General features: G+C 69.1%; 25 protein-coding genes (1 of these 25 cut by a window edge). 15 read left to right on the top strand and 10 right to left on the bottom strand.

What is annotated here, in order from left to right:
• On the top strand, positions 1-229 hold the end of the coding sequence (locus CAP_RS29330; protein ID WP_044246963.1) for an AHH domain-containing protein. It extends 551 nt beyond the left edge of the window; only the last 229 of its 780 coding nucleotides appear in the window; its start codon lies beyond the left edge, outside the window; its stop codon occupies positions 227-229.
• A gap of 13 nt (positions 230-242) precedes the next feature.
• The gene (locus CAP_RS29335) at positions 243-800 is read left to right on the top strand and encodes a hypothetical protein (protein WP_052376295.1); all 558 of its coding nucleotides are present in this window, start codon (positions 243-245) and stop codon (positions 798-800) included.
• Positions 801-810: 10 nt separating this feature from the next.
• Here CAP_RS29335 and CAP_RS45815 read toward each other — a convergent pair whose 3' ends face one another.
• Both CAP_RS45815 and CAP_RS29345 read right to left on the bottom strand, forming a co-directional pair.
• A complete protein-coding gene (locus CAP_RS45815) occupies positions 811-2061 on the bottom strand; it encodes a TIGR02270 family protein (RefSeq protein ID WP_052376297.1) in 1251 nt (416 codons plus the stop codon).
• A gap of 4 nt (positions 2062-2065) precedes the next feature.
• On the bottom strand, positions 2066-4024 hold the full coding sequence (locus tag CAP_RS29345; protein ID WP_044246964.1) for a type VI secretion system Vgr family protein: 1959 nt from the start codon (positions 4022-4024) through the stop codon (positions 2066-2068).
• 205 nt (positions 4025-4229) lie between these two features.
• Between CAP_RS29345 and CAP_RS45820 the strand changes: the two genes are divergently transcribed.
• The 6 genes from CAP_RS45820 to CAP_RS29375 are packed head-to-tail and all read left to right on the top strand — an operon-like array spanning position 4230 to position 15066.
• Complete coding sequence (locus tag CAP_RS45820) at positions 4230-6176, top strand: hypothetical protein (RefSeq protein ID WP_052376299.1); 1947 nt, start codon at positions 4230-4232, stop codon at positions 6174-6176.
• Positions 6173-7030, top strand: a complete 858-nt coding sequence (locus tag CAP_RS29355; protein ID WP_044246965.1) for a hypothetical protein — start codon at positions 6173-6175, stop codon at positions 7028-7030. The genes CAP_RS45820 and CAP_RS29355 overlap by 4 nt, the downstream gene beginning before the upstream one ends.
• A gap of 55 nt (positions 7031-7085) precedes the next feature.
• Positions 7086-8216: a LysM peptidoglycan-binding domain-containing protein gene (locus tag CAP_RS45825; protein WP_052376300.1), complete on the top strand. Its 1131-nt coding sequence runs from the start codon at positions 7086-7088 to the stop codon at positions 8214-8216.
• An 11-nt stretch (positions 8217-8227) separates the two neighbouring features.
• Positions 8228-8587: a hypothetical protein gene (locus tag CAP_RS29365; protein ID WP_156041235.1), complete on the top strand. Its 360-nt coding sequence runs from the start codon at positions 8228-8230 to the stop codon at positions 8585-8587.
• Positions 8588-8612: 25 nt separating this feature from the next.
• Positions 8613-13223 (top strand): C39 family peptidase, encoded by a 4611-nt coding sequence (locus tag CAP_RS29370; RefSeq protein ID WP_044246967.1) that lies wholly within the window; start codon positions 8613-8615, stop codon positions 13221-13223.
• 16 nt (positions 13224-13239) lie between these two features.
• A complete protein-coding gene (locus CAP_RS29375; protein WP_044246968.1) occupies positions 13240-15066 on the top strand; it encodes a lysozyme in 1827 nt (608 codons plus the stop codon).
• 28 nt (positions 15067-15094) lie between these two features.
• On the opposite strand, the gene CAP_RS29380 is transcribed toward CAP_RS29375, so the two are convergent.
• A complete protein-coding gene (locus CAP_RS29380; RefSeq protein ID WP_197041402.1) occupies positions 15095-15934 on the bottom strand; it encodes a LysM peptidoglycan-binding domain-containing protein in 840 nt (279 codons plus the stop codon).
• A gap of 3 nt (positions 15935-15937) precedes the next feature.
• Here CAP_RS29380 and CAP_RS52675 point away from each other — a divergent pair, with 3 nt between their 5' ends.
• The 4 genes from CAP_RS52675 (at position 15938) to CAP_RS29395 (ending at position 20364) form a co-directional block, all read left to right on the top strand.
• The gene (locus tag CAP_RS52675) at positions 15938-16093 is read left to right on the top strand and encodes a hypothetical protein (protein WP_197041403.1); all 156 of its coding nucleotides are present in this window, start codon (positions 15938-15940) and stop codon (positions 16091-16093) included.
• A 322-nt stretch (positions 16094-16415) separates the two neighbouring features.
• Positions 16416-17519: a hypothetical protein gene (locus CAP_RS29385; RefSeq protein ID WP_156041236.1), complete on the top strand. Its 1104-nt coding sequence runs from the start codon at positions 16416-16418 to the stop codon at positions 17517-17519.
• 156 nt (positions 17520-17675) lie between these two features.
• Positions 17676-19151: a methyltransferase regulatory domain-containing protein gene (locus tag CAP_RS45830; RefSeq protein WP_081865375.1), complete on the top strand. Its 1476-nt coding sequence runs from the start codon at positions 17676-17678 to the stop codon at positions 19149-19151.
• 97 nt (positions 19152-19248) lie between these two features.
• Positions 19249-20364, top strand: a complete 1116-nt coding sequence (locus CAP_RS29395; RefSeq protein WP_044246971.1) for a hypothetical protein — start codon at positions 19249-19251, stop codon at positions 20362-20364.
• A gap of 100 nt (positions 20365-20464) precedes the next feature.
• Here CAP_RS29395 and CAP_RS29400 read toward each other — a convergent pair whose 3' ends face one another.
• From CAP_RS29400 to CAP_RS29410, 3 genes are all read right to left on the bottom strand, one after another.
• Entirely contained in the window at positions 20465-26665 is a 6201-nt protein-coding gene (locus tag CAP_RS29400; protein WP_197041404.1) for a MopE-related protein, read from the bottom strand.
• A 50-nt stretch (positions 26666-26715) separates the two neighbouring features.
• Entirely contained in the window at positions 26716-27696 is a 981-nt protein-coding gene (locus tag CAP_RS29405; protein ID WP_156041238.1) for a tetratricopeptide repeat protein, read from the bottom strand.
• Positions 27697-28004: 308 nt separating this feature from the next.
• Entirely contained in the window at positions 28005-29909 is a 1905-nt protein-coding gene (locus tag CAP_RS29410; protein WP_156041239.1) for a TolB family protein, read from the bottom strand.
• Between the two features lie 214 nt (positions 29910-30123).
• On the opposite strand from CAP_RS29410, the gene CAP_RS29415 reads away from it, so the two are divergent.
• The gene (locus tag CAP_RS29415) at positions 30124-31896 is read left to right on the top strand and encodes an N-acyl-D-amino-acid deacylase family protein (protein WP_044246974.1); all 1773 of its coding nucleotides are present in this window, start codon (positions 30124-30126) and stop codon (positions 31894-31896) included.
• A gap of 92 nt (positions 31897-31988) precedes the next feature.
• On the opposite strand, the gene CAP_RS29420 is transcribed toward CAP_RS29415, so the two are convergent.
• The gene (locus CAP_RS29420) at positions 31989-33125 is read right to left on the bottom strand and encodes a golvesin C-terminal-like domain-containing protein (protein ID WP_044246975.1); all 1137 of its coding nucleotides are present in this window, start codon (positions 33123-33125) and stop codon (positions 31989-31991) included.
• A 1111-nt stretch (positions 33126-34236) separates the two neighbouring features.
• The gene (locus CAP_RS29425) at positions 34237-37746 is read right to left on the bottom strand and encodes a Kelch repeat-containing protein (protein WP_044246976.1); all 3510 of its coding nucleotides are present in this window, start codon (positions 37744-37746) and stop codon (positions 34237-34239) included.
• Positions 37747-38108: 362 nt separating this feature from the next.
• Between CAP_RS29425 and CAP_RS52680 the strand changes: the two genes are divergently transcribed.
• Positions 38109-40097: a serine/threonine-protein kinase gene (locus CAP_RS52680; protein ID WP_052376306.1), complete on the top strand. Its 1989-nt coding sequence runs from the start codon at positions 38109-38111 to the stop codon at positions 40095-40097.
• The gene (locus CAP_RS29435) at positions 40087-41847 is read left to right on the top strand and encodes a PEGA domain-containing protein (RefSeq protein WP_052376307.1); all 1761 of its coding nucleotides are present in this window, start codon (positions 40087-40089) and stop codon (positions 41845-41847) included. The genes CAP_RS52680 and CAP_RS29435 overlap by 11 nt, the downstream gene beginning before the upstream one ends.
• Here CAP_RS29435 and CAP_RS55215 read toward each other — a convergent pair.
• Positions 41835-41960 carry a hypothetical protein gene (locus CAP_RS55215; RefSeq protein WP_269324735.1) on the bottom strand — a complete coding sequence of 42 codons (126 nt, stop codon included), beginning with the start codon at positions 41958-41960 and terminating at the stop codon, positions 41835-41837. The genes CAP_RS29435 and CAP_RS55215 overlap by 13 nt on opposite strands.
• 30 nt (positions 41961-41990) lie before the next feature.
• Entirely contained in the window at positions 41991-42242 is a 252-nt protein-coding gene (locus CAP_RS29440) for a hypothetical protein (protein ID WP_044246977.1), read from the bottom strand.
• Positions 42243-42756: the final 514 nt, after the last annotated feature.

Genomic DNA, 42756 nt, shown 5'->3' on the forward strand with positions numbered 1-42756 from the left:
GGATGGCAAGGATAAAGAGCCTTACGAGCCGCCCTACAACCTGCTGGGACGCCTCTATGAGACGGCAAAAACCATCAAGAAACTCCTGCTCGGCTCTCCGAAGCAATGGAGGATGCCAGTGATGACCTCTCGCTTCGCGGTGATGTATCAGCTCGCGATCTCCGAGGAGGAGGCACGGCAGCAGATGTCTGCAGCGCGGGCGACACTTAAGAAGATGCGCACAGGCTGAGGCCTAGGGTGAAATGTATTACCTTCTCGGCTGCTTCGGTCCCTTGGACGAGGAGCGCGCACGCATTGGCGGTGTGCTCAACACTCCCATCTCGTGGCAGCGAGGCCACCGCTTCGAGGATCCTCCCCCTGAACCCGTACAGGTAGATCTCGACGGTGAGTACCCTGGGGTGCTCGTCCCCATGTTCGACGCCGGCATCCTTCTCTTTTCGGACCAGATGGTGCTTGCCTTCAGGGATGCGGGCGTCAACAACCTGGACCATTATCATACCGTCGTGCGCGACCCGTCCACGAACACGTCGCATTCGAACTACAAAGCCACCAACATCGTCGGCGTCGTCTCGTGCGCTGACCTGTCGCAATCGTCCTGGGAAGCCCCCTCTGGATCGCCACTCATCGACACCGATTTCGAGAGCCTGTCGATTGACGAGGAGCGATCGCTGGACTTGCTCATGTTCCGGCTAGCGGAGTGCATCACGGGAATCGTCATCCACGAGCGAGTGAAGAGAGCACTGGAGCGCCGCGCCATCCCCCACCTCAATTTCTACGATCCGGTGGCGTGGCTCGGCTGACTGGCCGCCTCTACTTCTCCCCCAGCTCCGCCCGCTGCCGGTCGCCGCGCGCCCGCACCTCAAACAGCCCCTGCCGCGGCCGCGCGATGCAGCGCTCCACTGCCGCCGCCTGCCGCGCCGGCTGCGTCCCGACCCGCAGCACCTCCTGCACCCACGCGAGCTCCACCGGCTTTCCCAGCACGTGCCGGCGCCCCGCCGCGAAGTCGCTCCGGCGCCGCGCCCACCACCGCTCCACCGCCGCCGCATCGGGCCATGGCCACCCCTCATCGCCATCCACGGACACATCCTCGTCCTCCGGCGCGTCGCTCGGCCCTGTCTCCTCCAGCGCGGCCCCCTCAAGCTTCTCCTTCACGAGATCCACCCCCGTGATCAACGTCAGCGCCGCCCCCGCACACCGTGCGAGCTTCGGCGCACGCAGCCGCTCCAGGAGCCAGGGCACGAGCGCCGGATCTCCGAGCGCCCCCGCAGCAACCACCGCGACCCGGGCTGCCGGCCCCGCTTCGGGCAGGCGCCTCACCCAGCGCACCCCGGCCAGCGCCCCGAGCCGCGGCATCGCCACCGTCACCGCCCGCTCCCCGGCGGCTCCCCCTGCGGCCGCGATCTCCAGCAGCGCGTCCACACCGCCCCGATCCCCCAGCAGCGCCGCGGACCACGCTCCCCACAGCCGCACCCCCGCATCCTCCGCCCCGAGCGCCGGCCGCACCTCCGCGAGCCGCTCCTCGTACCCCAGCTCGCCCACCGCCCGCAGCGCGCGCGCCCGCAGCCGCGGCTCCTCCGCACGCATCGCCTGCCCGAGCCCCGCCCCTGGATCCCGCCGCCGCACCGCGCACGCCGCGATCCCCATCGCCTGGAGCGCCGGCAGCGCCTCTGCCGCGAGCAGCCCTGGCAGCACCTCGCGCACCTCCTCGGCCGACGCCCACCCCAGCGCCGACACCACCCCGCGCGCGACCTCCGGCGCCTCCATGCCCTGCGCGAGCAGCGGCGCCATCCCCTCCCGATCGTGCCGCGCGAGCGCCAGCACCAGCGCCGCGAACACCTCCCCTGCCCCGCCCTCACCCGCCGCGTCCACCGCAAGCGCGAACCCGGTCTTCCCCCCCCGCCGCAACAGCGCCATCTGCGCCGCGAGCCGCGCATCGAGCTCCGCCAGATCCTTCAGCGTGTAGCGCGGATCTCTCACCGCGCTGGCGCGCTGGCACCAGAGGAAGCCCGCCTGATCGACGGCCTGCCCGAAGACCTCCGCCTCGGTGATGGACACCTGCACGCCCTCAGTTCGCCTTCACCTCGCTGCCCTTGATCGTGACCTTCCCGCCGCCCTTCAGGGTGATGTCCTTGGCGGCCTCCCCCTTCAGCGCGTCGCCGGACTTGAGCGTCATCGCCTTCTCGCTCTTGATGGTCACGCTCTTGGCCTCGATGACGAGGTTCCCCTTCACCTTGAGCACGTAGTTCCCCTTCACGTCGTGCGTGAAATTCGCCTTGTTCGCGTGCGTCTCTGCGCCCTCGACGCTGACGTCCCGTGTTCCCTTCACCGAGTGCGCCTCGTTGCCCTTCGAGACGTCGACCGTGCGGTTGCCCTTCGACACGGTGAGCGAATAGTCCCCCTCCTCGACGGTGGTCGTCTGGTTCTGGGCCACCGTCACCGTGCGGTCGTTGCCCACCGCGAGGGTCTGGTCATTGTCGATGGTGATCGACTGGTCGTGCTTCACCGCAATGGTCCAGTCGTTCTCGACCTCCACGCTCATGTCCTTCTGGGCGTGCATGTACAGCTCTTCGCTGTCCTTCTTGTCCTCGAAACGCAGCTCGTTGCCCGCGCTCCCCTCCTTCGAGGAGCGGGACAGGATGGTGCTCTTCGTCTGCTCACCGGGGAGCCCGTAGGGAAGCGTCTGCGTGGCGTTGTACACCGCGCCGGTGACGAGCGGCCGATCCGGGTCCCCCCCCAGAAAGGCGACGACCACCTCCTGACCGATGCGGGGCAGGAACCAGATGCCCCAGCCCTGCCCGGCCCAGCCCTGGGCGACGCGGATCCAGCACGAGCTGTTCTCGTCCTTCTGGCCGTAACGATCCCAGTGGAACTGCACCTTGATGCGCCCGTGCTCGTCGACCCACATCTCCTCGCCGCCCTTGCCGACCACCACCGCGGTCTGCGCGCCCGGGATCGAAGGCTTCGGCGTCAGGCGCGGGGGACGGTAGGCCTTCTCCTTGGGAAGGGCCTCGAAGGTGTTCTGGTAATCATCGTTGTCCGCCGTGTGCACGACCCCGAGCAGGAGGTACTCGGCGTTCGCGTCGTCCCTGTCGTGCAGGGTGAGCTTGAAGGTGTGGCCAGGAATGAAGGCCCGGCAAAAGGAGGCCCCCACGAGGCGCTTCTGCACGGCCTCTTCGGCCTCGATGCGCTTCGGCGCGATCGCGTCACCCGCGCCCTTGTCAGGGTAGCCGCCCGGGTACTCGAAGAGCGCGAGCTTGGGGTCCTCCCCCGCCGCCTCGCTGAGCAGCGAGGTCTCCGGTGTCTGGAAGTTGTAATCCGTCGCCGCCCAGGCGCCCGCCACCACTTCCTGGGTGAGCTCGCACTCGGTCATGACGTCCTCGTCCCGGGTCGAACTCTCGGCCGCGCTGACGTACCGCACCTCGGCGAGATCCGGGCAGGGCAAGCTGCCACCGCTGTCGTCCGCGAGGACGAGGGTGTGCTTCCCGTCCTCGTGCGTGAAGTAGTAGTAGATGCCCTCCTCCTCGAGGAGCCGAGAGACGAAGTCGAACGCCGTCTCCTGGTACTGCACGCAGTACTCGCGCGGCTGGTAGCTGCCTGTGCACCCGTCCTTGTAGTCCGCGAAGCCGAGGTCATCGAAGACCTGCTTCACGATGTCGGGCACGCTCTTCTCCTGGAAGATGCGGCTGTCCGTGGTCCTGGTGAGGAACCAGAGCCAGGGGTGGACCTCCGCCCGGTAGATGGTCTGCGGCTCGCCGCCCCCTGCGTGCACGCGCCCGGCCTGGCGCAGGCGGGTGACCACGCCGTGGAGGACGCGGGCCCCACCGGCCGAGAGGCGGATGGTGACGGTGACGCCCTGCCCGACCAGGGCTGCAAAGTCGAGCGCCCGCTCCGGAGAAGCGAGGTCGAGATCGAAGCGGAAGAGGCCCGAGACGCGCTCCTCGCCGCGGAGGGAGATGAGATAAACCTCGTTCGCGCCGAGCGGCGTCGCGATAGCGAGGATCGTGTTGTCCTGCGCGTAGGGCATGGGGTCGCGGGGGAGCGGATGGAGCAGCGGGCGGCGTGAGGGGCGAGGGTATCACGGGGGCCAGGGCCAGGGTGCACGGGCAGCGCGAGACGCGAGAGACGGGACAGGAACTCCTGCGCATGGGCGCTTGACGCTTGCCGGTCACTCGGGTCTCCTTTTTTAGGTCAGCGGCCGGTGCGGCTGGCGGCACGGAGGCTCGTAAGCCGTGATCATCCGGCGGAGCGGCGGCGAGCTCCTTCATATCGGTCGGAAACGCCATCACGGGAAGGCCTCCGCGCTGGCCGTGCTCCACCAGATAGCCGAGGCCTCCGGGAGCATGGAGGGCCTGCGCGCCTTGCTCGCTCAAGATCTCTCCGGTGCCCGTGTCGGGCTCATGGAGGACGAGGCCGTGATCGAGGCGCTCGCGACGCGGATCGCGGCGGGCTCGCTGGTGCTGGTGTTCGAGCGCCCTGCGCTGCCTCCCGCCCCGCCCCTCCAGGCGGCCGCGCTTCCGGAGCCGGAGCCCAACCCGGCGCCGCAACCTGTCGAGAAGCACTGGATCGAGATCGAGCTCCGCGCGGAAGAGGCGCCACACGATCCCGTCCCCCACGCGCGCTATGTCGTCGAATTGCCGAACGGGGAGGTCGTCGAGGGCTATCTCGACGAGAACGGCAAGGCACGCCTCGAGGGCATCCCCGCTGGACAGTGCAAGGTGAGCTTCCCGGATCACGCCGAGCCCATCGAGGAGGGCGACGTCGATCTCGAGGAGCCTGAGGAGGAGGTCGCGGAGCCGCCCCCGCCGCTGCGGGAAGAGTGCCAGGTCAGCCAGCTCGTGGTCGCGTGCAAGCACGACAGGGAGCGCAAGAAGAAGCTGACGCTGCCGGCGCCGAAGGGCGTGAAGACGCCCTCGAAGGTGATCGAGGTGCTCGGCGCCTGGGAGGGGAAGGGCGACACGATCCAGGCGACGCTCACGGGCAAGCATTGCAGCCAGCACGCCGGAGAGGTCCTGGTGGTGACGCGCCCGGACGGGAGCACGCTGGCGTTCACGGAGAGCAAGGCAAGCTTCGACGCCTACTACAGCGCTTCTTCCGTGGGTGGGGCCTTCTCCCTCTGGCCGTGGGACAAGAAGCCCGTGGAGTTCCGCCTCGCGCCCCACGCGTGCCACGGCGCCTCCGTGCTCCCGGCCGTCGTCCGCGTCTACCCGGCGTACGAGGTGTCGGTCTCGCTCGGGATCGCGCTGGACGCGGAGAAGCGATCCGACAAGGCGCTCGCCAAGGCGAAGCAGACCGGGAAGGTTGAGCGCCGCGGGCGGCCAGCGCACACGGAGTGGTCCTTCGAGTTCGAGGGGGAGATCAAGTACGGCCAGCTCTCGAAGAAGCTCGGCATCGAGTACGAGAGCAAGCTGAAGTCACTCTCCGCCGTCAACCTGTACGTCAAGAAGGCGATCGACACCTTCTGTCACATCGTCTCGACATACATCGGCCTCGACCTCGTGCTCGAGCTCCCGAACCTCTCCCTGGCCTACACGGGGGGGTTCAAGGAACTCGACGGCTCGCTCCGCGTGGGGCACGAGTGGAGCATCGAATTCGAGGCCGATCCGCTCTTCGGCGCCAAGCTGGAGGCCGATGTCCTGGAGCTCCTGATCAAGACCCTGGGGAAGTTCCCGGCGCTCGCCCCGATCGCCGCGTTCCTGCTCAAGGCGCGGGCCTGGGCCGAGGCGGAGGGGATCGAGATCAAGCTCCTCTTCGCGCTCGCGGGGCGCATCGGCTTCGCGCTGGAGGCGAAGAAGAGCCCCGCGGACAAGCGGGTGCAGGTCGGGGCAAAGCCGCTCTCGGTGAAGGTCGTGGCGAGCCTCACCGCCAAGGCCAAGGCTGCGACAGGCGTGAAATGGTTGATGAGCTTCAGCGCAGGCGCCGAGATCGAAGGGCACACGGGCGTGGCGCTGGGTCTCGGGGTGGAGAGCGACGATGTGGGCCTCAAGGGCAAGCTGGACCTGACGCTGCTCGCCCTTGAGCTGGAGTTCTCCATGTACGCGTCCGGCAAGTTCGAGTGGTCCCAGTCGGAGAGCAAGGCCAGTGCCGGGGGCAAATACACCTTCTGGAAAGACACCCCGCTCTGGGAGCCAGGCGGTTACATCATGAAATACGAAGATCCCGTCGGAGGCGACGCATGAGCGGGCTCGCGACGATGACACCGGGGGGCGCGGGACCACGGCCCTACTACGAGCTCTCCGTGCTCTCGGTCGACGTGAGCTGCGAGATCCGCGTGAACGACGTCCCTGTCTTGCGGCTGCCCTCGGGGCGGGTGGAGACGGCGTTCGACGTCAATCCCTACGTGATCACCGGGATGAACATGCTGAGCCTCTCGGTGCGCGCCGCCCGCGGCAAGGCGGCCATGGGCCGCGGCTCGGCGTGCGCGGTGACGCTGGGGGTCCGGAGCCGTCCAGGCGCGGACGACCTGACCCCGGCCGCGTCCCTGGTCTTCCGTGCGCCGGAGGGAACGCCGGCGGGCTTCGAGGAGAGCCCGGGCTACGGGACGGCGATCCCCCCCTTCGTCCGCCACGCCGGGCTCACCGCGACGCAGCCCTTCCAGCTCGACACACCGTTCCTGCCCTGGTCCTGGACGTCGGCGCCGCCGATCGAGGCCACCGAGGCGACGCGCGCCGCGGTGCTCGCGGAGTACCGCCACATCTGGGAGCTGCTCCGGGCCCGCGACGTGGACGCGCTGGTGCGGGCCTGCGGGGAGCAGGCGCGCGATTACCAGGACGCGTACGGCCTGCCCGACCTCGCAACGGCGAACCGAAAGCTGGGGATCGCGCGTACGCTGGGGGATCCGGAGGTGGCGGTGGAGGACTTCCCGGAGGAGGTGCTGACGATGGAGCTGCTCGGCGACAGGAGGCTCGTGCAGCTCGTGGACGCGGAGGGGAGGAGCCCGCTGCGCCTGCGGGTGACGACCGTGGAGAACATGGTCGGGCGGTTCAACGTGGTGCTCTGCCGGGACGGCGGGAAGTGGACCATCGCGCGGTGAGCGCCTGATAGGCAAGGAGCGCCTGGTAGCGGAGACCTGATCGCGGCGGAGGACCATGCCCACCATCCACGTCGTCCAGCCCGGGGAGAGCCTCTCCAGCATCGCAAAGCAGCATGGCTTCGCCGACTGGCGGGCCCTCTACGACCACCCGGCGAACGTGAAGCTCCGGAGCGCGCGCCCGAACCCGGACCTCATCCACCCCGGCGACAAAGTCTTCATCCCCGACAAGAAGCCGAGCGCGCTCACGGCGGCCACCGACAAGTCCCATACCTTCAAGGTCAAGACGGGCAAACCGAAGAGCGAGACCTTCACCCGCAACCTGACCATCCTCGTCCACGGCGTGAACACCGACGCCGCCTGGTTCGGCCTGGTGGAAGCCGAGATGGCCCGCTACCAGGACGCGATCGACGCCGCCGAGAAGACCGCCGAGCACAAGCTCCGCTACGCCATCGTGCCCTTCACATGGGGCGATTACGAGAACACGTCCCAGGGCGGCTACCCCAACTACGCGGTCGACGAGGTCCACCAGATGTTCGAGAACCCCGCGTTCGGGTACGACCGCATCTACCAGGGGCACGCCGCGGTGCGCCTGAAGGAACTCATCGATCAGGCGAAGACGCTCGGGGCCCAGGTGAACGTGATCGCGCACAGCAATGGCACCCTGATCACCTGCGGCGCCCTGATGCTCGGCACGTCCATCGACAACTTCATCCTGATGGGCAGCCCGCTCGACTGTGACAACGACACCTCGCAAAAAGAGCTTGCCCGCGCGATCACCCACGTGAGCGGCACGGTGACGAACTTCTGGTCCTCGGGCGACGAGTGGGCCTACCTCAAGGGCGGCATCGGCGCGTTCGGCGCCAATGCCGACTACAGGAAGGCGAATCCCGGCATCGTGAACGTGCGGTTTTACAAAGGCGCGGTCATCGAGGGGGTGAAGATCAAGGAGGATGAGATCGACCACTCCGATTACATGCTCGCGGAGCACATGCCCATCTTCTCGAGCTACATCCGCAGGTTCGCCGAGAAGGCGACGAAGGTGAAGCACGACGCCGCAAAGGTCGAGGCGCTCAGGAAGCAGGGCGACTGGACCACCATGTCCTATTACAAGGAGAAGAAGAACATCACGCTCGAATCGCCGGAGATGAAGAAGTACCAGGCCCAGATCGAGGCCATCAAGCCATGAAGGAAGCCGTGATGCCGTACCGTGTGACGGACGTGAAGGACCTCGCGCGGGGGCTCCGCGACACGCTGCTCGAGGGCGCCCCGGGCTTCCTGGAGGCGCTCTACGATGTGGGGAGCATCGAGGACGACAAGCTACGGCCGCTGGTCGCCGCGATGATGGCCGACTCGGCGCGGTTCCTCCAGATGGCGCGGGAGAAGCTCAGGCCCAGATCGGTCGAGGTGGCCAGCGAGGAACAGCGGGGAACGAGCTACGTGGTACGGCTGCTCCTCGACGGCAAGACGACGCTCGAGGTGCTGGTGGACGACGTGTACGCGCGCGAGGGATCGCTGCACACGCGGGACGTGATGCAGATCAAGCTTATCGCGGGCTAGGGGCAGGCGCGGGGGCGAGGCGGCCATGGGTATCGACCAGAAGATCACCAGCGACAATTACATGCAGTCGGCCGGTGGGCAGGTCGTCCGGATCTGGCCCATCGACCGCTATGCCATCCCGTCCAGGCTGACGGATCGTGCGTCGGAGTATCACATCTTGAAGGTGCCGCTGCTCGGGCAGCATTACGCGAAGGCGGGCGGAACGGAGGGGACGGGAGCGCAAGACTGGTGCGGCCGCACCGCGGCCTCGATGACGTACAACTGGTACCAGCTCCTCGAGGGTGGGGACCCGAAGGCGCGCTACATCAGCCACTGGGGTCAGGACAGGGGCTATTATCTCGACCTCCGTCTGCCCACGGGCTCGCGCGCCTTCCACCAGAAACCGGACGACCCTCCATTCAATGAGAAAGTCAGCGGCGTCAAGGTAGGGGCAGGGCTGGAAGAGGTCCTCCAGTGCACATCGAACCACCTGAATGCCTATCCGTCATCGGAGAAGGAACAGCGGGATCGCTACAAGAAGGCCGAGGAGATTGCCGAGAGCAAGCCCAGGGTCGAGAGGGCCTTCAAGCCGATGCTCGACGTCCTTCGGGGGAACAACCCCGTCGTCTTCTTCTCCGGGTTCTCCACCTCCGACAAGCAGCGGGACTCGGCGATCCACATCATCCTGCTCACCGGGTATGCCTACCTCCCCGACACCAGCGGGGCGGAGGACCTCTGGCTCATGGTGGCCAATCCCGCCACGTTTGGCAATCTCGTCCGCATCGACGCGTCGGGGATACCTCCGCTGCTCGTCGCACCGAGCGAATCCAATGACCTGGCCGCGCTGGAGCGCCTCGGTCCACAGCACAACCTGATCCGGCTCGACCACGGCGACTGGACCAACGCGCGCGCCGCGCTTGGCTTGATCCGCGCCAGGAGGCTCTTCCAGCCGAATGAGCGGTCGATCATGCGCTACGACCTTCTCATGGATTACTGGGCCGAAGGTACGACGGAGACCTGGGGCAGGGGCGGCCTGTTCTATTACCGCGACACGCCCATCGAGGCCCCGCCCGAGGCCGTCGAGACAAGCCTCCGGGACATGCCCGTCACCTTCCCCTTCGATGGCGCTGGCGATGCTCCGAGTCCCGTGCGTTACCTCTTCCTCAACGAGAAGCAGCCTGGAGGTGGCTACTACCCGCTCGGTCTCCACCAGAACCTGCACAGCGGAGTGCACTTGCGCCCTTTGAACCCGCCTGGCCCACTTGCGCCGGTCCGCTGCCTCGCGCCAGGTTACGTGGTGGCCACCCGCCTTTCCGAGGCGCTACCGGCGGGCTTCGTGAATGCGGGGGACAATGAGGGCGCAGAGAAACGCGCGCTCGTCCAGGAGATCGCCCAAGGCAGCAATGCGTTCGTCCTGGTACGTCATGTCCTCGATGAGATCCCTGATGAGAATCACTCGGGGGTCTCGAAGACCTTCACCTTCTATACCCTCTACATGCACCTCGCCTCGCCCGATTGGTCGCAGGACGAGATCGCCGCGGAGTACGCCAAGGTGCCCTGGCTGAATGCGCTGGTGAGGCGCCGGAATGGCACCGTGATCGCCATCGATCCCGTGCCTCCGACGACGTACTTGCCCACCACGAAGCCGGAAGAGACGGTCCTCCGGGGGCAGACGCTCGGGATCATCGGCGCGACCTTCGTGAACGAGGAGAAGGTCGATCTCCATCCCAACGAGCCGAACCGCACTGTCGCCGTCTGGCAGGCTCCCGAGGGCGATGTCACGGAGGCGCTCGACGCCCTGGCCTCCGGCAAGGTGCTGACCTTCTGCCGCCCCTCGATCGTGGTCGGACGCGGCGAGGCGCTCGGCTACGTGCAGGCGGCGGACGAGGGCTTCTTGCACTGGGAGATCCTGGCGCCCGCGGGCGAGCCGCATGGGCTCGAAGCGCTGCTCGATTTCGCCACCGAGAAGCTCGGCCTCGGCGCGGATACGTTCAAGCGCTTCCAGGAGAAGACCGAGAACAACTTCTTCGATCCCGCGGACGGCGAACTCGCCGAGCTGCTCGGGATGCTCCCGGACGACGACGGCGACAAGGAAGGCAAGCTCGACCCGGAGTACGATCCCAGCGAGCTGGTGTCGCTCTACCAGGGTCCTGAAGGGCTGGTATTCACCCCAGGGCTCCCGGTCGATCCGCAGGGCACGACAGGCAGGGAGGTGTATCCGCTCAAGATCGCACTGGAGGACTTCCGCGGCGCGATGCCCGCAGGCCCGCAGAAGCTCACCATGCGCTTCGACCCGCCCGATCTACCTGCGCAGACCGTGACGTTCGATCCCAAGAAGGATCAGCTCGAGGTGCAGGTTCCGGCGGCAGCCAGGAAGATCATCTTCGAGACCGCCGATTGCTACATCGAGATCGGATCGACGCGCACGACGCCCGAGGAGGACGGGGCTCTGCTCCGGAGGCTCGCTGGCGCGCGGCTGCGCCAGGTGGTGCTCGCGCACCTCAACGGCTGGAGCAAAGAGGGGCTGCTCGCCGAGATGAAGGCCCGCTTCGAGAGCGACGACAGCGAACTCACGCCCTACGCGGAGGCCACCGCCTTCTGGGCGCACGACGAGGTGTCGGTCGTCGGCGAGGACGGCAACGAGAAGAAACTATTCGCCGACGCGCCCGGAGAGGACCAGCTCGCGGCGAAGACCAAGCTCGCACACGCGCACCCCGTGATTGTCGGCTGGTTGCTTGGCCTCCTCGTCAAGCACAACATCGCGCGCTTCCGGGACGAGTTCCCGCCTGTCCAGGGAGCGCAGGCTGTCGAGAAGCTCCTGTACCTGGGCTGGACTCCGACATATGCCGAGCCCCGACCGCGCAGGGTGGGTGATCTGGTGCACGCAGTGGCAGTCGCCTCGGCCCCGGTCGAGGGCGCCGAGGCGCTCGCCCTGCAAGCCCGGATCGCGGGGGCCGACGCGCCAATCGTCATCGCCAGGCGCCGCTATAGAGAAGGCGTCATCGCCGAGGCGGTCAACTGCCCCTTCTGGGGCCTCGTGACCCTGGAGGTCGCGTCGCAATCCCCGGAGGTGGGGCAGGTGGCGCTCGAAGTCCTCGTGCCGGAGCTCGGCGTCCTCGGCTCGCCGGTGAAGGACCGGAAGGCGGGCACGCACACGCTCACCTTGCATTTCACCGCGAACCCGCCCGTGGCGATCGACGGATTCGTGGTGATGGAAACCTGGACCGTCGAGGCGGGTGCAACGCCCGAAGGGCAGGGCTCCGAGGCGTCCGTCTCCATCCCCATCCAGGCCCGGCGGGCGCTGCCGGCGCAGACCGGCAACCTGCAGTATGACGAGACGGGCCAGTTCATCGTGGCGGCGAAGGACGGCAAAAAGCCAATCTCGACCAACTTCGCCTTCTCCGAGTACCACGCCAAGCGCACGGGCACCGAGGCCTTCCGGGTCTCGCGGGCGCTCGTCGACCTGGTCCAGTCCGTCAGGACCGCCTACGAAGCGGCCCAGAAGAAGGCCACAGCGACCGTTGCTGACAGGAATGCGGCCCAGGTGACGCTCGTCGCGATCGCCGCCGACGGCCTGAGCGTACGGCTCAAGTGCAGCTCGGACAAGAAGGGCTACCACGCGCGGCTGGCCGCCGCGGCGACCGAGTGCGCCAAAACCCCAGCAACGGCCGAGGATCTCGGCGATGAGGTTCGCCTGACGGCGCCACCGCCAGCCGACGATGCCCCACTCGTCGCCACATTCGACGCTTCCGAGGCGTACGGCAAGCTGGTCGCGGAGGCGTCCCTCGGACCGACCCAGGAGCTTCACGTGCGCTTCGGGGTGTGCTTCCAGAATGGAGGGCGGCTGGCCCGGGTCCCCACCTCGGATCAGGCGGGCAAGGGCACCGAGGACGTCACGCGGGGCGCGCTGCGGAGGACCGCGCCCTCGGGCGTGCTTGAGGCCTGGGAGGCAGCTCCCTCGGTGAAGCTGCGCAAGGCCCAGTTCGGCGCGATCCGCACCACCGTCCAGGGCTCCTCACTCATCCTCTCAGCCGCGCTCCATGGCGACGCAAAAGACTGGGCCGCGGCCAAACCTGCCTTCGTTTACAAGGACAAGGATGGCAAGGAGAAGACCCTCGGGGACAAGTCCAGGAACGACAACCTCTTGACCGCGACGATCGCCAGCTTCGGCGACAAGAGCCACGCCAACGCGAAGCTCAGGTTCGAGGCCCGGGTGACAAACCCGAACGCCCTCTTCAACGGAGAGAAGATCGCGATCGAGCCTGTTTCGCTCGATTACGACACGACGCCGCGGCTCGAAAAGCCCCGGCTGACGTGGACCGCGACAGATCTGGAGGTGCGCTGCATGGCCCTGGCGTTCCCGACGTTCAATGTCCTCGAGCTCGGGGTGTACAAGCTCGGCGCGACGGGCGAGGAGGACACCTTGCTCGGGCGGGTCGCCGATTTCGACAACAAGAACCCCAAGGGGGCGAAATACGCGGGCGCTCCGGATGGGCAGGGGCTGCTCGTAGGCCGCATCGGGCGCGCAGCGGTGGCGAAAAGCCTCGCGGAGGGCGATCGGATCCGGGTGGAGCTGCGGCGGAGCGAGGGGAACGAGAAGGTGCTCGAGACGAAGATCAAGGCAGTCAGCGCCGAAACCACGGTACCGGCGGCGTAGGATCGAGGAGAAGGCCATGGCGGGCGAGGGGAAATCTGTCGAGGTAGCGCCGGGCTACACCGGGGTCTTGCGCCTCCGCGTCATCCCGATGACGTCGATCAAGCTTGCCGCGCCAACCCTGACAGTTGCGGCGGCCCGGACTCCCGTGAAGCTGACCGGGGCAGTGAAGAACCTGCCCAGCGGCACGAAGGCCCGCTTCACGTGGCTCGTGCTGCGGGAGGGGGCTGACACGCCGGAGCGGTGCCCGACCCCAGACGTGACGATCGAGGTGCAGGGAGGGACACAGGCGACAGTGACCGTGCCCCTCGACGTGCTCGAGCACCGGCTCATCGGCAAGGGCAAGGTGGGCTTCGAGATCGCGCCCGACTTCCTCTATTGCCCGACGCAGACGGTCGCCCCGGCGGTGATCGTCTTCAACAACCCGCTTTCAGTATCGTTCCCGGACGGGACCGCGGGCAAGCGCATCGGCTCCCGTGTGCGCATCGTACCGACCATCGGGGCCGCGTTCCGGGGCGCCGCGATCCGGCTGCAGGTTCGCGAGCGCGACGTGGGTGATTGCGAGACGGCCACGGACGCAGACCTCTCGATCGCGTTCACGTGGAAGGGCGGAGATACCTCGGAGCGCGTCTGGCGGATCGGCTGCACCGCGCCCGAGGGGACGCCGGTGCTCAACTACCTGGAAGACCAGGAGGACGGCGGATATGAGTTTGATTACGACCTCTCGATTTCCAGCGACGGCCAGACATTCGTTCCCGTGATCCGGAGCGAACCGCTCCTCACGGTCCCCAGACCGAAGCTCACCTCCTTCGCGCTCTCGGCGGAAGAGACGCACTGGTGGGACGCGCTAGCCATGTGGATGTCGAGTACCAGCCCGAACGCCAGCGAACTCCCTGTGAAGCTGCTGAGCGCAAAGGGATCCATCGCCGACCTCGATCCCGAGCTGGGTTTGCCTGCACAGATCTCCCTGTGGATGACGGATGCCGAAGGAAAGATCGAGCCGTTCAAGGATATCGAGGCCACTGTAACGGTGGACGAGGATGGTGCGTTCGAGGCCGAACTCGTCAACTTCACCGAGCTGACGAAGAAGGAGGACTGGGCAAGGCTCAGGGCCGCGACCTTCTTCGGGGTGCTGCGGCTCTCGGCCGCAACGACGGGTACCAAGAACCGCACGCCGATCCGCTGCGTCCTCGACTACGACGAGGCGCAGTTCATCCCTTTCCACGAGGGCACGGGGGCGAGCCCCCTCCGGGGTACGGGAGTGTGCACGAAGGGCGCCAAGATCGAGCCCGTCGGAGCGACTGCGGATGGGTACAACGCTCTCCTGAAGAAGATGGAACCTGGCTCCATGTCACAGGCCATCGAGAGGGCGCAGGTCGACGCAAAGAAGGCACAGGAACTCGTCCCCATGACGAAGCAGCTCGGCGAGAAGTACGGTATCCCCCCCGCCCTGGCGCTCGGGATCGCCAGCCGTGAGTCGGGGCTTTGCAGGCTCCTCGACAAGCATGGGTACGGCGACCACGGGAACGGTTACGGAATGTTCCAGGTCGACAAGCGCTACCACGAACTCAAGGGCGGGCCGGATAGCCTGGAGCATGCCGAGCAAGCGATGACCATCTGGAAGGGCAACCTCACGACGCTCCAGGCCAAGTACCCGAGCTGGACGCCGGAGCAGCAGATGGCGGGGGCAACGGCGGCCTACAACTTCGGATCAAAGAACGTGAAGACGCGCCCCACCGACGCGAAGAGCTGGGCACAGCTCGACGATGGTACGACGGGAGACGATTACTCGCGCGACGTGTGGGCACGCGCTCTGTGGTTCGCTGAAAGCTTGAAATGGGATTGAGTTCCCTCTCGAGCCTCGCTCGGCGCTCCTACATGGAAAAGGTCCAGCGCGCGGGTCGCTTCTTCGTGAGTTCGACCTTGTTCACCACGATGGTGTGCTGTGTACCCGTGGATAGCCCCTTGAGCTCGAAGGGGGATGGCAGGAGCACGATCCCAGGGTCATCCGTGTCGTCGAAGCGGTAATTCTTCCCGTCCTTCGTTTTCTTGGTGCATCCCACGACGCGCCGGAGCGCGGCATTGATCTTCTTCGGATCATCGGTGCCGAAGTTGAACTTCGCCAGCTCCTTCCAGGTGATGCCCACGGATTCTGCCAGGCTCGCCAGCGTATCGCCGGTCCCGACCTTGCGGCGCTCCACCTGGGAGACCACGTACTTGCCGGAGGGCTTCTGCGCCTCGCCCTCGTCCTCCGGCGTCTTCGGCCGCAGCGGCGGGGCAGCCTGCCCCGCCGCTGCCCCGTGGGCCTCGTCCCCGGCGGCCCCGCTGCCCGATTTCAGGCCCACGAAGGCCAGAGTCTCTGCGCGGCTCGGGTTGCTCCACGTGCACCGGACCACGCATGTCCCCGCAGGGATCGCGTCGAGCCGCGCCATCCCCTCTCCATCGGTGGTCGCGCGCTGCACCTCCTCGGTAGGCAGCACGACTTCCAGGGCTACCGAGCCCACCCCCTCGCCTGAGGCGAGCACCACCCTGACCTCGATGAAGTGGGTGAGCGCGGCGGGCACCGGGAGCGGCGACTGCTCGGCGCTGCCCTCCAGCAGCGCGCCGAGGGTGGGCACCGCCAGGTCCGGCGCGGGCTCGTGGACGGAGGCAACCGTGAAGGCGCCGCGGGCGATCTGTTCGGCGAGCTGCCGCAGCACCTCATCATCACGCACGGCATGAATCGCGGACCGGCCGACCTCGTTGGCCCACAGCCGCCGAAGCTCGACCATCACCGCGCGATCCCGGGCGAGCTGCCGCAGGAGGACGAGCGCGGCGCGCACATCCAGGCGGAGCGGACGCCCAACAGCCAGTCGTCGTTCGTGCCGTTGTGAGAACACCCGATTGGCGATCGGACCTGCAGCAGGGTCTCGCTGTCAACCCTCCACTGAGACACGCGGGCGGGGAGTTCGCTCGCTTCCGGAGGCGACGGCGTGAGGCCCGAAGCGGCATCACGCCCGGAAAAGTTCGGGCTGGATCGCGGGCCGGATCATCGGGGTTCGTCGCGTGTTGCACCAGCCCCCGTGGCGGCCACGCTTCTTCGCGCGCGCCGATCCGCCCGTCGCCATTCTCCGCGGCTTTCCGGAGGGCGTCCGCGTTTACGGCGGGCACGCCGTACTTGCTCTTCGCGGATGTCCACCCCTACGGTTGCATCTCATGGCTCGACCTGCCCCCCAGCGCCCGCCCTCTACCCCGCAGGCTGGCTTCGGCGCTGATCTCGATGACGTCCATGAGCGGCTCATCGAGGCGATGCGGCGCGCCATCCCGCTCCTCCCGCAGGAGATGCGGGAGGATGTCGAGGCCCTGGTCAGCCCGGAGAACCTCGCGATCACGGCCGCGGTGCTCGGTGCCTGGGCGGCCTCGCACGCCGTCGGGGTGGGCGAGGTGGTGGACATTGGGCTCCTCGCCCTGGGACTGATGACCCTGGGCGCGATGGCGCTCGACGTGGGCAAGCACATCGGGGCGTACCTGCGCGTCGCCATCGGCGCGAAGAGCCCGAAGGATCTGGATGACGCCGCCGCTCACCTGGCCGAGGCGATCTCCATGCTGGGGGTGACGCTGTTCACCACCCTGATCATGAAGCAGGCGGCGAAGAAGCTCCCGGGCGTGACGGCAAAGCTCACGCCTGCGCCGCTGCAGCGCTACCTCGCGTTCACCGTGGAGGAGTGGCTCTACAAATCCGGCTACCGTCGGATCGCACCCAGGGCCCGCGCGGGGGCCCTGGAGGCGCTGCGGTTCTTCGAGACCAAACGCAATTTCGTCTCGGAGAACAGCATCCTCGGCTGGCTGAAGGGGATGGACCTCTCCAAGACCGTCACCTCTACCGTGCTCCCACCGAAACAGGTGGTGATCGGGTACATGCAGGTGAATCCCCTCATCCTCGCCAAGATCAGGGCGCACCCGTCGCGCGCCCGGGAGTTGATCGCCGGGCTGAAGGGCGGCGACATGGAGATCGGGCGTTTCTTCACCCGCTCCGGCACGTCGAGCAGACAGCTAGGGATCGGCGATCAGAACCGCATCTACTGCAAATTCGAGCTCGGCTCCGGGGTCTCGGCGCTTCAGTCCACGACCGCACCCTTCCGGGACACCTGGACCCTTCCGGGCGTCAACGTGGTCAAGCTACCGAGCGGGAATGAAGCACACCGGGGCCAGCTCGTTGGCGGGGGCGGGATGCAATACCTCATCCCCGACGCGAAAGATCTCCTCAAATCGGAGACGCTCAAGCTGGTCGAGATCGGGACGCGGCTCAACCCGTACTGACGGCGAGGCTCACCGCACCCAGCATCGCGCGGTCTGCGGCGACGCCGCCGCTCCCACCGCCCATCGAGGTCGCCCGAGGTCCCCCTGACAGCCTACGACGACTTCCCCTACGACGACTTCCCCTTCCCCGAGACGCACCCTGCGCACCTCGCGGCGGTGGCCACCCTCTTCGGCCTCAGCCCCGCGCCCCCGGACCGTTGCCGTGTCCTGGAGCTTGGCTGCGGCCTCGGCACGAACCTGCTGGCCATGGCGGTGGCCCTGCCCGGCAGCATCTTCGTGGGCATCGACGCCTCCGCGCGGCAGATCGCGTCCGGACGCGCGGGCGTGGAGGCGCTCGGCCTCCGCAACGTCGCGCTCCACGCCATGGACATCCGCGACGTGGACGCGCGGTTCGGGCCCTTCGACTACGTCGTCTGCCACGGCGTCTACTCCTGGGTACCGCCCGACGTCCAGGCGGCGATTCTCACCCTCTGCCGGGCCCTGCTCGCGCCCATGGGCGTCGCCTACCTCAGCTACAACACGCTGCCTGGATGGCACCTCCGGGGCGCGCTCCGGGACCTCATGCTCCGGGAGATCCCCGCGCAGGGCACGCCCGAGGCGCGCCTCGCGGCCGCGCGGGAGGTCCTCGGGCTCCTCGGGCACGCCCCGAGCCTGGACGGGGCACGCGCGTGGCTCCACGAGGAGCTGCGGCTGCTGGCCCGGATGTCCGACGCCTACCTCTTCCACGAGCACCTCGCCGCCGAGAACCGCGCGGTGTACTTCCGCGACTTCGCGCGCGCCGCGGCCCAGGCGGGGCTCGCCTACCTGGGCGACGCGCACCTCTGGACGATGATGCCGGATCGGTTCGGCGAGGCCGCGGCCCAGGCGATCGCCCAGCGGTCACGGGGTCTCGTCGACACGGAGCAGCACCTCGACTACCTCGACCTGCGCTTCTTCCGGCGGACGCTGCTCTGCCACAGGGAAGCGCCGCTGGACAGGGCGCTCTCCTGGCGCAGGCTCTCGGGGCTCTGGCTGCGCGCAGCGCTCACCGAGGAGCGCACGGCGGAGCAGGGAGACACGGACAACGGCACGCGCGGGGAGGCGTCCTTCTCGATCGGCCGCGGGCTCTCGCTGAGCACGACGAGCGCACCGTTGAAGGCGGCGCTGTCGGCGCTCGCGGAGCGCTACCCGGCAGGGATGCACTTCGAGGCGCTGTGCGCGCGGGCGCTCGCAGAGTCGGGTGACGCCAGGAACGCGGAGGCCCAGGACCGGCTCGGCAGGAACCTCCTCGGCCTGGTGACGCGCGGGGAGATCGCGGTGGACGCCTGGGCGCGGCCTTGCACGCCCGCACCTGGGCCACGGCCGGCGACGACGGCGCTGGCGCGGCTGGAGGCGGCCCGGGGGCGGGACGGCTGCACGACGCTGCTGATGGAGCGCGTGGCGGTCGACGCCTTCGATCGGGCGCTGCTCACGCGGATGGACGGGGCGCATACCTGGGAGGACCTGGTGGCCGGGGCCCTGGCCGAGATCGCGGCCGGGCGGCTCTCCGTGGAGGTGGAAGGGGTGCCACGCGACGCCCCCGAGGTGCTGCGAGAGGTCACCGAGCAGAAGCTCGCGCGGCTGGCGCGGGCGGGGCTCGTCGTGCAGGGCTGACAGGCCTCAGCGTGCAGGGCTGACAAGGCTCGCGGTTGCGCGCGGCGCGCGCAGGGGTGCATGCTCGCCCACGCCCCGCGCGGGCGCAGGAGAGGACATGGAGGTCATCGGGCTCGGGGCGCTTGTCGTGATCGCGGTGATGCTGGCCATCGCGATGGCCACGACGACGTCGCGGCGACGGCTGGCGGAGGCGCAGAAGGCGCTGGCCGAGGCGATGGCGGTGCAGGCGCAAGCGCAGCGGGCGCTGAACGCCGCGGCGGAGACGCGGGCGCCCTCGGAGGAGGCCTCCGAGGATGAAACAGCGCGGCTGCGGGCCGACCTCGCCACCGCGCAGCAGGGGCTGACAGAGCGACACGAGGCGCTGGAAGCGGCGCGTCTCGATGCTGTGGCAAAGGCGCAGGCGGAGGCGCGCATCGCCGAGGAGCTGCAGCGCGAGCGGGCAGCGGTGGCCAGGGAGATCGAGGAAGCACGCGCGCACGCCGAGGACGCGCGGCGGCGTGCAGCGGAGACGGGGGAGGCCCTCGACGAGGCCCGGCGCGATGCCGAGAACGCGCGGCGGGACGTCGCGGAGGCGCGGCGGGAGACGGACGAGATGCGCCGGTCCCTGAGCCCGCTCCAGGCCGAGGTGGCCCATCTGGGAGAGGCGCTGGCGCAAGCGACGTCGGGACAGGCAGCGGCGCAGGCGCGGCTCCTCGCGCTGGAGGTGACGTGCTCCGCCACGGAGCGCGCGGCGCTGGCCGCCGAGGCCGAGCGGAAAGGTCACGAAGCGGCGCTGGCCGCGTTCACGGGAGAGGCGCGGGCTGCCAGCGAGGAGGCGTCACGGCGGGAGAAGGCACTGCGCGCTGCGCTGGCCGGGGCCGAGGCGTTGCGAACGGAGGGCGAGGAGAAGCTGCGCGCAGGGCTGGAGGAAGTGCGGACCGCGCGCGCGGAGCGGGAGGCGTTCGCGCTGGAGGTGCGGGCGCTGCGGGAGGCGCTGGCGCTGGCGCGGAAGGCGGCAGAGGAGAAGAAGACTCAGGACGAGAAGGGCGACGGAGAGAAGCAGGGAGAGAAGACTCCAGGCGCCCCCGCGGCCGCGCGGGCTGGCGTGCCGGGGGCGGCGCGCGCTGGCACCGCGGCAACGAAGGGCAAGGCGCCGGAGGTGAAGCGCGTGTCGGTGTGGTGGTGCACCGCCTGCGGGCGCGGGGCGACGCGGCCGGAGCGGTGCTGCAGTTGAACCAGGACCTCAGACACACGGGCCGCTGATGCGGCAGCCCCCCGCCCACCGTCGAGACCTCCGAGGGAACGCTGGTGCTTGAAGGGAGAGGGCTCTCCCATCAAGGCGCGCTGGCGATCGCGACGCTGGTCACCGGGGTGGAGCTCACCTGAACGGGGTTGCTCCAGGCCGTGCAGGTATGCGCTGGCATTGCCGTGCAGCGGATGTGGTGGAGGGTGTCTGTCGTATCATCCTTGACGAAGCCGAGCTCGACGAAGGATGCGCTCGGGGTACCGGCCCCAGTCCCGCGCGCCACGGCCGGTGCCCCGACGATCGTGAACGTGTTGCTCATCTCCGCCGGGACCGACCAGGCGTTGGTCGACTCGCGGTAGAAGCTCGTGAACAACCTCCCCGCGGTCCCCGCGGCATTCGACCGGAACGCGATCACGGCCGAGCCTCCTGGGAGGGCGGCGAGCGCAACCTGGTCGGCTGTCGTGACCGTGGTACTACTGCTAATGAAATCGGTCGCTGTCCAGTTCGAGGTGCTGGAATTACGGCTGCGGAAGCAGATCCGGCCGTCTGTTTGATGCACATAGACGGTGAGGAGATCGTAGACCGTGCCGGTCATAGAGACGATCGAAGGCGGAACGTTCGGCGCGGCCATCGTATCCAGCGAAGTAAAGCCTCCCGGCCAGTCATTGTTGCTTCGCTGCGTGAACCGCAGCGCGGTCCCATTTATGTAGACGAACGCAGGGGTGCCACCACCCGAGGCCAGCACCGCGATGTCACCCGCCAGCGGCAACGAGGGGAACATCGAGATCGACTGGTGCGTGGACCAGCCCCCGTCGTACGCCGCATAGCGGAATATGTCCGTCCCCGTGTCGTGGAGGAAGGCGGTGTGGGCCGTACCATTCAATGAGGTGATGGCGGGCTTGGCGTTGGTCGGGTAGTCGGTGTTCACCTGACTCCACGCCGTCCAGTTCTTGGTGACCGAGCTCCACGTCGTGAACCTCAGCTCGTCGGTCCCCACAGCACCCGTGTGGCGCACGAGACCGACGCCCCGCACGGTGTCGACCGTCAACGCCACACGCTCCGTCGTCTCTGCGCCGGTGATCTGCTGTTCGCTCCACGATCCGCCCGGATGGAAGCTGGCTCCAACCAGCGTGCCACCGCCGCCCAGCATCAGCACGACGTCCTGATAGCAGGCCGACGAATCACCGCAGTAAGCGCCGGGTGCACAACTGGTGTCATCGACGCACGCCGCTTCGCAGGCGCCACTCACGCAAGCAAAGTGCTGGCACGACTCTGTTCCTGCATCCACGCAAACCCCGCTACCATCGCAGCGGTCGGTGAGGTTGGCCGAGGCGCCGTCAGGGCTGCAGGAGGCCGGAGCGCACTCGAGCCCCACGGCAGATGGGCCGCATTCACCATCCTCGCCCAGCTCCTTCCGGTCTGCCGAGCACGAGTCGCAGCTCGCGTCGCAAGCCGTATCGCAGCACACGCCATCCGCGCAGAAGCCGCTGGCGCACTCGTTTCCGGTGGTGCAGGGCTCACCGATCACCTTCTCGTTGGTGCACGCGCCACCATCGCACGCGAACACGCCACAGTCCGTCGTGCCGACGGACACGCAGACGCCGCTCCCATTGCAGGCATCCGCTCCGTCCACGGTCGTCTCGTTGACGCACGATGCCGGCGCGCAGGTCGTCCCCATGGGGTAGAGGCGGCACGCACCGCCACCACCGCACGTCCCATCCTGGCCGCAGCTCGCGACGTCATCTGCGACGCACTCGCTGTCAGGGTCGTTGCCGGCGGCGACAGGTCCGCAGGTGCCGCTCGGCCCCGTCCCCTTCTTCGTCATCGAGCAGGCCTCACAGAGGCCGCCGCAGGAAGTCTCGCAGCAGACCCCGTCCACGCAGAACCCACTGTCGCACTCCGAGCCCTGCGCGCAGAGGGCGCCGTCGATCTTGAGGGAGGAGCACGCGCCACCGCTGCAGAGAAACTCGCCGCAGCTCGCGGTCCCGCTCTCCACGCACGTGCCCGATCCGTTGCAGGTATCCACGGCGTTCACCGTCGTCGCGTCGGCGCACGTCGCCGTACTGCACGCGGTGCCGCTCGCGTAGAGCCGGCAAGCGCCAGCGCCGTTGCAGGACCCATCCTGGTCGCAGGTCGCCACCGGATCCGTCGTGCACTCGGAGTCCGGATCGCTGCCCGTGGCGATCGGGCCGCAAATGCCATTCGCGCCGCCGCCCTTCTTCGCCATCGAGCAGGCCTGGCAGAGGCCGGGGCACGCACTCTCGCAGCACACGCCGTCGACACAGAAGTTGCTCGCGCACTCGCCACTGTTCGCGCAGCTCACCCCGAGAATCTTCTCGGTCGTGCAGGCACCGCCCGCGCAGGTGAACTGCCCGCAGCTCGTGGTGCCACCGTCCACGCATGTGCCACCGCCATCGCAGGTGTGCGGGTTGTCCACCGTCGTGGTGTTCTCGCACGTGGCCGCGGCGCACACCGTCCCGCTCGCGTGGAGGCGGCACGCTCCGGCGCCGTTGCACATGCCGTCCCGACCGCAGGACGCGGCGGACTCCGCCGCGCAGTCGTTGTCCGGATCGGTCCCCACCGCGATCGGGCCGCAGGTACCGTCCGCGCCGCCGCCCTTCTTCGCCGCCGTGCAAGCCTGGCAGGCGCCGCCACAGGCGCTCGCGCAGCACACACCGTCGACGCAGGAGTTGCTCGCGCACTCTCCGGCGGCACCGCACGCCGCGCCGTTGATCTTGAGCTGGGTGCAGGTGCTGCCGGAGCAGATGAACTGGCCGCAGCTCGACGTCCCGCCATCCGTGCACACCCCGTTGCCGTCACAGGTATCCGCGGCTGCGACCGTGGTCTCGTTCGCGCAGGTCGCCGCTTCGCAGATCACCCCGGCCGCGTACCTGCGGCAGGAGCCCGAGCCGCTGCACATCCCATCCTGGCCGCACGTCGACGGTGCCTCCTGCGCGCACTCGTTGTCCGGATCGATGCCGTTCGCCACCGGGCCGCACGTTCCGTCTGCGCCGCCGCCCTTCTTGAATGCCGAGCAAGCCTGGCACGGGCCCGTGCACGCGCCGTCGCAGCAGACCCCGTCCACGCAGGCACCGCTCGCGCACTCGCCGGACGCGCCACAGAGCGTCCCGTTGATCTTCAGCGAGGTGCAGGCGCCGCTCGCGCAGGTGAACGGCGCGCAGCTCGTGGTCCCGCTGTCCACGCAGGTCCCCTGCCCATTGCAGGTGTCCACGGCGTTGACCGAGGTCCCCGACGCGCAGCTCGGCGAGGAGCAGCTCGTTCCGGCCACGTGCATCCGGCACGCGCCCGTCCCGTCGCAGGTCCCATCCCGGCCGCAGGTCGTCGCGGACTGCGCACTGCAATCATCGTCCGGATCCATGCCAGCCGTGATCGCTCCGCAGACCCCGTCGACCCCCGAGCCCTTCTTCGCGGCCGTGCAGGCCATGCAAACGCCGGTGCAAGCCGTCCCGCAGCAGACTCCATCCACGCACTGGCCGCTTCCGCACTGCGAGGAGAGGGTGCAGGAAGCACCGTCGGGCCTCATATCGGTGCATACACCGCCGGAGCAAAGATACTGGCCGCAGCTCGTGACGCCATTGTCGACGCAGGAGCCCAGCCCGTTGCAGGTGTCGGCGTTCGCAACGGCGGTGTCGCCCTGGCACGCCGCCGGAACGCACTCGGTCCCCGCGACGTGCAGCCGGCAGGCACCGGCACCGTTGCATGTCCCGTCTTGCCCGCAGGTGGTCACAGGCTGGGAAGCGCACTCGTTGTCCGGATCGGTACCGACCGTGACCTCTTCACACAGGCCATTGGCGAGGCCGGTCTTCGCCAGCGAGCAGGCGTAGCAGGTTCCTGCGCAGTCGGTGTTGCAGCAGTAACCGTCGACGCAGTGACCGCTACCGCACTCGTTCAAGCCCGTGCACTGGCTCCCTATGGGCTTCTTCGGGGCGCAGCTCGTACCGCTGCAGTAGTGGTCCGAGGCGCATTGCAGGTCCGAGGAGCAGTTCACCCGGCATACTGCGCTTCCGCCGCTGGGGTCGCAGACGTAGGGCGCGCAGTTCACGTTTCCGAGGACGTTGCATGTCCCGGACCCGTTGCACACGTCGGCCCTGTTCAGGGTCACCAGATCCACGCAGCTCGCTGGCGAGCACACCGTATCCAGCGGGTAGAAGGAGCAGGCGCCGGACCCGTTGCAGACGCCCGTGGTGCCGCAGGTGTCCGTCGCCTGCGTCGCGCACTCGTTGTCTGGATCCGTGTTGGCGATGACCGGGCCGCAAGTGCCGTTCGGCAATGAGCCGGTCCTGGAGGCCGAGCACGCCTGACACGTGGTGTTGCAAGCCGTGTTGCAGCAGAACCCGTCCACGCAGGAGCCGCTCGCGCACTCGTTGGCGCCGCCGCACGTCTGCCCGTTCGGCTTCTTCGCGGTGCAGCTCAGGGCGTTGCAGTAATAGCTCGACGTGCAGTCGACATCGCTGCTGCACCCGGAGCGGCACGTGCCGGTCGCGCCGTTGCACCTGTATGGAGTGCAGTCCTCGGTCCCCGCGTCCTGGCACTGCCCAGCGCTGATGCAGGTGTCCGGCCTCGCAGCCGTCACATCGTTCACGCAGATCGGGCTCGAGCACGACGTCCCCTGCGGCCACACCTGGCAAGCACCGAAGCCGTCACACACCCCCGTGGTGTTGCAGGTGAAGGGGTTCGTCGCGGCGCACTCCTCGTCTGGATCCGTGCCGGTCACGATGTTGCCGCAGGTGCCATCCTGACCAACCCCCTTCTGCTGCGCCGTGCAGGCGCGGCAGGGTCCGAGGCACTGCTGGTTGCAGCACACGCCGTCGACGCAGAAGTTGTTCAGGCACTCGTCGTTCTGCTGGCAGGTCGCGCCGTTCGGCTTCTGGGCGCAGACGTGCGTCGTCAAGTCGCAGACGTTGGTCACGCAGTCCGAGTTGCCGTTGCACGTGGAGCCGATCGAGCACTTGTCCGGGCAAGAGCCGCCGCAGTCGACGTCACTCTCGTTGCCGTTCTCCTGCCCGTCGTCGCAGGTGGGGGTGGCGCAGATCTGCCCCTGGCAGCTACTGCTCTGGCAGTCGGTATTCACGCTGCAAACAAGGCCGTCTGCGCACTTCTGCTGGCAGGAGCCGCCACAGTCGACGTCGGTCTCGTTGCCGCTCGTCCTCCCGTCGTTGGGGCAGCAAAACTGCCCCTCGTCGACGACGCCATCGCAGTCGTCGTCCTCGCCGTCGCACTGCTCGGGGAGCTGATCGGGCTGGTAGTTCGGCTGGCAGTACAGGCCATTGGCGCTGCACTGCCAGATGCCCGGGTTGCACGCCCCCTCCAGGCCCGTGCTGCAACCCTGGCCGACTTCCTGGATCCCCTCGTCGCTCTCGCCGTTGCAGTTGTCATCCTGGGCGTTGCAGGCCTCCACGGGCAAGGGGGTCACCATGCCGACGCAGGTATCGGTCTGCTTCTTCCCGTTCACGCAGGGATACACGCCCGCCCGACAGATCCCGATGTTCCGCGTGTTGGGGAAATTCACGTCGTCGTAGCAAGGATCATCCTCGACGCACTCGCAAAACTCGGAGTCGAGGTCGACCTCGCCGTTGCAGTCGTTGTCCTTCTTGTCGCACTGCTCGAGCTTCGGCGTGACATCGCCCACGCAGTCGCCCCAGCCGCCGTCGATGCACTGCTGCTTGCCCTGCGTGCAGAGGCCTTCGCCGATGGTCACCTCGGGGCCGCCGTAGCAGAACTGCTCGTCACCGTCGTTGCAGGAGCAGCCCTCGTCGATGTCCTCGTCGCAGTCGTTGTCGAGCTGGTCGCAGACCTCCTTCACGGGGAGGATCGCGCCCTCGCACTCTCCCCAGACGCCGTTCATGCAGACCTGCACGCCGTCCTGGCACATGCCTCGGTTGCGCGTCGCGGGTGAGCCGGTGAAGCACTGCTTCTGGAGGCCATCCTCGCAAGGACACTCGTCTTCGTCGATGTACCCGTCGCAGTCGTTGTCGAACCCGTCATTGCACAGGTCCTTCTCCTGAGCGTTCGCGTCTGGGCAGGCCGCGGGGAGACCCTGGCTGTCGCAGGCATCGACCAGCGCCCGGCAGGCGCCCTGGTGACAGTCGATGGGATCGAGCTGACTCGCGCTGGGCGCGTTGCAGGGGTTCTGTTCGTAATCGGTATCGATGCCAAGGATGTCCGTGCAGCTCACCACGGCCCCGAACAGGACCAGGAGGAGCCCCAGGAGCGCGAGGGCCTGCATCCTGACGCGGCCTCGACGCGCCCGGAGGCGCTGCGAGTTCACGCCTCGACCCTCTGGTGGTCTCCTCGCGGATGACTGCACGAACTCCGGCTTCACCATATCCACGTCGCTCCCACGAAACCGTCGCCCTGCCTGGACACGCTCACATCGATCGCCGGTGCTGCGCGGCCGATCACCGCCCTCTGCGGCGCTGCGCCGAGCCGCCCCTGCTCGGGCTCCGTCAGGATCAGCACCACCGCCACGGCGAGCCCTGCCAGCCCGATCGGGAACGCGATCGTGCTCACGGTCCCCATCGTGCTCGCGAGGTCCGCCGCGCTCTCACCCTTGGTGTTGCACAGCCCGTCGCGGCAGTTGCTGTTCACCACACCCTTCTGGCTCCAGGCAACCGCGCCGGTCACGATGCCCGTCACCACCCCGGCTGCCCCGATCCCGCCGGCGGTCCAGGTGGCGATTCGCCTCCCGGAGTTGTCGTACTCCTCGGGCGGAAGCAGCGCCGGCACGGGCTCCAGCGGCCGGCTGTAGCGCACCATCTTCGCGTCGTCGTCGGGGGACGACACCGACAGCGCGATCGTCTGCCGGTCGCCCTTCTGCACGAAGAACCGCTTCTCCCAGCGCGCGCCCCCGGGGGGCTGCGTCATCACCCAGTGCTCGCCGGGATCGATGGGCAGCGCCACGCCGAGGGCCACCGGCACCGGGTCGCCGCCCTGCTTCGTCACCCTCGTCACCTTGGTCCCGACGGGCGCCGATTCCGGCAGCCGGAACGTCACCCGAGGGATGTCGCCATCCAGCGTCTCCCGCCGCTTGAATGCCTTCCGCTCTCGCTCCCCCTCCGCCTGCTGCTCGGGCGGGGACAGACGCTCGAACAGGTCGAGGTACTCGTCGTAGTGAAGCGCCGCAGTGGCGATGCGCCCCGCCCGGTCCTCGCATTCGGCCAGGTGAAACAGGGTCGTCGGGCGCTTCTCGAAGCGGAAGCTCTTGCGCAGCGCCGGGCACGCCGTATCGAGCCGCCCCGCCTCCAGGTCTGCCATGCCCTTCTGGAAGAGATCATCGGCATCACCGGCAAAGGCAGGCATCGCGGTCAGAACGACAGCGCTCGCACAGAACACCCTGAGTTGCGTTAAAAACAAAGAATTCCTCTAGCCCAGACTACGAAGGTGGGATCCCGCTGGCAAGTCCTCAACAAAGCGAGATCCAAGCCCAGGTCATTTCATCGGATTCCTCCGTCGCGTGCCGCGCTCCTGGCAGCGGCATCCACCGCGCACCTGGAGTTGACCACGGGTCCGGGGTGGCGCCGCCGGCCGACTCCCGGAGACGCCGCTCGCGCAGGACAATCCACTCGGACCCCGCGGGGACGTTCGCGAAGGGACTCACCGCCCCATGATCACTGCGGGATCTCGGTCGTCGGCACGGTCCAGTACGGGCTGATGTTGTTCGCGGTGATGTTCTGCCCGGGCAACCACACCGCCGGCGCGCTCGGGTCCTGCGCCAGCCCCGCGGCGAGCTTCTGCCGGTCGATGGCGCCGATCCAGATCTGCTTGCACTGATTCACCCCGTTCGCCTTGCAGCCCGGGTCGGTGTTCGCCAGCGTCAGCTTGTGCCCGTAATCGCGCTGGCTGGAGAACACCACCCAGAGGTATTCACCGTCCGAGCGCGGCGCCCAGTGCGACCAGGTGATGTCCAGGTCTCCGGGGCCGTTCATGGCCGCGAGCTCCACCACGCCGGCGCCCTGGCTGTCTGCGAGGGCCAGCCGCTGCCCGGGCGCCGCGGCGTTCGCCCCGTTGCGCCACGCGCTGCGCGCCGCGTTGAAGACGATGTACTCCCCGTCCGGCGAGAAGCTCGGGAAGAACAGGTTGTTGTATTGCCCGCTCGGCAACTCGAGGGGGCTCGGCACGATCGTGTCAGGCTGACCGAAGATGTGGTTCGTCCCGTCGTACTCGTAGCTCATCACCGCGATCGCGCCCTCCGACAGGTCGATCCAGTGGGCGTTGGGGTACGGGGTCGAGGCGAAGGCCACCCTCTTGCCGTCGGGTGACCAGTCCGCCATCAGCGCCGAGCGCTGCGTGCCGTTCGGCCCCATCACCGACACCTGGGGCGCGTTGGAGGGAAGGACGGCGCCCGTGTCCGGATCGTAGGCCTCCAGGAACCCCGGCGACCGCGTCACCAGGGCGACCGACTGCGCGTCGGTCGGGAACGGGTAGCCCACGGGCGAGAACGTCGTGTACGAGCCGAAGATCGGCGCGGGGAACGTGTCGGCGTTGATGACCTCCACCCAGGCGTTGGTCTGCTTGTCGAAGCGCATGAAACCCACGCGCAGGTTGTTGCAGTCCCCGCCGACGCAGCGGCTGTACCCGATGCGGCTGCCGGATCGGGAGACCGAGTGGCACGAGGTGCAGTTCTCGATGATCCGCTCCGGCTCCGAGGTGGCCCCGAACGTCTGCGTGATCAGGCTCTGCTGGTTCGAGGCCCACCAGTAGATCGCCGTCTTGTCGAGGATGTCGTGCGAGATCCGGAACCGCACCGGGGGCGCGCCGAACTTCGCCGAGGGATCTGCCTGGAGCAAGGCCTCCACCTCGATGGTCAGGTCCTCGCCGGCCACCGTCTCCGCGACCTTCCCCCAGTCCCCCTCGGCGAGCATCAGGGACACGTCGGACGTGTAGAGGTCGAGATCGAGGTGCGTCGCGGCGAGGTGGATCCGGAACAGATCGTTCTGTCCCGTCAGCCACTGCATGTCGACCGGCGGCAAGTTCCGCGGCGCGATCGCCCCGTCCAGCGGGTACACCATCGACGGCGCGCGCGTCGCGTCGTCCGTCGGCGTGGCCCCCTCGAAGAGCTCGGGCGCGTTGCCCGGCGTGGCGCCTCCCGCAATCAGCTCTCCGGAGAGGTTCAGCAGAAGCTCACTCGATCCGCTCGCACCGGAGCAGCTCGCCGTGACCTCGCCCTCGCCCCCGCGCAGGGCCGTGGTGAGCGTCGCCCCCGACATCAACCCGAACCCGGGGCTCGCCGACCACGTGCAGTCGGCGGTGACCTCCACCTCCTGCCCATCGATGGTCGCGAAGGCGCGGTACGCCTGGGTGGGGGCCGGCCCGTTGAAATCGACCTCGAGCACGACCGACGGCGGATCGATCCGGACCGCGCTCGCCACGGGGTCCGATCCCCCGTCGCCGCCACTGCCACCCGTGCCGGAGCTGTTGGACGACCCCTCGTCCTCGCCGCTGCACGAACACGCCGGGATGGCCGCCGCCGTGGCCACTGCCAGGAAAAGCATCAAGGACGCGCGGAATTGCATGATCGCAGCTTATCGAGACGCACCTCGGCGCAGCAAGCGACACCGCTCTGGTGGTGATCCTCCACCGCCACGCATGCCCGGAGCCGCGCGCTCCTGCCAGGCGCCATCCGCGCGCCACGCCCCCGCCACGCCCGCCACGCCCGCCACGCCCGCCACGCCCGCGCCACGCGCGCCACGCGCGCCACGTACGCTGCGCAGTGGTAGGCTCCCCCGGGTGAGCGCCCCCTTCGACTGGATCATCGAGAACGGCCTCTTCTTCGACGGCGCGGGCTCCTCCCCTGCCCCGCGCCACCTCGGCATCCGCGGCGGCAAGGTCGCCGAGATCAGCGACGCACCCCTCCCGCGCGGCCCCGAGACCCAGGTCTTCGACGCCGCGGGGTGCTGGGTGACCCCCGGCTTCATCGACATGCACACCCACTACGACGCGGAGATCGAGGTCGCCCCCTCCCTCTCCGAGTCGCTGCGGCACGGCGTCACCACCGTGGTCTTCGGGAGCTGTAGCCTGAGCCTCGCGGTCGGCACGCCCGAGGACCTCTCCGACCAGTTCTGCCGCGTCGAGGCCATCCCCTACGACATCGTCAGGCCCCTCCTCGAAGCGCGGAAGACCTGGGAGACCGTCACCGAGTACTTCGAGCACCTCGAAACCATTCCCCTCGGCCCCAACGTCGCCTCGTTCCTGGGACACTCCGCGCTACGGGCGCACGTCATGGGCATCGAGCGCTCCCTCGACAAGCACGTCAGCCCCACCGAGGAGGAGCTCACGCGCATGGAGACCATCCTCCGCGAAGCCCTCGACGCCGGCTACCTCGGCCTCAGCGTGATGACCCTCAAGTGGGACAAGATCGGCGGCAGCCGCTCCATCCGCAGCCGCCCCCTCCCCTCCACCTACGCGAGCTGGTCCGAGTACCGCCGCCTCTGCCGCGTCCTGCGCGAGCGCGACCGGGTCTTCCAGGGCGTCCCCGACGCCTCCACCAAGGTGAACGCCATCCTCTTCATGCTGGAGAGCGCGGGCCTCGTCCGGAAGCCGCTCAAGACCACCATCATCTCGCTCATGGACCTCCGCGCCGATCGCCTCATCTACAAGGTCGCCGGCTTCGGCGCGCGCGTCTTCAACACCTTCCTCGGCGCCGACTTCCGCATCCAGGCCCTCCCCGAGGTCTTCGACCTCTGGGCCGACGGCATGGACCTCGTGGTCTTCGAGGAGTTCGGCGCCGGCACCGCCGCCCTCCACCTCGCCGAGGAAGCCGACCGTTCCCGCCTCCTCCGCGACCCTGCCTACCGCGCCCGCTTCCGCAAGGAGTGGACCTCGAAGCTCCTCCCCAAGGCCTTCCACCGCGACTTCAACCAGTCCGAGATCCTGAGCTGCCCCGACCCGAGCGTGGTCGGCAAATCCTTCATCCAGCTCGCCGAGGCGCAGGGCCGCCACGTCGTCGACGTCTTCCTCGACCTCGTCGCGGAGCACGGCTCGGCGCTCCGCTGGTACACGGTCATGGCCAACGACCGGCAGGGCCCCCTCGAACAGATCATCAGCGACCCCGCGGCCCTCATCGGCTTCTCCGACGCCGGCGCCCACCTGCGCCAGATGGCCCACTACAACTTCCCCCTCCGCATGCTCCGGCTGGTCAAGAACGCAGCCCGCGAGGGCCGCGAGATCATGACCACCGAGCGCGCCATCCACCGCCTCACCGGCGAGCTGGGCACCTGGTTCGGCATCGACGCCGGACAGCTCGCCGTGGGCCGCCAGGCCGACGTGGTGGTGCTCGACCCCGCGGGCATCGACGACGAGGTGGAGCGCCCCCACGAGGCCCCCATGGAGGGCTTCCCCGGCATCGTGCGCATGGTCCGCAGAAACCCCCGCGCCGTGCGCGCCGTGCTCGTGAACGGACGCCTCGCCGTGCGCGACGGCGAGGTCCTCCCCGAAGTCGGCACCCAGCCAGGCTTCGGCCGCCTCCTGAAAGCCCAGGACGCCGCGTCCCTCCCTGCCTGACGCGCCCCGTCCCGCCTGACGCGCCCCGCCCCGCCTGACGCCCCCCGCCCTGCCTGACGCGCCCCGCCCCGCCTGACGCGCCCCTGTCTACCTCACTGCTTCACGAACTTCACCGCGTCGAGCCCGACCTTCAGCGAGGTGCTCGCCGCCTCGCCCGAGTTGTCCCCCACCTGCACGAACTCGGTCCCGTCGCCGCTGAAGCTCCAGGTCCCGAGCAGCACCCACTGGTTCGAATAGATCGAGTGGTCCACCCGGGCATAATCGTTCGTCCCCTGGTGGTAGATCTTGTAGGGCGCCTTCTTCGAATTGGCGTGGTTCGACGGGATGTGCGCGTAGACCTTGTACGACCCCGCCCCCGGCAACGCCGGCTTCCACCGCCCGTAGTTGTTCTGGGTCGTGCCGTTCACGGTGATGTACCACATGTGCGATCCGTAGCCGTACGAGGCCTGGGTCCACGATCCCGTCCCGTACCGTGAAAAGCCGCTCTGCTGATCGTCCACGATCACCTCTGCCGGCGGCGCGCTGTACGGGCTCGGATCGTTCATCGCGCGCACCGTCTGCGTGAGGTAGATCCCGCTCGTGCTGTTGTAGAGCGGATTGCTGGTCCCCGTGTAGATGTCCAGGTGATAGCCGTCGATGGCGCCTCCGGTATCGTCGGCGCGGAACCAGTGGTTGTGGGAATCGATCCACACGTAGGACCCGAGGGCGATGTAGCCCGGATCCACGGCGATCGAGTAATTGGCGACGAGGGTCCGCCCGCTCGCGCCGGTGACGCCATTGACATAGGCGAACGTGGTCGAGCCGCAGTTCTGCCACCACGTGTAGCCGCTGCTCCAGGGCCCCCCGCCCCCCACGTACTTGATGTACTTGCCGTCGCTGGCGAGCCCGGTGCCCTGCATCGGCACGCCCCACCCCGAGCAGAGGAACTCCTTGCGGTAGCAGTTCCCGTTCAGCCCCGGCGGGCAGATGAACGAGCTGTCCCCGGTGTGCTGCCCGGCGAGCTGGGACTCCTGCGCCACGATGTAGTTGGTGAGCTGAAAGCCGTTGTGGTGGGCATTGTTCGCGAGCAGCGCGATCTCGGCCTCGTCGACGTCCTCCTCCCACGCTTCCCCCACCCCGGCCACGCAGCCCGAAAGCCCGAGCGCCAGCAGGGCGACGGGCAGCACGAACGAGCGCCGCGCGAAGGAGCGGAGCGCCATGAGGTCGTGAGCGTCGAGATCCTGGTTCACTGGCGTTTTCCTTCCGTGCCGTCGTCCGGCAATGATCACCGGGCAGCGTGACACTCCCTTCGTAGCGAACGCGCGCTGCGCGTGGAAGTCATCCCGTCACGCGCGATGCGCCGCGCGTTCCTGCCATGACGCACAGTTACCGCGCGGCACGCTGGGCGGTGGGGGCGCGAGCTCCTGCCGTGCGCATCAAAACGGCTCACGTACAGCACGTTGACGCACATCTCGTCGTTCGTGCCCTCGCCCGCGTGCGTCACCGTGGTGCGCGAGCGCGGAGCGAGAACGCAGAGGCCGCGGGCACAGGCTGCATGGGGTGCTTGCTCCGAGGCGACGTGCTGCGGGAGCACCGTGGGGGCCGCTCCCGCAGGGGTGGTGCGCGCGCGGCGCCTCGCCCTCGATCTCCCTGGGTGTCACCACAGGCCTGCGCACCGTCGAGCCCGGGTCCGGGCGCGCCACCGCGGTCTCCCGGGGTGATCCCTGCGGCTCGCGCGGCGCCACCCTGCGCACCTCCGCCCTGCCCGCAGGCTCACGCGGCGGCCATTCCGCGCTCCCAACCTACCGGGAAGCGCCCTGACCGCTCCGACTGCCGCCGGCGGACGACGACGGCACCATTCCGCGCGCGCGAACGCCTCCCTCCACGGACGCCGCCGGGAGTTGCGCGCGGCGACCACCCCCAGCGCGCGACGACGATGCCAGTCCACCCGCGAGGAGCGCCCCCCATCGCCCACAGCTCCCCGCGTTCGCGCGCCGAGCCCCGTCATCCTCGGCCGAGGGCGACAGGGCGGGGAGCGCCAGTGGCACGGTCGTCGCTTCAGGGCGACAGGAGCTGCGGTGAGAATGTCGCCGTCTTCCGGCGACGGCGACGTTCGGCGCGGTGAGAATGTCGCCGTCGCCGGAAGACGGCGACGTTCGGCGCAGTGAGAACGGTGACGTCACGGGAGAGACCGTGAGGTTCGTCACGCCGACTGGCACCTGTCGGCGCGGACGGTGAGGGTCGGCGCGGTGAGAATGTCGCCGTCTTCACAGGACGACAGGACTCGACGCCGCTGGAGGCGGCCCATCCTCACTTTCGGGCGGTTTCGGGCGGTTCAGGAGGGGCGCGGTGTCGGGACGCTCACGTCAGCGCGCGCCGCTCACGTCTGCGTCGTCGCCCGCGCCCCAGGGCGACACCGGCTGCCAGCAAGAGCGCGGGCACCGCCGGTACACGGGAGGAGCCCGGAGAGGACACGACGGAGACGCTGCACGAGCTGCGGTCGAGGAAGCTCGCGCCGGGCGGTGGAGGCACGCAGGCGCCGGAGGGAGCGCAGACCAGGCCGGGGCTACACCCGTCGGCCGACGTGCAGGAGGTGAGGCACGCGCCGCTCGAACCGTCGCAGGAGTAGGGCGCGCAAGGCGGGGTCACGTCGACGCAGGTGCCGTTCGCGGGGGCGTGGTGCTTCGTCGAGCAGGCCCTCTCGCAGAGGTTCCCGTCGCACGCTTCGTTGCAGCAGACGCCCTCCGTGCAGAACCCGGACCGGCAGTCGGCGTCGGCCTGGCACCCCTCTCCGTTGTCCAGAAGGGGGATGCACGCGCCGTCATGGCAGAAGTACTCGGGTGTGCAGTCCTCGGCGGCCTCGCAGGGGTCCGCGCACCCGCCCGTCTCGGGTCGGCAGACGTAGGGAGCGCAGGCATGCAGCGGGGTGCAGATGCCTTCCTGCACGGCGCCGAGAGACTTCAGGCAGGTCGCGCACAGGCCATCGTTGCAGATCGCGTCGCAGCAGACCCCCTCCCTGCAAAAGCCGCTCGCGCAGTCGGCGGATGACGAACAGTCGGCGCCGAGGCTCAGCGGCTCGAACAGCGCTGCGATGGGCGTCCTGTCCGACGCGATGCGGGAATATCCGGCGACCAGCACCTGCCCGTCCTCCAGCAAGGTGGCGCTGACCTTGCTGAGCAACCCTTCCACCGTCCCTGTCGACGTCCAGACCCTGCTCTCAGGGTTGAAGACTTCGGCGCGCATGCTCTCGATGCCGCCCTCGGCACCTCCCACGACCAGAACGCGTCCATCTCCGAGCAGCGTGGCAGCGGGCGCGTCACGGGCTGCATGCATGGGCGGCAGGAGGGTCCACGTCCGCGCCTCCGGATCGAAGAGTTCGACCGAAGAGGTGTGCCCTTCTTCGGCGGATTCCGTGCCGCCCCCGACCAGAACACGACCGTCTTCGAGGAGCGCCGCGGTGGGGTTCCGGCGAGGCATGCTCATGGGCGGGAGCTGCTCCCACGTCTGGGTCTCCACGTCGAACATCTCCGCCGTCGAGGTGCCCCCCTCACCGGTGTCGCCGCCGAGCACGAGCAGCCTCCTGCCGTCGCCGAGCCGTGTCGTCGCATGCAAGGTTCGACCTGTGCTCATCGTCGCGGAGATCGAGGTCCACGTCCTGGAGCCAGGCTCGAACATCTCTGCGGTGTCCTGCAGTCCCCCGGCATTTTCGCCTCCCGTGACGAACACCCGGCCATCGTCGAGCAACGTCGCCGTGTGTCGGATGCGCGCGGTCTGCATCGGGGGAAGCAGGCTCCAGGTGCCGAGCTGCGGCTCGAACAGCTCGGCAGCGCCACTCACCAGGGTATTCACCAGAGTGCGGCCTCCCGTGGCGAGGATGGTCCCGTCACCAAGTCGCGTCAGTGTCTGGTCTTCGTGAGGGGGGGCCACTGGCGGCGAGGTGAACGACCAGCTCCGCGTCTCCGGATCGAAGAACTCGGGCGTGCTCAACGCGCCCACTTTTTGCCCGGCGTCGTTCAGTTCGTAGCTCGTGGCAGTGAAGAGGACACGACCCTCTGGAAGTCGCGCTGGACCCGGAACTCCCGCTGAAGAAGAGGTGAAGGAGGGTGAACGCATCGGTTGGAGGAGGGACCAGGGGCTCGACCGCTCATCGAACAACAGCATCGACGTCGTCGAGAGCTCCAGGCTGGTGAACAGGACACGGCCGTCCTTGAGCCGTGTCGCCCGGGGATTGTAGAAGGTGATGGGAAAGAAGGGCGTGAGCGTCCACTCCTGCGACTGCGGGTCGAACATCTCCGGGCGGGAGAGTTGAGACACGCCTGTGTTCGAGACGAGGACAAGGCCGCTCCTGAGCCGTGTCACCTCGATCTCTCCATGATCCGCTTTCATGTGGAGCAGGGACCACGTACCGGTCTCAGGGTCGAAGATCTCGGCCGTCCTCGTGCTCTCGTCTGCCGGGCTCTCCTCCGGGGTGCTTCCGGCGACGAGGACCCTGCCGTCCAGGAGCAACGTCGCGCCGTGTCTCGAACGCGGAAGGTTCATCGGCGTCGAGAGCTGCGTCCACGTGCTCGACCGCGGGTCGAACAGCTCCGCGCTCGCGCTGATCCCTGCTTCCGTCCGGCCTCCTGCGAGCAGGACACGGCCATCGCGAAGCACGGTCGCCGTGTGATGAACACGATCCACGCCCATCGAGGAGGGGAGGTCGGCCCAGGTGTTCAAGACTGGATCGAAGACCTCGGCGCGCTGATGGTCCACAGGGCCCTCATCATTTGCTCTCCCTCCACCCGTGGCGAGCACCCGGCCATCGTCGAGCAGCGTGAACTCGCGGTCGTGCGCCGGCGCGGACACCGGGGAGGCCGTCGCCGTCCATGTGCCCGAGATCGGATCGAACACCTCGGCACCCGCGATCAGCGCCCCCCCCGGTCCCCCGGTCGTCAGGCCTCCCGCGACGAGGATGCGGCCATCGTGGAGCACGATGGCCGCATGACCCCAGCGACCGGTGCTCATGGGCGCGACGGGCGTCCATGATTGGTGCTCCGGATCGAACACCTCGGCCGACGCGATACCTTGAGGGGGCACGAAGGAGCCAGTGAACCTCGCACCGCCGGCGATGAGCACGCGCCCGTCGCGCAGGGGGGTCACGCTGGAGCGGAGGCGCTGCTCATCCCTCGAATTCTGCAGCTCGATCCACTTGGGATCCACCAGCACCGCCTCCTGCTCCGCCTCCACCCAGAGCGCCATCCTCCCTCCCGAGGCCTCCAGCCGGCTCTTCACCGGCCTGCCCCCGAGCGCATACGCCGCCGGCGCCGTCACCAGCATCCGCGCTGTACCCGCCGCGTCGGCGAGCTGCACCCCCTCGCCGCGCTGCCGCAGCGTGGCTCCCTCCACGTCCCATGCCGCCACCGGCCGGTCCCGCCGCACCGTCGCCGCGTCGAGCAGCAACCACTCCTCGTAGCCCCCGTCGTCCGTCGCCACCCAGAACGACGTCCCCCCGGGGCGCCCGTAGGCCACCGCGTCCTCCACCAGCGTCCCGTCGCCGAGAGCGCCCACTTCGCGCACCTGCGCCGCGAAGCCGTCGGGGAGCGCGAGGTGCAGCGATCCGTCTCCGCGCGCTGGCAGGCGTGCTTCCAGGCCCCTGGCTGGCGCACCAGGATCCTCCTCGCTGCCCGGGAGCTGAAATCCCTCCACGCCCGGGCCAAACGCAGGGTGCCCGTGGAGCACGGCCTCGGCCTGATCCGGGAAGTACTGGCCGAGGCTGCGCGCGTCGAGTGGCGCGCTCTCCTCGGCGCAACCGAGCACGCAGACAGGCATGCCCGCGCCGAGCACAGGGAGGGCGAGAGAGGCGAGGCGGCAGAGCAAGGGGGCATGGGGCATGCAGAGTTCCTCTCGCGATGAAGTGCCACGGCGGCGTGGCTGGAGATCGCGCGTGCAGGGCGCGTGGCCTGCGCGTGGTCTGCGTGTGCTGCGTGTGCTGCGTGTGCTTGGAAAGAGGCGCTCTCGATGTGCTGGCCTCCCCTGCGCCGAGCGTACCATCGAGATCCAGGCCGAGGTCAGGTCGCCGCGCGGGCGCGGTGCAGACCGGCCGCTGCGCACCGGGCGGGCGTACCGGCAACATGGTTCCGGAGAACCACACGTCGAGATGCACGCGCGCGGGCGTACGACACGCACCTTCTTCGCGGCTTGCGCGGCCTCGGGCTGTTGCCAGCGCGGCGGAGCGGCCGGTACTCTCGGGTGCGGTGCTCGGGGAGACGCTGGACCGTAAGTACAAGCTGCTCCGCGTCCTCGGTGAAGGCGGCATGGGCTGCGTGTACGAGGCGGAGCACGCGGAGACCGGCGCGCACGTTGCGGTCAAGGTCATCAACAGCCGCCTGGTGGAGACCGAGGGCGGCGGGATCGCGCGCTTCCGGCGGGAGGCGCGGGCGGCGGCGGCGATCAGCAGCGCACACGTCATCCAGGTGCTCGACGCGGGGCACGACGAGGCGATGGGACGGCTCTACCTGGCCATGGAGATGCTCGACGGCGAGGACCTGGCCAAGGTCATCGAGCGCTGCACGATGCTCGCTCCGGACACGGCGCTCCGCATCGCGGCGCAGGCGCTGCTCGGGCTGCAGAAGGCGCACGAGGCGCACATCGTTCACCGCGACATCAAGCCGGCGAACCTGTTCCTCGCGCGGGGGGCGGACGGGGAGATCACGGTCAAGGTGCTGGACTTCGGGATCGCCAAGATCAAGGCGGACCCGCTGGGCGCGGTGCACACCACGGGGCTGACGAACACCGGCGGCATCCTGGGGTCGCCGCTCTACATGTCACCCGAGCAGATCGAGAGCAGCCGGGACGTCGATCCGCGGAGCGATCTGTGGTCGCTCGCGAGCACGCTCTACTGCGCCATCGCGGGGCGGGCGCCGTTCCAGCACGCGGTGTCGGTGGGGAAGCTGCTGGTCTCCATCTGCTCGTCGCGGCCGCCGCCGCTGCGGGAGGTGGCGCCCTGGGTGTCGCCGGAGCTGGGGAGGGCGGTGCACCGGGGGCTGGAGGGTGAGCCGGAGCGGCGGTACGAGAGCGCCGCGGCCATGCTGGAGGCGCTGCAGCCGCTGCTCACCGGGGGGCTCACGCTCCGCGAGGAGATGCTGGTCGGGATCACCGAGGCGGAGCGCGCGGTGCGGGTGGCGCCGTCGGCGCCGCCGCCGTCGTCGCCGTCGTCGCCGTCGTCGCCGTCGTCGCCGTCGTCCGACGAGCAGCAGGTGGTCATCCGGGGCTCGGGCAGGGCCATCCCGGAGGACGCCACGACGGCGCCGGATGCCGGGGGGGTCCGCGGCGTGGAGACGCTGGTGCAGGAAGGTGCGGTGGCGGTGCCGCCTGCGCCAGGGAGCCGTGACAGGGTGCCGCTGCCTCGTGAGGGTGCAGCGATCCGGGGCACGGACGCGGGGGCGAGCACCGACGCGGTGAGCGGGGAGCGGTTCGGAAACGTCGGCAATGCCGCCAGGCTGGCAGGGACGACGACCGGCGGGCAGGAGAAGCCCCGCCCCAGGGCCGGGAGCGAGGCCGCAGGCGCGCGGGATGCGAGGCCGTCGGGGCGGCGCGCGCTGCTGGCCGTGGCGATCGTCGGCCTCGGCGCGGCTGGGATCTACCGGGTGATGCTGAGCCAGCGGGAGCGGTTCATGCTCGATCCATCCCTCAGCGTGGCGTTCAGCGTGCGCACAGAGGTGACCCCGGCATTGCCTGCCGCCGAGGCCCCGTCCGGTGCTCCCGCGCCGCACTCTCCTGCCCCGCTGAAGGAGGTGCAGGTGGTGGTGCTGCCCGCCGACGCCGCGGTCGAGGTGGACGGCAGCCCTGCCGAGGTGCGCGGGGGCGCGATCACCCTCCGCGGTGGTCTGGGGACCGTGCACCGGGTGCGGGTGCTCAAGGAGGGGCGTGAGGCCGAGAGAGAGGTCGTCGTGACCGAGAAGGGGGCGATGCCTCCCGCGGTGGAGATCGGCGCGTCTCCTGCGCACGCCGCAGCCACGGCGCTCACGCCGACGCCGACGCCGACGCCCCGGCCGCGTCCCAGGCAAGGGGCGAAGACAGGCGTGGAGCCCGCGGCACCTGCTCCCCCCGCCTCACCCACGCCACCGACACCGCCGACACCGCCGACAGCGCTCCCACCGCCTGCCTCACCACCGCCGCCTGTCCCGCCCGCGCCCGCTGCGCCGCGCACCCCTGAAGAGGTGCTGATGCCCGATGCGCCCTGAGTGCCGGGCGCGGCGGAGCAAGCAGGAGGCGCTCGGCGCGGTGGTCCTCGCGGCAGCGCTCCTCCGAGGCGTGGCCACGCCGGCCCTGGCAGCGCCCCAGGAACCTCAGAACGAGAACCGGCAGGCCGAGGCGACGGCCAGGTACCGCAAGGGGCGGGAGCTCTACACGCAGGGTGAGCATGCCGCGGCGCTCGCGGAGTTCCTCGCCTCGCGCGCGCTGCACCCGACGTGGTCGGCGACGTCCGCGGCGGCGCTGAGCTTGAAGCAGCTCCGGCGGCACGACGAGGCGCTCGACATGTTCGAGGCGCTGCTCCGGCAGTTCGGCGAGGGCCTCTCCGCGGAGCGCCGGGAAGCGGCGCAGCGGGAGATCGTGCAGCTCCGGGGGCTCGTGGGCACGGTCGACATCGACGGTGCGGAGCCGGGCGCCGCGATCACGGTCGACGGGCAGGACCGGGGCGAGTTTCCCACGCTGGCGCCCCTGCGCGTGGCGGTCGGGGCCCACCTGGTGCGGGTGCTCAAGGAGGGCTTCGAGCCCTTCGAGCAGCGGGTGGACGTGGCCGGGGGGCAGACGGTGCGCGTGCAGGCGAAGCTCCGGGCGCTGGCGCGCTCGGGGCGGCTGCGGGTGGCCGAGACGGGCGGCAGGGCGCTGGAGGTGGTGGTCGACGGGAGCGTGGTCGGCAAGACGCCCTGGGAGGGGCGGCTGGCGGTCGGGGAGCACGTGGTGTCGCTCCGGGGGGAGGGCGATCTGGGGACGCCGCCGCTGTCGGTGCCCGTCGCGCTGGACACGACGACGCCGCTGACACTCGCCGCAGAGGTGCTCTCGGCGGGGCTGCGGGTCGCGCCGGAGCCGCTCAGCGCGGTGGTCGCCGTCGATGCGGTGTCGGTCGGGCGGGGGATCTGGGAGGGGCGGCTGCGCGAGGGGGCGCACCGGGTCGAGGTGGCGGCGCCCGGCTTCGTGCCCTGGGTGCAGGAGGTGTCGCTCGGGCGCGGAGAGCGCAAGGTGCTGCCCGTGTCGCTGACGCGGGACCCGAGCTCTCCTTTCTGGCCGAAGCCGCCCCGGAAGCCGCGGTTCGTGGTGGAGCTGGCCCAGGCGCTGGCGCTGGTGCCGAGCTTCGGGGGCGACGTCGCCGGGGGCTGCACGGGCGGCTGCGGGCTGGGGGTCGGCACGGGCGGGACCATGGTCCTGCGCGGGGGCTACGAGCTGGGTCTGGGGCTCGGGTTCGGCCTGTCGCTGGGCACGCTCTCGGTGACGCAGACGGTCACGGGGCGTAGCGCGCTGGCGAGGCCCGTGGGGCTGTCGGGCGTGCTGGGGATGGTGGATGACGACCTGCGCCTGCAAGGCGTGGTGGCTGGCGCCTGGGCGGGGCTGACGCTCGAGACGTGGCTGCCGATCCACGTTCGCCTCGGGGCCGGGACGCTGCTGGGGACGATGCGGGACGCGCGCCGGGGCACGCTGCCCGAGGATGGTGACCGGGGCGCCAAGGGCTTCGGCGATCTCACCGAGGTCCACGACGCCCGGTACTTCTACCTGGAACCGGAGGTGCGCCTCGGGCTCAAGCTCGGGGAGCACGTGGCGCTGAATGCAGGGCTCGGCGCCTTCGTGCTGTTCGCGTTCACGCGCCCCACCTGGGACGAGACGCACGCCTTCGATGGCGGGGAGCACGGTTACGCGACCTTCGACGCGGAAGCGCTCACCGGGCAGATCGTGGTCGCGCTCGCGCCAGGGCTGGGAGCCCGCTACGACTTCTGAGCCTCCACCCGCGCGCCGAGCTGCGGGAGGGCGTTCAGCGCGGCGTCGCGGGCTTGATCACGTTCGTCGATGAGCAACGCGCAGCGCGCAGCGCGCCTCACGGTCCCGGTCATGCCAGGATCGCGACGCCGGCACGCCCACGATCACATGCAGCACATGTAGGGGTTGGAGGCGCAGCAGGAGCCGCCGTCGACGATGCACTCGCAGCCACATCGGGGGCACATCTTGTCCTTCTCCGCGTCCTCGCTCACGGCTTCCGCGGGGCTCGCGGTGTTCTGCACCGCTTCGTGGGCCGGTGCGAGGTTGGTCGGCGTCGGCTGCACCGAGGCGCTGCTGGACATGCTGAGCAGCGCGATGGACATGACGGACAGGGCAGCGGCGATGATCTTCTTCATGGGAAACTCCTTGGTCTTCACGATTCCGGGTGGAGAACACGGTCCGACACGGGTTCGGGCCGCGCGATGCGCACCCTTGCGGGCTCGCACAGCACCTGCGTGGACGAGGGTCCGTCCTGCGGTCGAAGGTGAACTCACCTTCGCGCTGTCGTGTGGCTGCTATTACAAGGGGTATGCCAGCCGGCTTCGTGCGCATTGCAGGCGAGAGATACGCGCATGGTGGGGAAACGATCGGCGCGCCACGCGCACCTGATGCGGCGCTTCAAGGACGCGCAAATGCTCGTCATTTATTCATGAAATGGCTTCGTAGGGGTTCCACGCGGGGAGCAACGGCAATGGTCGCGCCGCGTCGTACCGCGTCGTATCTCACCTGCGCGGGTTGCGCCGAACATGCCCGAGTTGAGCAGCCCTGGCGCCTGTCGCACCGCGATCGCGTGGACCCCTTCCCCTGGCGGCGCAGGGTGGGTTCGTGTCGGACGTGCGGGGCGCTCTGGCGGTGCGGGGCGGGGGCGGG

This window comes from Chondromyces apiculatus DSM 436, assembly GCF_000601485.1.
Classification (GTDB): Bacteria; Myxococcota_A; Polyangia; order Polyangiales; family Polyangiaceae; genus Chondromyces; species Chondromyces apiculatus.

What these genes read in the sequence shown, in the direction of transcription:
- CAP_RS29335 (WP_052376295.1), top strand. Translation starts at nt 243, where the DNA reads ATGTATTACCTTCTCGGCTGCTTCGGTCCCTTGGACGAGGAGCGCGCA.
- CAP_RS29345 (WP_044246964.1), bottom strand. Translation starts at nt 4,024, where the DNA reads ATGCCCTACGCGCAGGACAACACGATCCTCGCTATCGCGACGCCGCTC.
- CAP_RS29355 (WP_044246965.1), top strand. Translation starts at nt 6,173, where the DNA reads ATGAGCGGGCTCGCGACGATGACACCGGGGGGCGCGGGACCACGGCCC.
- CAP_RS45825 (WP_052376300.1), top strand. Translation starts at nt 7,086, where the DNA reads ATGCCCACCATCCACGTCGTCCAGCCCGGGGAGAGCCTCTCCAGCATC.
- CAP_RS29365 (WP_156041235.1), top strand. Translation starts at nt 8,228, where the DNA reads ATGCCGTACCGTGTGACGGACGTGAAGGACCTCGCGCGGGGGCTCCGC.
- CAP_RS29370 (WP_044246967.1), top strand. Translation starts at nt 8,613, where the DNA reads ATGGGTATCGACCAGAAGATCACCAGCGACAATTACATGCAGTCGGCC.
- CAP_RS29375 (WP_044246968.1), top strand. Translation starts at nt 13,240, where the DNA reads ATGGCGGGCGAGGGGAAATCTGTCGAGGTAGCGCCGGGCTACACCGGG.
- CAP_RS52675 (WP_197041403.1), top strand. Translation starts at nt 15,938, where the DNA reads ATGAATCGCGGACCGGCCGACCTCGTTGGCCCACAGCCGCCGAAGCTC.
- CAP_RS29385 (WP_156041236.1), top strand. Translation starts at nt 16,416, where the DNA reads ATGGCTCGACCTGCCCCCCAGCGCCCGCCCTCTACCCCGCAGGCTGGC.
- CAP_RS29395 (WP_044246971.1), top strand. Translation starts at nt 19,249, where the DNA reads ATGGAGGTCATCGGGCTCGGGGCGCTTGTCGTGATCGCGGTGATGCTG.
- CAP_RS29405 (WP_156041238.1), bottom strand. Translation starts at nt 27,696, where the DNA reads ATGCCTGCCTTTGCCGGTGATGCCGATGATCTCTTCCAGAAGGGCATG.
- CAP_RS29410 (WP_156041239.1), bottom strand. Translation starts at nt 29,909, where the DNA reads ATGCAATTCCGCGCGTCCTTGATGCTTTTCCTGGCAGTGGCCACGGCG.
- CAP_RS29425 (WP_044246976.1), bottom strand. Translation starts at nt 37,746, where the DNA reads ATGCCCCATGCCCCCTTGCTCTGCCGCCTCGCCTCTCTCGCCCTCCCT.
- CAP_RS29435 (WP_052376307.1), top strand. Translation starts at nt 40,087, where the DNA reads ATGCGCCCTGAGTGCCGGGCGCGGCGGAGCAAGCAGGAGGCGCTCGGC.
- CAP_RS55215 (WP_269324735.1), bottom strand. Translation starts at nt 41,960, where the DNA reads ATGACCGGGACCGTGAGGCGCGCTGCGCGCTGCGCGTTGCTCATCGAC.
- CAP_RS29440 (WP_044246977.1), bottom strand. Translation starts at nt 42,242, where the DNA reads ATGAAGAAGATCATCGCCGCTGCCCTGTCCGTCATGTCCATCGCGCTG.